The organism is Bacillus sp. RZ2MS9 (assembly GCF_001816185.2).
GTDB classification, from domain to species: Bacteria; Bacillota; Bacilli; order Bacillales; family Bacillaceae_G; genus Bacillus_A; species Bacillus_A cereus.
On record NZ_CP049978.1, the window covers coordinates 365,172 to 422,842 of the forward strand.

The following is a 57,671-nucleotide window of genomic DNA, read 5'->3' on the forward strand; positions in this document are numbered from 1 at the left end:
GACAGTAATCGTTTTGAGAAAATGGTTTTAATTGGGAATAAGGTAGAAGGTATTAATAATTTGGATTTGATTGAAGCAGGTATTGATTTAACTATAAAAGCAGAGCGTATTGAAACTGCTGAAGGGAAAACTGTATTTATTAATACAGCAAATTCGTTTTTAAGAAGTATTCAAAAGGTTGAAGCATAGATGATTCCAGGTGAAAACGGTCTGTTTGATGTGAAAACTGTGAAGGAAAGTAGTTTACCTGTATTTGATTTTACTTTAAGTGAAACTACAGGAATACCTATTATATTTTGGACTTATACAGAATTAAAGAAACATGGATGGAAGCTAAATTATAAGCAGCGCGAAACGATGATAAAGGGGTTCATAAAAACAAGCAATCGTATGAAAGGATATGCTGCATTATATGATTTTTGTGAAGTTATGGAAATGTTTTGTGGATATAAACCAAATTACATTGCAGATAAATAATTGTTTTAGAAAAAAATCTTGATTATACAGAGGATTTTCTATATGCGGAGCATGGGAGCTGGTGATTACAGGTGTTCTTGTAGGTTTGCGGATAGGCTTTGCCTATTAATCCGCTTTAACCTACAAAGGGAACACCTATATCACCTAAAGCTCCCATTAGTTTTTTGTACGCTATATTACTAAAAATATTATCTTAAATAAATTTTGTATTAGAAATGCCCCCTTTAGAAAAGGGTTTTCGCTTTTTACTAAAAAATAAATTGAGCTATTTATTTTTAATATCTTAAGGGGGACAACAACAATGCGTAAGATTCAACAACAAACTATAGAAACCGTTTTACAACAAATGAACAAGGTTCTTATACGAACAAGGGAGCCATTCATTGAACAATATCAACATAAGAGCGGCAATGTGGGGTGGATACAGAGAAAATATAAGTTAACGGATAATATTATCCGTTCGCATATAAAAGGGGAACGGACGGTGGGAACATTTTATTTTGGAAATGCCACTATCTTTCTGTTCTTTGATATTGATGCAGAAGGAGATATACAAGGACAAAAATCCCGTGTTAAGGCAATAATTTATGAGTTGAAAAAGTACGGAATAAACGAGGAGGATATACATGTTATGTTTAGCGGTTGTAAGGGATACCATGTACAACTGTTTTTTGATAACCCTGTACCAATAAAGAGGGTAGCCAATTTGGGTAAAAAGATACTCCACAGTTTAGGTAAACTAGCTGAGGGGATTGAGCTACGACCAGAAAATATAAATGGGCGTGGGATTAAGTTGCCATTAGCCTATCATAAGAAAACAAAAGAATTTGCTAGTTATGTTGAAAAAGAGAGGCTAGAGCCAGTTCCAGATAGCATTAATTATTTTCTGCAAATTAGTCCTTTTAATCATGGAATTATAGAGAATGCTTGTGATATAGCTTTAAGTAATAAAAAAAGGCAAAATCAAGCTGTTTCTAAAGAACCTAAAGCTGCTTTAATAGAAGGGAAAAATAAATCGGTCAAAACTCTCACAGAAATGAAGCTTTCGTTTCATGACTCGCATAGCTTAGAGGAACGAGCTAAACAGTTGCTAGAAAAAGGGTTAAGAAGAAAGGGGCTACGTCATGATGCTCAATTTATCTTAGCGTTATATTACAAAGGACAATACATATCCTGCAGGAAGGCAATCGAAGAAATCTCTAACTGGATTACAAAGCAGTGGGAGAGTAAGAAAACAAATGAATCCAACTTAGAATTTTTAAAGCAAGAAGTGGAAAGAAATGTTGAACATGTTTACAAAAATAAAGATTATAAAGGTTTATTTTATAAACGTGGAAGGGAATTAATAATAAGTCAACAGGACATAATTTTTGTAGCAAAACAGGAAAAGAAAAGCAATCGTAAGGTGTTATTAGCATTGCTGATAATAGGTAGGATATATCATGTAGAGGGGGAATTCTCGGCTGACATGGTATCTATCGGAAGGCTTGCAGGACTCTCTCGTCAGACAGTGAGCGTCATTCTAAAGGAGCTTATGATTAAGGGGATTATTGAACAGGTTTCCGATTATATGTATAGCGAAGGGTTAGCAAGGGTGTACGATATGCCATATTTAAGGAAAAGAAACAAAAGGAACAATGGGATAATAAAACTTGAGGGGATAACTTTGTCAGAGGCTTTCCAAACAGTGCTTGAGTTAGTTGAGAGAAATGTTAAAGTTTTTTAACACCATAATGCTTTTTTTCTTCCTTAGTGCCTTTTAAATGTCTTTTTTGAACTAAGATTTAAGGTATATATAATCTTAGTTACTGAACTAAGTTATTTTGCTTAGTTCTTTTTATTGGGATTTGATTCTGCTAGGTAACAATCTAAGTATTTTAAAAATATTTTATCTTAATGGAAAATGTTTTTAAAAAAGAAAAAGCACCTATTGAGGTAGCTTTGGAGGGCAAATCAAACATAAAGGTAAATCAAACATAAAGGTAAATCAAGCATAAAGGTAAATCAAACATAAAGGTAAATCAAACATAAAGGTAAATCAAACATAAAGGTAAATCAAACATAAAGATAAATCAAACATAAAGGTAAATCAAACATAAAGGTAAATCAAACATAAAGGTAAATCAAACATAAAGATAAATCAAACATAAAGGTAAATCAAACATAAAGGTAAATCAAACATAAAGGTAAATCAAACATAAAGGTAAATCAAACATAAAGGTTTATCATTAAATAGTATGCCCTAGAATGAGCAAATGTGCATATAATCTGTGAATTTAATTATAACATGCAAAAAAAAACCCTTCAATTATCTCCTGAATTTTTTTTTCAATTAATATATAATAATGCTTAAAGAAAAAATTATGGGCGGGGGAGAAAAAATTGATTTTACCGACAAAGCTTTCAGATTTTGCCTACATTCCTGGATGGCATGATAAATTAAAGCGACTAGAAGGACTTATTATAAAGGAAAATTGGAAATTTACTAATCCAGACCCTTCGCGTAAAAATAATCAAAACCCAATTCTTGAAAATTATGTTACACATAATTATGAAAGGTTAGCTCAAGAAAGGGAATATCTTGAGGGAACGGATAAGAATAGAAAAATATGCATTAAGGAAAACGAAGCTTGTTTTAACACGGGGTTAGTGAATGATGATTATGAATACATATATATGTACTTTGAAAAGAATCCCAACTCTGGTGCACAACCCTGGAAGTTTAAGGATTTCTTTAAGGAATCTAGCTCCTACTATTTGAAAAAATTTGGTGCATTACCAAAGAAAGCTGAATTCTTTACGGAGTTAAATGAACTAATTTTTGATACAAGTAAGGAGATAATCCCAAATTTTGAACATATAATGCAACGAAAGGATAGACTACCTGAGAAGGTAAGGGATTTATCGAATTTTGAGAATATATTTAATGGTGCACTTAAAAGGGCTGAGAGAAAGATTGAGATTAATTATAAATCTGCAGTTCCAAAATTCTACCAAGGTAATATTCAATTTTTAATACCACTCTGTTTAGAGGATAAAAATAAAGTAGACACAGCATTGGTAGTAGAAGAAAAGGGGCTAAGTTATTTTGGTTTTACTTGTTTAACCTTAGAAATGGCTTATAGCGATGCAAGAACCATCACAAAGCCAGAAAGTGATTGGTTGTTGCCATAGTGAGTTTGGTGAACACTGCTACATTTTTATTATTGTGTTTCGTCAATAATATACATTATGCACATGTGGAGTGTGTGGCTTGGCTTAAGTTAGTATAATAGGAAAGCAGTTGATATAGAAAAAATCTATACCACCTGCTTTTTGGTTTACAAAAATACCATTCATAAGCGATTTTAGTTAAAATAAATATTGCTGATTTTCACAAATTATAAATTTAGATTTTGAAATTGTATTCATAGTGAGAGGATTTGAATTTGAAATGATAGATAATTTTTGGCGTGAATTACCACGACCATTTTTCGTACTTGCACCAATGGAAGATGTGACAGACGTTGTTTTCCGTCACGTAGTAAGTGAAGCTGGTCGTCCAGACGTATTCTTCACAGAGTTTACAAACTCGGATAGCTATTGTCATCCAGAAGGTATGAAAAGTGTACGTGGCCGTTTAATTTTTACAGAAGACGAACAGCCGATGGTAGCACATATTTGGGGAGACAATCCCGAATACTTCCGTCAAATGAGTATCGGTATGGCAGAACTAGGATTTAAAGGCATCGATATTAATATGGGTTGCCCAGTACCGAATGTAGCATCAAGAGGGAAAGGTAGTGGCCTTATTCTACGTCCAGACGTTGCAGCAGAACTTATTCAAGCAGCAAAAGCGGGCGGACTACCTGTCAGCGTAAAAACAAGACTTGGCTTTAAAGAGTTAAGCGAGTGGGAAGATTGGTTAACGCACATTTTCAAACAAGATATTGCAAACCTTTCTATTCATTTACGCACAAGAGAAGAAATGAGCCAAGTAGATGCGCATTGGGAACTAATTCCGGAAATTAAAAAATTACGTGACCGCATTGCACCAAATACGTTAATAACAATCAATGGAGACATCCTTGATCGTAAAATGGGGCTGGAACTTGCTGAAAAATACGGCATTGATGGCGTAATGATCGGACGAGGCATCTTCAAAAATCCATTTGCTTTTGAAAAAGAGCCAAGAGAGCATAGCAGTAAAGAACATCTAGATCTTTTAAGACTACAACTTGATCTTCAAGATCAATATGCAGAAGTACTGCCACGCTCAATCACAGGGCTTCACCGCTTCTTCAAAATTTATGTAAAAGGCTTCCCTGGAGCTGCTGAATTGAGAAATCAATTGATGAGTACGAAATCGACTGATGAGGTGCGTGCATTGCTTGATAAGTTTGAAGAGAGTGTTGATGTGGTTGGAGATAGTGAGACGGTTTAGCTTTTGAAAGATATACAAACCGTGCACATGAATTGTACGGTTTGATTTTAGGATGAGGCAATTTTCCTTTGTGAAAGTTGCCTTTTTTATATTTGTAATTTAAATGGGGACGATATACCAATTTAATATGAGTTACCAAGAATTAATCCGGTTAAGGTTAGATTTTTTATTAGATGTATATGATTCTTTTTGTTATCATATAATGAGTAATGTGTCGTAAAAAAATTACGGGAGTGAAGAGGATGCTGAAAAAATTTACTGTTTCTAATTATAGAGCGTTTGATGAGCCGATTACAATAGATTTTTCAAATGTTAGAGATTATAAATTTAATGAGGAATGTATTAAGGGTGGACTTATAAATAAAGCTATAATGTATGGAAGGAATGCTGTTGGAAAAACGAATTTAGGTCAAGCTTTAATTGATATTAGATATACCATTCTTCCAAATGAAAGAGCACAAAATAATGATATTAGTTTCTTAAATGCAAATAGTACAAGGAAGTTTGCTCGATTTGAATATACATTTGTTATTGAAAATAAGGAAATAGAGTATATTTATGAAAAAAGATCAAGTACAGAGCTTAAATGCGAAAGTTTAAGAATAAATAATGAAATTTTATATGCTTTTAATTTTGAATCTCAAGATGGAGAACTAAATAATTTAACAAATTATGATGAACTTAAGCATTTGAATTTTGAGGAATGGGATAATGAAATAACAATTTTGAGATATATTTTGACAAATGCTAAATTAAATAAATTAATTATTTTAAAGGAATTAAGTAATTTTATAGAAGGAATGGCAATTTTAAGACCCTTAGATAATGTTGTCCAGTTCAGAGGCCCTAGGGTCGTAGTCGATAAGGGAGTAATCAATAATATTATAGAAGCTGGTTTAGTTGAGGATTTTGAAGGATTCTTAAATGATTGTGGATTGAAAATTAAATTAAAAGTTGATATAACTCCAGAAGGTGAGAAGAAGTTATACTTTGATTATAATCGTCCTATTGATTTTATAAGTAATGCTTCAAGTGGAACAAAAGCATTAACCGGTATATATTTAATAATAAAAAATTTAAATAAAATAAAGTTTCTCTTTATAGATGAATTTGATGCTAATTTTCATTTCGAATTAGCAGAAAAAATACTACAAAAAATTAAGACACAAAGCGATTGTCAAATACTTGTAACTACTCATAATACAGATTTAATGAATAATAAGTTTATGCGTCCAGATTGTTATTTACTCATGATGCCGAATACGATAAAGGCAATTGCAGATGCGACATTAAGAGAATTAAGGCAAGGACATAATTTAGAGAAATTATATCAAAGCGGCGAGTTTAATTAAGAAGGAGAGAAAGCTATTGTGGAGAAATCTAAAATTTTGTTATTAGTAGAAGGTGAAAAAGTAGAAAAAGACTTATTTCAACATTTTTATAGTTTGTACGGAATAGATAATATAGAAATTATAGCATATAAGACAAATATTTATGCCTTTTACAATAGATTGAAAAAAGATTATCCTGATAGTGATGGGAATATTGAATTTGAATTTATTGATATCCCACTATTTTTAAATGAATATTTTGATTTAGATGAAGAAAACCTATTAAATGAAGCAGATTTTAGCGATATAATTTTAATATTTGATTTTGATCCACATGACCCACAATTTGACGCTCTGAAATTAAAAGTGTTATTGGATAATTTTTCTGATTCTACTGAAAGGGGAAAGCTTTTCTTAAATTATCCAATGATAGAATCCTTTAAACATATTCATTCTCTAGCAGATCCATTATTTAATGACTCTACAGTGCATATAGATGTTTTAAAGAGAAGAGTAGGAGGAACTAGTGGATATAAACGATTGGTCGATTCTAGCTCCTGTATTGGCCAGATACATACTATAGATTCCAACCAAGCTAATATTTTATTGAAAATGCACAATGCTAAATTAGAATATTTATTAGAAGGATTAGACTATGAGGAAGAAGAAAAGTACAAAATATTATGTGATAAGCAATGTGATAAATTAAAAGATGAAGATGGAATGTATGTAATTAATACAAGTTTATTACATATGTTAGAGGAATATGGATTAATTAAATAACTAGCTAGCTTATAAAAATATTATTGAATCTTTTTGTCGTTTAGTATTAAGCAATTAAAGTTTTTAATGGTAACATTTGATATGGTTATTTCAAAAATTATTTACTAAAAAATAGAGATGTAAAATGTTGAGTTAATAGCATTTTATATCTCTATTTTGCATTGGGTGTCTCTTCTTATTAACAATTAACTTCTTCATAAAAAAGTAATGTATATTTCTAGGGTGGATTAGTATAATCTACACAGGTATTAATTCAGGTAAGACTACAAAATACACCTCTAAAATGTTAAAGTAATAATTTAGCGGATATTAACTAAAAAATTATATTAAACATGATAGTTGAAAGCACATTAAAGGATAAACTTTAACTGCTGAATAAATAATCAACATTTCAGGAGGAAACCCAATGGCAATGAGCAACAACGATATATTAAAAAGAGTACGATACGCTTTAGATATAAAAGATATAGATATGGTAGAAATCTTTAAACTTGGCGGGATGGAAGTAACGAAAGAAGACGTAGTTGATATGCTTACAAAAATAAAGAGAGCTCCTCAGCATGAAGCTGAAAATGATGAGGTAGTTGAAGATGAGTACGTAAAAACATGCGATATGATGATGTTAGAGGCATTTTTAAATGGATTTATTACTTTAAAAAGAGGAAAGCAAGATCCGAAACCAGGGCAGCCTGCACCTGTACAGAGCAAGGAGAGTGCCAATAACCTTCTTCTAAAGAAAATGAAAATCGCACTATCTTTAACGAGTGAGGATGTACTTGATATATTAGATAGCGTAGGCGTTACAGTAACAAAAGGAGAGTTAGGCGCTCTATTAAGAAAGAAAGGCCATAAAAATTACAAAGAGTGCGGCGATAGATACGCAAGGAATTTCATTAAGGGATTAGGTGTAAAGTATAGAGGGTAATAAGCTTGCTAAAGCAGTAAATGATATAATAGATAGAGTAGGACGTTCGTATCCTACTCTTTTTTATTTGTAAAAATACTATGCTAGGTGATGAAATGGTACATACATATTTAGGTGAGACAATTAATTTTCATATAACTTATAAGAAAAAAAAGTCCGTGCGTCTTTTTGTGGATTCGTATGGAAATGTGGAAGTGCAGGCTCCGAAAGGGGCACCTGTTGAATACTTAGTCCAGTTGCTAGAGGAAAAGTGGGATTGGATTCAGACAACACGTAAGGAAATGGCGGAGCGAGCGCGTGGACCACAGGAAAAGGATTACGATCAAGGAGAAGGCTTTTTGTATTTAGGGAATACGTATCCGATACAGATTTCCCAAGATGCAAGCATTGAGCAAGACAATGCGATTTTTGAAGGGGATAAGTTACATATTTATGTGAAAGAGCTTAAGGATGAGAAAATACAACAAGCTTTAAAACGATTTTACTATAAGCAGTGTAAATCTTTAGTAGAGAAGAGTATTAAAGCGCATCAAAGTAATTTCAAAACAAAACCACGTTCTATTCGTATTACAGATAGTAGTCGTACTTGGGGTACTTGCGATTCGAATTTACAACTAACATTCAATTGGAAGCTAGCAATGGCACCACAGCGAGTAATTGACTATGTAGTTGTTCATGAAATGTGTCATATGGTTCATTTAAATCATGATCGATCTTTCTGGCGTCTTGTCGGGAAGATAATGCCTGATTATAAAGAAATGGAGAATTGGTTAGCGTTATCTAGTTGGAAGATGACGGTTTAGGAAGGGATATCGATTTTTGTCTGTAAATCGATATTTCTTGTCGAATCGTTGATATATTGTGAGTTTTGATAGATATATTTTAAAAATCGTTGATATATTGTAAGTTATGATAGATATATTCGAAAAATCGTTGATATAATTTCATTTACCAAAGGATTGTTCAACAAATCGAAAAGAGAAGAGGTCACAGCAGACATCTCCTCTTTTCGAGTATATAGATTATCGTCCAAACTTCACAACAAAATCCCCATCCACTTTCGCCATCTCATACCCACGATACCCCTCCAAAAGCAAAGCCTGCTGTCCACTAGCATCACTCATTAGAATACTTTGAACATCCGTCAAATCGCTTTCTTTATCTCCGCGCAATTTCTTCACAAAAACATACCGCAGACTACCACCATACTTTTCCTTCAGCGCAGCAATCTCCATTCCTTGCGCAAATTTATCCTTCAAGCTCGGAATGTTAAAAGGAGCAACGGTGCAGCATACGTAATCATATTTGCTGTCTTCTTTTTGCAATTCTTCCATAATGACTTTCGCTAATATTTTTTGCATCCCATTTCCTCGGCAGTTCGGATGAACGTTTGAGATTTCTTGATAGATGACGCGGTGCAGTTCACTTTCTGATAGACCAATATCAAGCCCTAAATGTTCATCGTCGATAGGAGGGACGAGTAGAGCGCGAAATGCGATGAGTTTGTTTTCGATAAAAGCACCGATCATCATGCCGTTTCCTTCTAGAATGTATTGAAATTCTTCTTGTGAGAGTGGTTGTAAACGACTTTTATCTTCTAGTGCTTCAATTACGATGTTTTGTAGTGATAAAATTTGTTCGATGTGCTCTAGTGATAGTAATGTAACGTGAAATGATTCGTTATTTTGTTTTAATGTTCCTTTGTATAGAACTGTCATATGATAGTCCTCCTTTAGCGTACAACGTCTTGAAAGACGGTTAGTTCTTGTAGTGTATCTTCGTTTATTTCAATGCCGAGTCCGGGCTTTTCGTTTAAGCGAATGAATGGTACATCGTAATGTAAGTTTCCAATGTCTTTCGTGAATTTTAATGGTCCTGTTAGCTCTACGCTCGTAATGATTTTCTTTGAGAAAGCGACATGGAATCCTGCGGAAGAGGCAACAGATGATTCGACCATTGATCCCACTTGGCATTCAATGCCGGCCATTTCAGCTTGATGAGCGAGCTTTACAGCTGGATGTATGCCACCGCATTTCATTAGTTTTATATTTACTTTATCAGCAGCTTCTAATTTAATAATTTGGCGCATTTCACGAGAACTTTTTAGTCCTTCATCAATCATAAGCGGGAGGTCCGTCTTAGAACGGATATGAGCCATGGCATCAATATCGTCCGCGATAACAGGTTGTTCAATCCAGTCAATGTTTAAATGTCCTAATGAACGCAGTGCTGTTAATGTGTTCGCGCTATTTTTCCAGCCTTGGTTTACATCAACGCGAATCGCGATGTCATTTCCTACACGTTCACGTACAGCTTCAATACGTTTCACATCTTCTTTTACATTCGTACCAACTTTCATTTTGAAAGATTGGTAACCTTTTTGAATCATAGAAGCAGCTTCTTCAGCCATGTCTTCTGGATTGGCAATACTTAAAACGTGAGTGATAGGGAATTCTTCATGGTAGCGCCCGCCAATTAATTGATATACAGGTTGATTTAGTTTTTTGCCCATTATATCAAAACAAGCAATATCAATTGCGGCTTTCGCTGTTGGAACACCGTAAATTGTATTGTCCATCATGTCGTGTATTTTTTCGATATTCATTGGATTTTTCCCGATTAGAGCAGGGGTTAGCGTATGTTTTAAAGTATGGAAAGTACTTTCCCATGATTCACCTGTGACGTGATCATCAGCAACGCCTTCACCGTAACCGATAATACCTTCATCTGTTTCCATTTTGACGATAATAGAGGGCATATCAGAATAAGAGCCATAACTAATAACAAACGGATTGCGAAGCGGTAAACGAATTGCGTAAAGATGAATAGCTGTAATTTTCATTGAATAGAAACCCCTTCCTGTTTACAATAGTTTTGTACATTTGATATAGTTGACGTTAAATAGTCGTTAATTAATGATAAGGAGTTAGAGAAAATGATGATAAAAATTGCAGTTGTCGGTTCAAAGGAGTTTATGGAGAACCTTTTTCCTATTGCTCAAAAATTAGAAGGAATAGAAATTGATCCATATATTTACCTTCATCCGGCGGAATCTTCTGAATTATTAAAGTGTCTAAAGCCTTGTGATGTCATCTTTTTCTCAGGTGCTTTACCTTATTATATGGCAAAAGAAATAAGAGAACAATTACGAATTCCAAGTACATACTTACAGCAAGACGAGACAACTGTCGCATCTTCAATTCTTTCTATCATGTATCATCAAAGTATTCAACCACATAACATTTCCATCGATTTAGTAGACCGCTCGTTTATTACAAATGTGTTCCATGATATTGGTATAAAAGAAAGCCCGCAAGTGTTGGATTATGAAAATATGCTGTGGAGTAAAGATGAAATAAATAGAGTTATCGATTTTCATGTAGCTAAATATCAATCTGGAGAGGCTCATTTAGCTTTAACTAGTATTCACGCTGTTTACGATGAGCTTCAAAAAATAGGTGTTCCTTCAGAGCGTATGATTGATCCAACACAGTCCATTATACATGGGCTAAAAGATGCAAAAATAAAAGCTGAGTTAGCAAAAAGCTATTCAGCTACTGTTGGTACTTGTATTATTTCTTCCCTAGAATTACGGACGAATTTGCTTGAAAAACTAGATGTCATTTCAAAAGAACTACGTGGTTCATTTAAACAAGTGGATGAAATGACATGCATTTTGTATACAACTCGTGGTGATATCGAATCAATTATTAAAACAAATGCGATAAATAACTTGTTTGCGAGCGTAGAAGGAACGATAGCTATTGGATTTGGTTATGGGAAAACCGTGAAAGAGGCGGAGCAAAATGCAAAAATTGCTCAAAGTTTTGCAAAGAATAATCCAATAGATCGTTGTTTTTATATACTAACAAGTGATAAAGATTTGTTTGGTCCGTTCCCGAAAGAACAGAGAGTACAAAGTTTGAAAAATGATAATCCGGAACTAATGAAAATAGCGAAGGAAACGAAGCTTAGTCCGGCCAACTTGTCAAAAATCATTCAATTTAGTCAATCGCATCCGTCATTGAAGTTTACAGCAGCTGACCTTTCTGAGTACTTACAAGTGACTCGAAGATCGACAGAAAGGTTGTTAAAGAAATTAGTTGATTACGGGTATGCTCATATTTGTGGCGAGGAAATGCCCTATCAACAAGGGCGACCTCGCGCACTATATGAACTGAATTTACCGCTATTTTTAAGCTTCTAGTTGAGCTTTTTGTTTCTTTAGTAATTCTGCTTTTTCAATGTCTGATAGTTTTACAATTGTGAAGCCTGTTATGCCATAAATGATTGAGATAATAGGTACGATGAAATTCAAAATAGCATAAGGGGCATATTCAAATGCACCTACGCCAAGTGTAGCGAGAATAAATACACCGCACGTATTCCAAGGAACGAAGACAGAAGTTAATGTTCCGCCATCTTCTAATGCTCTGGATAAGTTTTTTGAATGTAGTCCTTTTTCTGTATATGCATTTGCGTACATTCTTGAAGGGACAACAATTGAAATATATTGTTCAGAGCAAGTAAGGTTTGTTGCAAAACAAGATGCGATAGTAGAAGCGATAAGCCCTTTTGCTGATTTCGCTAACTTTAAAATTTGATTTACAATTGAGCGAAGAATACCTGTATGTTCTAATACTCCTCCGAAAGTCATAGCGACAATTGTCATAGAGACTGTATTCATCATCGAATCTAAGCCACCGCGGTTAAATAGTTCGTCTACTAGCTTGTTTCCAGTGTCTATAACAAATCCAGCTTGGAGTGCACCGACAGATGCTGAGACAGAACCACCTTGAATAAAGACTTGTGATAAAAATCCTAAAATAATACCGACGAGAATCGCTGGTATAGCAGGAACTTTTTTTGCGACCAATACCATAACGACTACGGGTATAATGAGTAGGAAAGGTGAGATAACAAAGTTTTGTTGCAATACTTGTAACGTTTGATCGATGCTCTTCGCATCAATATTGTTAGCGCCGAAGCTTCTTCCTAAGAGCGCGTAAACGATAAGAGTAATAATTAAACCTGGAACTGTAGTAAATAACATATGACGAATGTGTGCGAATAAATCTGTATTTGTTAATCCTGCGGCTAGGTTAGTTGTATCTGAAAGCGGTGACATTTTATCGCCAAAATAAGAGCCTGAAATAATGGCACCAGCAACCATTGGAGCTGGGATTCCCATACTTAGGCCAATTCCCATTCCAGCAACACCAATTGTCCCCATTGTAGACCAAGAGCTACCAATTGCTAATGCAACGATAGAACAAATGACGGTAATGGAAACTAAAAATAGTGATGGAGTTAAAAGTTTTAAACCGTAATAAATCATCGTTGCGACGATTCCACCGCCAATCCAAGCACCAATTGTTAAGCCAACAAGAATAATAATGACGATAGCAGGTAATGCAAGACGAATCCCTTTATACATTGCTTCTTCAAGATCATTCCATTTGTAACCATAACGCCAAGCGACAATAGAAGCAACGGTTGTACCGATAATAAGTGGAACGTGAGGGGTTTGTTTTAATACAACAATTGTAACCATCATAACTGCAACGGTAATGATAATAGGGATAATCGCTATTCCAAAAGGTATTTCTTTTTTCATAAAGTTCCTCCTTGTTACGTATGTTTGTTTGTATTTTTAGAATTGTCGTAAAATAGACGTTTATTAGGTTATGATAACTAAAAGTTTATGTAAGCGTCAACATAAAAAACAGAAAATAAGGAATGTTCTAGTTGTTTGTTTAGTTTGTAATATAAGTGCAGAGTAAGGTTTTTAAGTATTTAAAAATAAACAATTGACTTTTTTCTTAAAATTCAATATGTTCATAAAAACATCTGTTTTTCATAAGTATAATTAACCCGAATCGTTTGTAATGTGGGAAGGAGACTGGAACGTTGAAAACATTAGAACTACAAGAGCGCTTAACGGAGATTTTTCAGCATTTACACGAAAACCCTGAAGTAAGTTGGAAAGAATATGAAACGACAGCGTATATTACTGACTTTTTAAAAGAAGAAGGAATTTCATATAGAACATTTGATGATTGTCCAGGTGTAATTGCTGAGATTGGAGGCGGGAATCCAGTTATTGCGATTCGTGCTGATATGGATGCACTTTGGCAAGAAGTAAATGGAGAATTTAAAGCGAACCATTCATGTGGCCATGATGCTCATATGACCATTGTAATGGGACTTATTTTACAATTGAAAAATATGAGATGGAAAAGTGGTATGGTTAGATTTATTTTTCAGCCGGCAGAAGAGAAGGGGAATGGTGCTTTGAAGATGGTGGAGAAAGGTGCTGTAGATGATGCTGATTTCTTATTTGGCGTCCATCTAAGACCAATTGAAGAACTATCTTTGAAACAAGCAGCCCCATCTATTCGCCATGGAGCAGCAGGATTTTTAGAGGGTATGATTCATGGGGAGGATGCACACGGGGCAAGACCACACCAAGGTGTGAATGCAATTGATGTCATTTCCATGATTAATATCGGTTTGAAAAATATTTGGCTGCCACCACAAAGTTCCTATTCAGTAAAAATGACGAGATGCCAAGCAGGTGGTGATAATTTAAATATCATTCCAGGAAATGGTCATTTCAGTTTAGATGTAAGAGCTGAGAGTAATATACTATTAGAAGAATTAAAGAAAAAGATTGAGCATGTAATAGAATCAGCTGCATCGATGGGGTCGAAAACTTCATACGAATGGATGGATCTTGCACCAGGAGCAGAGGTTTCCGAAGAAGCAGAGCGCTTTATGCGTAAAGGTATTCTCGAAGTGTATGGGGAAGAGAGATGCACAGGGCCTCTCTATACGACAGGAAGCGATGATTTCCATTACTATACAGTGAAAAGACCACATTTAAAAGCTGTCATGCTTGGACTAGGAGCAGACCTACAACCTGGATTACACCATCCGTATATGAGGTTTGATCATAGTTGTATTATGGATGGGGTAGAAATATTGAAACAAACTGTATTGAAAGTGTTAGAAGACAGGGGCTAAAGAGCTCCTGTTTTTTTGTCGTGAATTGTCGGTAAATCGATATATTTGAAAAATCGTTGATATATTTGAAGTTATGATAGATATATTGAGAAAATCGTTGATATATTTGAAGTTACGATAGATATATTAAGAAAATCGTTAATATAATTTCACGTACCTATTAATTTGATGAAAAATGAGCCTCCAGTACATGGTGTATAATAATAAGTACCATTTTTTAATAGGAGAAAACGAATGAACGAACAATATTACGATGCAGTTTTACATATAAAAACAGTCGGTGAGCAAAAAGGGTTTAACAAATCTATGCATTATCACCGTTATGAACCGACGCCGTATAGCGGATTAGATGAGTTACTGAATCAATATGAAATAAAAAGTAGTGACCGAATTGTAGACTTTGGGTGCGGAAAAGGGCGATTAAACTTTTATATGCATCATAAATGTGGGGCTTCAGCAGTTGGAATTGAAATGAATGAAGAGTTTTATAAAGAAGCGATTGATAATCGAGATCGTTATGCACGAAAGGCAAGAAACAGTAAGGGGAAAATTCAATTCCAATGTTGTTTAGCGCAGGAATATAAGATTGATCCACATGATAATAGGTTTTATTTCTTTAATCCGTTTTCTGTGCAAGTGTTTATGAATGTAGTAAATAACATTTTGCTTTCAGTAGAAAATACGGGGAGAGAAGTGGATATTATTTTATATTATCCTTCTGAGGACTATATTTTCTTCTTAGAAAATCAGACTGCGTTTGAGCTGAAGAAAGAAGTTAGATTGCCAGGTGCTTATGAGAAGAATGGGAATGAGAGGTTTTTAGTTTATACATTAGGGTAATAAAAAAACAGGTGCCAAGGCACCTGTTTTTTATTAGTTACGGATTAAGTAATCAAATGCACCTAAAGCTGCGTTTGCACCTGAACCCATAGAGATGATGATTTGTTTGTACGGATTATTTGTACAGTCACCTGCAGCAAACACTCCTGGTACGTTTGTAGCGCCGTGCTTGTCTGTTACGATTTCACCGCGAACGCGTTCAACTGTTTCGCCTAACCAGTCTGTGTTTGGCACAAGACCGATTTGTACGAATACACCTTGTAATTCAACGTGATGAACTTCTTCAGTTTCACGATCGATGTAAGAAATACCGTTTACTTTATCAGTACCAGTGATTTCTTTCGTTTGAACGTTTTTCAGAACAGTTACGTTTGGTAAGCTGTTAAGACGCTCTTGTAATACAGCATCAGCTTTTAATTCTGGCATGAATTCAAGAACAGTTACGTGCTTAACGATACCTGCTAAGTCGATAGCTGCTTCAATACCAGAGTTACCTCCGCCGATAACTGCTACGTCTTTTCCAGTGAATAATGGACCGTCACAGTGTGGGCAATATGCTACACCTTTATTTTTGAACTCAGCTTCACCTGGTACGCCAACATTACGCCAGCGAGCACCTGTAGAAACGATTACGCTCTTACTTTTCAGAATAGCGCCGTTTTCAAGTTCCACTTCAATAAGTTCTTTTTTCTCTAAACGTTTCGCACGTTGTAGATTCATTACATCGATGTCGTATTCTTTTACGTGTTCTTCAAGGCTTGCTACTAGCTTAGGACCTTCAGTCTTTTTTACGCTGATGAAGTTCTCAATGCCCATAGTATCCATTACTTGACCACCGAAGCGCTCAGCAACGATACCAGTGCGGATGCCTTTACGTGCTGCGTAAATTGCTGCACTTGCACCAGCAGGGCCCCCACCAACAACAAGAACATCGTATGGATCTTTATCAGAAAGCTCTGATGCATCTGGACCGTTACCCATTTTAGCTAAAATTTCTTCAAGTGTCATACGACCGCTTCCGAAAGATTCGCCGTTTAGGTAAACAGTTGGTACTGCCATGATGTCTTTGCTTTCTACTTCCTCTTTGAATGCAGCGCCATCAATCATAGTATGTGTAATACCAGGGTTAAGAACGCTCATTACGTTAAGAGCTTGTACAACATCAGGACAGTTATGACAACTTAGGCTGATATAAGATTCAAAATGATATTCGCCTTGAATGTTTTTAATTTGATCGATTAATTTTTGTTCAACTTTTGGAGCGCGTCCACTTACTTGTAGTAAAGCTAACACTAATGATGTAAATTCGTGTCCTAATGGAATACCAGCGAATACGACACCAGTGTCTTCACCAGGGCGGTTTACGCTAAAGCTTGGTGTTCTCTCTAATTCAACTTTTTCTACTGTAATCTTAGATGACATAGTAGCTAATTCGTCTACTAGAGCTAACATATCTTTAGATACGTTATCGTCTCCTGCGCTTACCTTAAGTAAAATATCGTTCTCCATTAATTGAAGGTATTGGGATAGTTGTGTTTTTATATCTGCATCTAGTATCATTTTGATCGAACTCCTTAGATTTTGCCTACAAGGTCAAGGCTTGGTTTAAGTGTTGCAGAACCCTCTTGCCATTTAGCTGGGCAAACTTCACCTGGGTTGTTACGTACGTATTGAGCAGCTTTAATTTTGTTAACAAGAATGCTTGCGTCACGGCCGATACCATCAGCATTGATTTCCATAGATTGGATAACGCCGTCTGGATCGATGATGAATGTACCACGAGCAGCAAGACCTTCTTCTTCCATTAAAACGTTGAAGTTTGTAGTGATTGTGCGAGTTGGGTCACCAATCATGATGTACTCGATTTTGCCGATAGTTTCTGAGCTATCATGCCATGCTTTGTGAGTGAAGTGAGTGTCTGTAGATACAGAGTATACTTCAACGCCTAAGTCTTTTAGAGTTGCGTATTGGTTTTGTAAGTCTTCAAGTTCAGTTGGGCAAACGAATGTGAAGTCAGCTGGGTAGAAACAAACTACACTCCATTTTCCTTTTAAACTTTCGTCAGTAACTTGGATAAATTCTCCATTATGGTAAGCATTAGCTTTAAACGGTTTTACTTCTGTGCCGATTAATAACATATTAAAATTCCTCCTAAATGTTGGTTTTGAGCATCAAAAAATAGTGTGCTCATAAAATATATTTTTTAATTAACTATAATAATTCTAATTCGATATTAATTATCATATAGAAGTGGTTATTTTGTCAAGAGAATAAACCAACTTTATACCGATTTAATTAATATTTATTCTCAATTAAGGCTAACAGGGAATGGAAAGGTAACTTTAAGTTTATAAATTTTAAATGATTGTTTGAAAGAGTAGTGTGTATGTTAGAGATATGGTGTAAGTGTAAATTCTTAGGAAGGAAATATTTCTTAGAAGTTATGTATTTGAAAAGGAACTGCTTATTTCTATTTTACAAAGAATTGTGCGATAAATAAAATAAAATGAATCGAAATCTTTTTGAACAATTTTTGTCATCTCAAATATATAATTAGGAAGTATATTACGATGATAGTTAGAAACATTGACTCAAAGTGCTAACAAGATATAATAAAACCTAGATATACCTTTCAAAAAGAAGAATACATATTTATAGGATGAAAAAATTCAACCTATTATTTTTTATAGCTTTTAGAAAACGCTTACAATTGGTGTGGAGGGGAAACCATGTCTAAGTTCACAAAGTATTTTTTAATGGAAGCTAAAGATGTGATTGCATATGTGAAAGAGAAATTATCTAAGTTTGAACATGCAAAGGGGCTAAAGTGTAAAGAAATAGGTGATGGCAATTTAAATTATGTGTTCCGCGTTTGGGATGAAAAAGAGAACATGTCTGTCATCGTAAAGCAAGCTGGGGATACAGCTCGCATTTCAGATGAGTTTAAGTTATCGACGAATCGTATTCGTATAGAATCAGATGTTTTGCAGTTAGAGAATGAGTTAGCACCTGGACTTGTTCCTAAGGTGTATTTATTTGATAGTGTGATGAACTGTTGCGTAATGGAAGATTTATCGAATCACACAATATTACGTACAGCACTTATAAATCATCAAATATTTCCGCAGCTTGCTGACGACTTAACTACTTTTATGGTAAATACACTTTTATTAACATCTGATGTTGTAATGAATCATAAAGAGAAGAAGGAACTTGTGAAGAATTATATAAATCCTGAATTATGTGAGATTACAGAGGACCTCGTATATTCAGAACCATTTACAAATCATAATAAGCGTAATGAGTTATTTCCTTTAAATGAGGGATGGATTAGGGAGCATATTTATAGTGATAAAGAGCTTCGTATGGAAGTAGCGAAACGTAAATTTTCTTTTATGACGAATGCACAGGCATTGCTTCATGGTGATTTACATACTGGTTCTGTTTTTGTAAGAGATGATTCTACAAAGGTTATTGATCCTGAGTTTGCTTTTTATGGACCTATGGGATATGACGTTGGGAATGTAATGGCGAATTTAATGTTTGCTTGGGTGAATGCAGATGCAACGATGCCACCTGGAGCTGAGAAAGATACGTATATGGATTGGTTACAAACTACGATGGTAGAGGTAATTGATTTATTTAAGAAGAAGTTTTTAGATGCTTGGGATATTCATGTGACCGAGATTATGGCGAAGGAAGAAGGCTTTAACGAAGTATATTTACAATCTGTATTAGAGGATACAGCTGCAGTGACAGGTCTTGAATTAATCCGCCGTATTGTTGGATTAGCGAAAGTAAAAGATATTACTTGTATTGAGAATGAGGAAGCACGTGCTAGAGCGGAGCGAATTTGTCTTAAAGTAGCGAAGAGTTTTATTTTACGAGCGAATCAATATAGAACAGGTACAAGTTTTGTAGAAACGTTAAAAGAACAGTCAATGCACTACGCGGAGTAAGGGGAGAATATGATGGAAGAGCAATTAATACCAATTCAGTGGAAAGATGATGCTTTAGTTTTGTTAGATCAAACGTTATTACCGAATGAAATTGTCTATGAATCATTTAAAACAGCTGAAAGTGTGTGGGATGCCATTCAAGTAATGAAAGTACGAGGTGCACCAGCGATTGGTGTTTCAGCAGCTTATGGAGTGTATTTAGGGGTAAAGGAATTTGCTGAAAGTACGGAAGAAGGATTTATGGATGAAGTAAGAAAGGTATGTACATACTTGGCGACATCAAGACCGACTGCAGTAAATTTATTTTGGGCACTTGAAAGAATGGAAAGTGTAGCGGCAGATAATATTCATTTATCAATCTCACAGTTGAAAGATAGATTACTAGAAGAGGCAAAAGAAATTCATAGAGAAGATGAAGAAATTAACCGTCAAATTGGAGAACATGCATTAACATTATTCCATGATGGAATGGGAGTATTAACACATTGTAATGCTGGTGCGTTAGCGACGACTAAGTATGGTACTGCGACGGCTCCAATGTACTTAGCAAAAGAAAAAGGATGGGACTTAAAAATCTTTTCGGATGAAACACGTCCAAGATTACAAGGGTCAACGTTAACGGCATTAGAACTACAGCGAGCGGGAATTGATGTTACTGTCATTACGGATAATATGGCAGCTATGGTCATGTCACAAGGGAAGATTGACGCTGTAATTGTTGGATGCGACCGTGTGGCAGCGAACGGTGATATAGCAAATAAAATTGGAACATTAGGCGTATCTATTTTAGCGAAATACTACAACATTCCGTTTTATGTAGCAGCGCCAACGCCGACAATTGACTTAAAAACACCGACAGGAAAAGAAATTCCCATCGAGGAAAGAGATGCTTCTGAAGTGATTAATCGCTTCGGACAATATTCTGCTCCGAAAGAAAGTAAAGTATATAATCCAGCATTTGATGTTACTCCACATGAAAATGTAACAGCGATTATTACAGAAAAAGGGATTGTAAAGGCACCGTTTACGGAGAATTTAAAAAAGCTATTTCAATAAATAGATAAATATAAAAGTCAGTCATCATAAGCTTCATACTTAGGGGGATGTATATGTTATTACAAAAAGAAAGAGAAGAAATTGTAGCGTATGGAAAGAAAATGATTTCTAGTGGTTTAACAAAGGGGACGGGTGGTAATATTAGTATCTTTAATCGTGAACAAGGTCTTGTTGCGATTAGCCCAAGTGGTTTAGAGTATTATGAAACAAAGCCTGAAGATGTAGTTATATTAAACTTAGATGGTGAAGTAGTAGAAGGAGAGAGAAAACCATCAAGTGAATTAGATATGCACCTTATTTACTATAGGAAGCGTGAAGATATAAATGCGCTTGTGCATACACATTCTCCTTACGCGAAGACGATTGCGTCATTAGGATGGGAGCTTCCGGCTGTGTCATATTTAATTGCTTTTGCAGGTCCGAATGTCCGCTGTGCGCCGTATGAAACATTTGGTACGAAGCAATTAGCAGAGGCTGCTTTTGAAGGCATGATTGATCGTCGTGCTGTGCTACTTGCAAATCACGGTTTAATTGCTGGTGCAAATAATATAAAAATGGCATTTACTGTTGCAGAAGAGATTGAGTTTTGTGCGCAAATTTATTATCAAACGAAAAGCATTGGGGAACCAAAGCTATTGCCAGAAGATGAGATGGAGAATTTGGCGAAGAAGTTTGAAGGGTATGGGCAGCAGTAGAATGAAATAAAAACACCCTCAAGAAAAAATCTTGAGGGTGTTTCTTACGCCTTTTTAAGCAATAAATACATAAAGTAAGGAGCACCAATTAAAGCAACGACAATACCAGCTGGAATACCGTTAGGATCGACGATATTACGTCCGATTGTGTCTGCTAATAACAATAGCCATCCGCCGATTAAAAGGGCGATAGGCATGAAAATTTGATGTCTTGGACCTACTAAAGATTTTGCAATATGAGGAGCCATTAGTCCGATAAAGCTAATTCCTCCTGTTACGGAAACAGCTGCAGCTGCAAGCGCAACGGCTGCGACTAATAAGTATCTGCGTTCTTTTTCAATTTCAATTCCAACGCCGATTGCGACTGGTTCGTTTAATGCTAGAATGTTTAATCGATTTGCTTTATAGAAAACGAACGGAATTAATACGATTAACCATGGGAGCATTGCTAAAACGAATATCCAGTCATCTCCCCAAATATTTCCGGCAATCCATTTTGAAATAAAGTCTACTTTCATACGATCCGCGGATGAAATAAGGACAATCATCGTTCCAGATAGTGCAAATGCAAAACCGATACCGGTTAATGTTAATCGGATTGGCTGAAGTCCAGTTGATTTACTATAAGAAAATACGTAAATTAGAACAGCTGTCAGAAATGCGCCGATAAATCCAACAACAGGTAGTAAGTAAAGAAATGAACCTACATCTATTGGAAAGTATAAAAAGAAAATAGCAACAGCAACACCGGCCCCAGAGTTAATACCAAGAATACCAGGTTCAGCTAAATCATTTCGAGTAATTCCTTGAAGAATAGCTCCTGATAAAGCGAGAGCCATACCAGCTAATAATGTAATGACAATTCTAGGTAGCCTTAAAGAGTATAAAACAAACTCCTCTTTAAAAGTCCCTTGCCCCATTAATGTTGGGAGTAGTCGATCATAAGATAAAGATGCTGAACCAAGTCCCATTCCAACTACAATGGTTGTGATAATTACTATAAGTAAAGTGAGTATAATGAGACGCTGTTTTCTTAAAATAGATTGCATCATGAGAATGTTTTTCCTCCTTTACGTACAATGAATAGGAAGAATGGTAACCCTACAATCGCGACAATTGCTGCAACTGGTGTTTCGTATGGAGCGTTAATAGTACGTCCAATTGTATCTGCAAGTAGCATAAAGGAAGCTCCAGCAATTGCTGACATTGGTATAACAAATCGGTAGTCTGGCCCGACAATTGGACGTACCATATGAGGTACCATTAAGCCGATAAATGCCATATTTCCGACAAGAGCTACAGACGCACCAGCAAGTAATATAATAATGATAAATAGAATGGTTTTAATAACAATAATTTTTTGACCTAGTCCAATAGCAACTTCTTCACTGAAACTAAGAACTGTCAATTTTTTTGCTAGTAAGATAGCGATAAAGATACTAATTGAAATGACTGGAATAATAATTTTTAATTGGCCCCAAGTTGTTCCAATTACGCCCCCAGCAGTCCAAAGTGATACCTCTTGTGAAATTTTGAAGTAAATGCCGACTCCTTCTGAAATTGCGAGTAGAAATGCTGAAACGGCAGCACCGGCTAATACAATTCGAAGAGGGGACAGCCCGCCTTTTTTCACCATACCAATTCCAAATACCATAATCGCACCGATTGCAGCACCGATAAAGCAAGCTAATGTTAAGTAAAGATAGCTGATGGAAGGGTTGAAAGCAAGTGTCAGTGCAAGTGCAGCATTTGCTCCACCAGATAGCCCTAGTAATCCAGGATCTGCAAGCGGATTTCGTGTTAATCCTTGCATAATTGCTCCAGAAACAGCAAGTCCAGCTCCTACAAAAATTGCAGCTACTTCACGTGGTAAACGAATTTCTTGAATAATAGATATTTTGTCCCCTTTAGCAGAGGAAGTGAGCGCTAACCATACATCTTTTATTGAAGTATCGGCAGCCCCTAATACCATTGCCACCATAAAAATAAGAAAGAATGCAATTAAGCTTAAAATTAGTTTGTATGTAAAAGCTATAGAACGTGGATTGTCGTGATCTTTTGTCATTCGTTTCACATCTTTTCTGTTCATAGAATAAAGGAAGAGGAATTCTTAATTTAAGAATTCCTCATGTTTGTATTATTTACCAAGAAAGCTCTTCTTGAAGAAGTCTAGTTGGAAATCTAGTGTAAGTGGATCGTTGAAATAGAATTCCATCATGTTTGCTTCGTATACGCGATTATTTTTTACTGCTGGGATGTTTTTATATGATTCTGTCTCTTGGAATGAGTTATCAGTATCTTTATTTTTACTTACGATTAAGTAATCACCAGCAAACTCAGGTAATACCTCAGTAGATAATGCGTAGTAACCTTCTTTTAATGCTTTTTCTTTTACTTTTTCAGGCATTTTTAATTTCATTTCTTGGTACAGAATTTCTGTTCCGCGGCCCCAGTTTTCGCCGTATACATAAAGCTGTTTGTTGAAGTTTTCTACAACAGAAACTGTTGCATCTTCACCGATTTTTGCTTTAATTTCTTTACCAGCGTCTTGTGCACGTTTCTTGAAGTCATCAACCCAAGTTTTTGCTTCTTTTTCTTTGTTTAATAACTTACCGATTTCTAAATGCTGTGTTAAGTAATCAACTTTTCCGTAAGTGTATGTTACAGTAGGAGCGATTTTCTTTAACTTATCAGCATTTTTAATATTTGATAAACCAATGATTAAATCTGGATTTAGTTCAGCGATTTTTTCAACGTTTTCATCTGATACTTCAGCGACATCTTTCAGTTTGCTATCAAAACGTGGGTTTTGTTTAGACCATGAATCTACCCCAACAAGATTTACGCCTAATGACATTACGTTACCAGCGAATGATGATAAAACAACAACGCGTTTTGGATTTGCAGGAACTTCTACTTTACCATTTTCAGATTGGTATGTAATTGTTTCTGAGTTACTACCTTTTGCATCATTCTTTTTGTTTGTAGAGCCATTGCTACAAGCGCTCATAACAAGAACGAAAAGGACTGTTAGTGAAATAAATAACTTTTTCATCGTCTTTCTCCTTTAACATAGATGATATGTGTATACAATAATTTGTTTAACTGTAATCTTTTTGAAATAGTAGTGGTAATGCAAAATAATTTATTAAAAATCTTGAATATGAGATTTTATAATATAGTAATAACCATATTAATGAAAGAAGATGTAATCTCAAATTTGCTAATTATTAACAAAATGATAATGATTATCACTATTGATTCTTTAAATAATATAATTTTATATAGGTGTATTGTCAATAGTAATTTTGATTGTAAATTTTGCGGAAACAGGTTATATTTTATTGAGAATGATAATCAATGATTAGTAGCTGAGGAGTGAGCACGAATGAATCGAGAAGAATTGTTTGATGTAACCGTGATAGGCGGAGGACCTGCAGGGCTTTATTCAGCTTTTTATAGTGGACTCAGAGAAATGAAAACGAAAATAATAGAATTTCAACCACATTTAGGTGGAAAAATACATGTGTATCCGGAAAAAATGATTTGGGATGTAGGAGGACTATTACCAGTTACAGGTGATAAGTTAATTGAACAACTTGTACAGCAAGGGTTAACATTTAAGCCAGAAGTTGTATTAGATACAAAAGTGGAATCAATTATTCGTAATCAAGATGGTACTTTTACATTAAAAACAAGTACTGGGGAAGAACACTTTTCAAAAACAGTTATCGTCGCAACAGGAAGTGGTATATTGAAACCGCAAAAGTTATCTATTGAGGGTGCTGAGCGATTTGAAGTATCAAATTTAAATTATACAGTTAAATCTTTAAAGCGTTTTAAAGGTAAAACAGTTATTATTTCCGGTGGAGGCAATTCTGCTGTTGATTGGGCAAATGAATTAGAACCAATTGCGAAAAAAGTGTATGTAACCTATAGAAAAGAAGAATTATCTGGTCATGAAGCACAAGTAAAACAACTTATGAACAGCTCAGCGGAGTGTTTCTTTAATACATCGATTACAAAATTAATTGCTGGTGATAATCATGAAGCGATCGAATATGTAGAATTAACAAATCATGAAACAGGTGAGGTTTCTCATTTACCTATTGATGAAGTTATTATTAATCATGGATATGAACGCGACATTACATTATTAGAAAATAGTGAGTTAGACGTTGCAATTATAGATAATTATTATATTGCAGGTAATGCAAATAGTGAGTCTTCAGTAGATGGATTATATGCTGCTGGAGATATTTTAAAGCACGAAGGGAAACTACACTTAATTGCAGGTGCATTCCAAGATGCTGGAAATGCTGTGAATAAAGCAAAACAATTTATCCAACCAGATGCAAGTGAGTATGGAATGGTTTCTTCTCATAATGAAGTATTTAAGAAGAGAAATCGCGAACTGATTAAGCAGATGATGAAATAATAAGGAACAAGTATACCCCCACGTATTTCTCTATTCCAATGGATGAGAGATGTACGTGGGGGTTTTCCTGTTTACTATATTTTCTATCATTATAATGACACCGGTTTCATCAGTTCATATGATATGAACATTTTATTGGTAAAGCATCCTAGAAAACAATTTAGCTATGTTTTGCTTACGCAGAACATGGCTAAATTACGCTGTCCCTTTAGCGCGTTCATTAGGAAATGGCATATTTAGTATAGAAGCAATATACTGTTTTCCATGCACTCGAGCTAATGATTCTAATATTTGGCGAACACGTTTTGTAAGATGACCTTGTTTTTTGATGGCTTCACAATATGCGTCATAGAAGGCATATTTAGCCCAAAGGAAATCATCTTGTTGGAATAAGAAATGATTTTTGTACCATTCACCAATTGTATGATAACAATTGTTTTCATGTATTGCTGTGCTTTGAGAAAGAAAACGATCAGATAAAGATACATTTAAATGAGAAATTGTGTTTTCTGTTTCAACTTGTAGTGTTTTTTCTAACATTGTAATGATGTGACGAGTAGCCATATGTTAACTCTCCTTTGTGTAAATGGGTAATACCATTCTATATTTAAAAAATTCTTACTATATAATACTATACAATATATGGAATGCATCTACCTGCTTTTTGAACTGCATTTACAAAATCTTTTTTATTTGTTTACAAAAATAAAGTAAAGTAAGATACAGTATAGATGAAAAAATAATAAAGGAATGAACGCATTGTATATAACAGTAGAAGAGACTGCGGAGTATTTGAATTTACCAAAATCGTATATTGAAGAGTTAATTCAGCAAAAGAAAATTCGTGCGCTATTCGATGGAGAGCAATATTTAGTAAATAAAGAACAATTTAATACACATTTAGAACAAATGGAGAAATATAAGCAATTAGTGGAAGAAATATTGAACGAACCAATTCCAGAAGATATGGATGTTAAAGACGAAGATTAAACTATGGAAAATCCCTTATGAAGATATGCAGAAATGTATATTCATAAGGGATTTTTTGTTTGAAGATATCAAAAACATAAGGAGTTCTTAGCCTTTCTTCAAATTTTGATAGGTAGTAGTCTACCATGTTAAAAGCATATTTTTTTCTAGCTAGGACAAACATAGAGAACGTAACCTGTACAGATACATATACTATCAGTGCAAAAGCTTATAAATTAATGGAAGGGGTTTTCTCGTGAGTTTATTTCATTGTGATTTTCTGAAAGACTTAATTGGATCTTTTGTGAGAGTAAACAGGGGTGGTCCAGAATCTCAAAAAGGGACAATAGTCGCTGTATGTTCGGATTACTTTGTATTAAAGAATGAAAAAGGAGAGCTCTATTACTATCAGATTCGTCATCTGAAAAGTATTACAAAAAATGCGAAAGATTGTAAAGCAGATGATTGCAGATGGTTGGAATGTGAATGTGAAGATGACTTTGAAAAGTTACTTCAAAGCTTCAAATATTGCTGGGTGAAAATTAATCGTGGTGGCCCAGAGAAAGTTGAAGGTATTTTACAAGATGTTTCTTGTGAATTTGTGACACTAATTGTAAAAGAAGAAGTTATATTAGTTGCAGTATCTCATATTAAGAGTGTAACAGTACCTTGTAGAGAGAGCGAAGAAAGCGAAAGTGAAAGCGAAAGTGAAAGTAATAATTCAGGTCGAGCTCGCGCACAAAGACAGTCAAGAAGAGGAAGATAATAAGAAAGGAGGATATAAATTTGGAAAGTATATTATGCTGTGAACAAATTAAAGGCTTAGTCGGTGAGACTGTAAAAGTAAATCTTCGTGGACCAGAGAGTCGAGTGGGGGTACTTGTATCGTTAGGAAGAGATTACCTTACATTACAACTTCCTCTTGGTGAATTAGTATATTACCAATTGAAACATGTGAAAAGTCTAGTTAAGAAAGTGAAAGAAAGTAAATGTGGCGATGGCTATGTTTCATGTTTCTGCTCTGATGATGATACTTTTGTCGATGTATTACGTGACTTGAAGTATAAGTGGGTAAAGATTAATCGTGGCGGCCCAGAGTGTGTAGAAGGCTTATTAAGTGAAGTGCATGAAGAATGTATTACGCTAGTAAACGGTGATGAAGTTATTTATATCATTAATTATCATATTAAGAGTGTGAGTCAAGTAGTGAAATGTAAAAAGAATGAAGATGAATAATGTTTAATAAATAAGAGGGGCATTATGAGGGAAAGAGAAGAACAATTTCTTATTTCGATAGTATGAAAAGGAATTACTTACTATTAAGACAGAACATTGCCCTGATTATTTTTTTGAAATGGAAGATAGTAAAGCTGAAATTCATAGGAAGGAGGATATAGATGAATGAGTTAAACAAAAGTATTGGGGAAAATATATATGTTAAATTAATCGGTGAAAAAAGGTTTAAAGGTATATTAATAGACGTAGGAAATGACATTATTGTTCTTTACAATGGACAAGACTATGTATATATATCTTTATATCATGTACAATACTATAAATTTTTAAGAGCACATGACGAAGACATACTAAAACCAGATGTTGATTCTGTAATTAAGAGGGAATCCCCTTCAATTTCTTTGAGAAAAGTATTAAGTACTTCTAAAGGGATTTTTACAGAAGTTTATGTAGCAGGAAATGCTCCAATACATGGTTATGTTACAAGTGTGATGAACGACTATATTGTTTTTTATAGTCCGGTTTATAAAACGGTATATATATCTTTAAAGCATTTAAAATGGTTAATTCCGTATAAAGAAAACCAAGTACCGTATGCCCTCAATAAAAATGAACTCCCCGTAAATCCGTTAAATATTACGTTAGCTAGAACGTTTGAAGAACAGCTTATTAAAATGGCTGGGAAAATTATGGTGTTCGATTTAGGTGAGGAGTCCAATAAAATTGGAAAAATGGCGAAAATTGATGAAGGTCATATTGAAATATCAAAAGCACGTGATGCAAAAATGTATGTGAATATTCAACATGTAAAATCCGTCCATTGTCCGTAGATTAGTTGAAAGGGCTGGCTTTTTCTTTTATCCGGAGAAGAAAAGGTCGAGCCTATTTGTTTTAGTTTAATTTGGATATGAGGGGAAAATGAATTGAATATAAACATAGTATAGTGTGATTTTTTAAAAGGTAACTTTGCACTAACTTATAAAAATTGTGTACGAGCTATCTTTTTATGTATTCAATTTATTTTTTGAGGAGGAGCTGCTCAACTAATTTATTAAAGGGGTTTTGTTTGTGGAGCAGTTTCCGAATTCGTTATCAATTACATTGCTTGGTAGTGCTGGTGGAGCAGCAAAAGCAGTTTTAGCAATTTTAAATCAAGCGATAGCAAATGAAAAAGATCCAATTTATGAAGTATTAAAGAATGCTAAATTTCATTTGGTGGATATAAAACAAAAAGATAGGAATTATTACGATGAGTTGTTTTCGAATTTGAAAGATCAATTATATTTATATGAGATAAACCTTCAAAATGTAGTGGAATTTAAACAACATTTAAAAGAAAAAAGTACGAGTGTTGTGATTGATGTTTCAGGGGCAGATACAGTTAGAGTATTAAGCTGCTGTAATGAATTAGGAATTTGTTATATTAATTCAGCCTTGGAAAATGAAGCAGTAGATCAGGACGACAGCTTAATCGGCTTTCAGCTTACGGAAAGATATACAAGGTTTGAGAAGGAGAAAGAGAAATTTACAAATACAAAAGCGATTATAGGTTCAGGTATGAATCCAGGTGTTGTTCAATGGATGGTTGTTGAGCTTATGAAGGAACGACCAAATGAAAGGCCAAGAGCATGTTATATTGTAGAACATGACACGTCGTTTTTGCATGATACAGCACTTATAAAGCCACATACACTTTATGCTTCATGGGCAGTAGAGCGATTTTTAGATGAAGCAATCTGGAGTTATCCGATGTATATGAGTCATCATCGGCCTCTTTACTTTTATGAAGATGTATATGCTTCAGAGTATAAAGTGAAGTTAGGAGAAAAAGAATTCTATGGTTGTTTAATGCCACATGAGGAAGTATTAATTTTAGGGAAAAACTTCAATATGGAAGTTGGTTTTCTTTACCGAATTAATGAGTATACAACAAATATAATTAGACAGAACTTAGATCAAGTAGAAGATTTATGGAACTGGAATCGTAAAGTGTTTAATCCAGCGGAAGAAGAGGTTGCTGGAGAGGACTTGGTCGGTGTGTTACTCGTTTATGAAAATAGTGAGACATATATGTATAATGTAATGAATAGTAGCCAAGTTTTTCGTAAATATAAAACGAATGCAACGTATTTTCAGGTAGGGTGCGGAATTTATGCGGGCTTGTCTAGTTTACTTTTAGATCAATTTGAACAAGGTGCTTATTACGTCGAGGAGTTGTTATTAAATACAGAAAGTAAGTACGGTGAGTATTTAAATTTATATATGAAGGATTTTGTAATAGGGCATAATAATTTTACTGATGGATTGTTACATGATAGGGTAAGGTGGATATAAGTTGTTACTAAAAGGAAGGAGAGATCTCCTTCCTTTTAGTATTATAAGGTTAAATATTGCCCTGAAAGCAATTTCATACTTATACTTTAAGGAGATAACAATGAAAGTTTTTTGTATCGATCAAGGGGAGTTTTTATATGAACAAATACAAGAGCTTGATTTATGAAGAAAGAAGAGCCTTAAAGGTATTTATATTATTATTTTATATTATATTCTTTTTATATGACGCTATATATTATTTTGTATATCCTGCTATGAATATTAGTGGAACAGCGGTAGGGTGGCCAGAAGGTAGTCTTGGGATAGGTGTGCCTATATTTGTAATAGCATTATTTCCTATTTCTATATATCTTCAAAAAAGAGGGTATGTATATTCTGTAAAATATTTATTTTTATTTGGATACATGTTTATCAATCTTGTTAATAATTTAATGATTTATTTGCGAACGGATAGACCTTTTGAACATGGTAGTATGGTAGAAATGTTGTTAATTTTATTTGCCCCAGTTTTCGTGAATAGAAAATACTTTTATTTAGTTTCCTTTAGTGTAATTGGAAAGTACGTATTTTTCACATTGCTATTACAAGATTTAAAAGTGATAATTCCACTTGTTTTATGTGTATTTTATTTCATTATTTCACATTCTTTATTAAAACGATTTCAATCTTATGTAAGAACAGTGGTTGAAATGATGAACAATATGAAAGAGACGGAAAATTTAGCTGTGATTGGGACTATGTCTACAACAATTGCCCATGAAATTCGAAATCCACTAACAGCGTTAAAAGGGTTTACGCAAATGCAAAAAGAAAGAAATCCAACTGATACGATGAGCTACGACATTATGCTACAAGAAATTGAAAGGGTTAATGGATTTGTTAGTGAATTGATGTTGTTAGGGAAACCAAAGCCAACAAATTATGAAAGGTGTAATATACGAGACACCCTTCTATATGTTGTGCATCTAATGGAAAGTTATGCAACGCAATATAGAGTTAAATGTAATTTACAAGTAGATGGAAATTTACCGGCTATAAACGGTGATGATAAGCAATTAAAACAAGTGTTATTAAATATCATTAAAAATGGAATAGAATCAATGCCAGAGGGTGGAGAAATTCATATCTGTGCATATCAAAAAACGCAAGGACATTTGTGTATTTCTGTTGAAGACCAAGGATGTGGTATAGAGAATGAGAAGTTAGAAAAAATCGGTAAGGCGTTTTACACAACAAAGGAGAATGGTACAGGACTTGGATTAATGATTACATATAAAATTATTAAGGAACATCAAGGGAGTATCACGATCCAAAGTAGTCTAGGAGTAGGAACGAAAGTAGAAATTTTTCTGCCGACCGTTTAATGTATTTGAGAAAAGATTTTTCAGAAAAGTGTTCTTGTTGTGTAAATATAAACATTTTATAAAATGTTTCAAGAAGGGTTTTTTTTATAAAATACTTCGTTTATAATGGAGGAAAATATCGACATGAGATTGATTGCTCATGTAACGGTTCAGTAGTGTTATGAAAAGATAAGAAGGGGTGCACGCGCATCCTTTTTTCTATGCAGATATTATGAAAGAGGTGGTATGATGGAATTAACATTAAATTCGACTGTATGTTTACACACGATTCAATTTCGAAAAGAGCAAAAGAATTATACTGTAAAAGACACAATTACAGGAGAAAAATATGAAATGCCGCCACTTTGGATTGATGCATTGGCAATGATGCGTGACGGTTTTTTATTGGGGGAAATTGAGGAGAAATTAAAAGAAGAGTATCCATCCGAAGAAGTGAATATGTTAGCATTCACGAAGCAACTGTTAGAACTAGAACTTGTTGAAATGGTAGATGGGGAAGAAATAGCTTGTACAAAGAAGAAAGAGAAGGATTATTTAGCTTGGTTACGTCCTCATGTTGAGCAATTCTTTCTTAATTTAAATAAAAAAAATAGAAGCAAAGGTCAATGATGATCTTTGCTTTTTTGTATAGTTTGTTTAAAAAATTACAGCAAATGCTCTTGCAAAAGCACCGTCGCTATCTTTAATTTTTAAAGGTGCTGCTGAGAAGAAGAAACGTTTCGTGTGAATGGCATCTAAGTTTGTTAAGTTTTCGATTAAATAAATATTATTCCCAAGTAGTATGTGATGAATTGGTGATGTTTCTGTCGTTACCTCATCAGGAGAAATAAAATCTAAACCGACAGATTTTACTTTTAATTGTACTAGTTCCTCGGCTAATTCTTCAGAAAGATAAAAAGCTTCTTTCTCATACGCCTCCGTGTTCCATTTAGTAGATAGATTGGAATGGAAAATAACAATATCTCCTTCTTTTATATCAGCATCGTGCAGTACTTCTTTAGGTAATTTTCGTTCTTGTACATGAGTTACATCAATAAGAACAGCTTCACCTACAAATTGATCCAGCGGTAATTGATCGATGGTCGTTGCGCCTGAAATAAAATGCGCAGGAGCATCACAATGCGTGCCAACATGAACGACAGAATGAAAATCTGTAACTTGATAGCCTGATTCTTCAACACTTGTAACAGCTTCTAGTTGTATTTTAGGTGTTCCAGGAAATTGAGACATATTATTTTCAAATGTTTGTGATAAATCAATTACTTTCATTTTACATACCTCCAATATATGTTTTTCAAATAATAAAAAGCTCATCCTTCAGTATCAAGAAAGATGAGCTTTACATGCTAGTTGAGTTTTATCTTCCAAAATGCAATGCATTTTGCAGGAATTAGCACCTATTCAGTTCGTATAAACTGAGGTTGCTGGGCTTCAAAGGGCCGGTCCCTCTGCCTCTCTTGATAAAGAAGTATTCAGTTTCAAAATCTTAATTTTCTGATAGTTAAATTGTAATTCATTTCCTTTTTGTGTGCAATACAAAATAGGTATTCACCCAAATAAAGCCGCTCGCATATTGTAGCTTATGTAAATAGAATGCTGCGAAGGAGTGAGTGCAGTGACAGGAAATGTATTGAATTATTATGCTGGTGGTAATACAGCTAGGGGATTTCACAATTTATACGAAGAGAATTTAAAAGGATTAGACAGATTATTTATCTTAAAGGGTGGTCCAGGAACGGGAAAATCTTCTTTAATAAAGGCAATAGGTCGTGAATGGGTTGGAAAAGGATATGATATTGAATTTTTACATTGTTCTTCTGACAATAAATCGGTTGATGGTGTAATTATCCCACAATTAAAAGTAGGAATTGTTGATGGGACATCACCGCATGTTATTGAGCCAAAAATGCCAGGAGTTGTTGAAGAGTATATAAATTTAGGAATTGCTTGGGACTCAGATAAACTAAGAAAGCAGAAGTTAGAAATTGAAAGATTTGTTTCAGAAGCAAGCAAAGCTTTTCAGTCTGCTTACGCACGTTTTAAAGAGGCATTGGTTATACATGATGAGTGGGAGAAGATATATATTGATAATATAGATTTTAATAAAGCAAATGAACTAACCGATCAGCTAATCCAGAAATTATTTGCAGATAAAAGCGGGAGACAATCGCTTGTCAAACATCGTTTTTTAGGAGCTGCAACACCGAAAGGAGCAGTTGACTTTGTTCCTAATTTAACAGAAGGGTTACCACATCGTTATTTTATAAAAGGCCGCCCAGGCTCTGGAAAATCAACGATGCTCAAAAAGTTAGCTGAGGCAGCTGAAGAAAAAGGATTTGAAGTTGAAGTATATCATTGCGGATTTGACCCGAATAGTCTTGATATGGTTATCGTAAGAGAATTAGGCTTTGCAATTTTTGATAGCACCGCACCGCATGAATATTTTCCAAGTCGTGAGGGTGATGAAATTATTGATATGTATGCCCTTATTGTTACGCCAGGGACTGATGAGAAATATGCGAAGGAAATTCGTGATGTTTCCATTCAGTATAAAGCAAAAATGAATGAGGCAATGTCTTTCTTAGCGAAAGCAAAATCGGTTCGTGATAAATTAGAACGAATTTATATTGCTGCTATGGATTTTTCAATAGTAGATGCATATAAAGAGGAGATTCAAAAAGAGTTTGAACGAATTGCTGCTACTGTAATTGAAAAGCAACAATAGAAGTTTTATTAGGCTGTCAGTAATTTCTGACAGTTTTTTTAGTATGTAGTAAAATTAATAGTGTATTGTCGAATTTCCAAGGAAATAATCAAAAAATGGAGATGTTATGAAATGAGAGAGAAAATCGAGTTGGAGTTAGAAAGAATTGAAAAAGAGAATGATGTGAAAATTTTATTTGCGGTGGAATCAGGGAGTCGTGCTTGGGGGTTTCCATCGAAAGATAGCGATTATGATGTTAGGTTTGTTTATATACATCCGGTAGAATGGTATTTATCAATTCATGACAAACGTGATGTAATTGAATATCCAATTAGTGATGATTTAGATATAAGTGGTTGGGATATTAAAAAGGCGTTGCAACTATTCGCGAAGTCGAACCCAGCTTTACTTGAGTGGATTCGATCACCAATTTTTTATTCGAAAAACTCTAATTTTCCAGAACTACTTCAACAGATGAGTGAGAAGAATTTTGATCCAAAAGCAACGATATATCATTATTTACATATGGCGTCGAAAAATTATCGTGAATTTTTGCAAGGTGAGAATGTAAAGCTGAAAAAGTACTTTTATGTATTACGTCCTATTTTAGCTTGTAAGTGGCTAGAAGAGAAAGCAACTTTACCACCTGTAGAATTTGATCGATTGATTACAGAATTACCATTAGAACGTAGTGTATTAGATGAGATTGAAAAGTTGTTAATAAAGAAAAAAGCAGGTACTGAATTAGATGTTGGATTGAAAATTAAGGTGCTAAATCAATTTTTAGAAGAACAAATTCATTACTATGGGCAATATGTAAAAGGAATTGAAAAGGGATCAGGGATCGATATTGAAATTTTAAATACACTATTTCGAGACATGCTGTTTGAAGCATATGAAAAAGAGCACAAGTAAGTTTGTGCTCTTTTTATTTTGTAGGAATGAAGAAAACAGATATAGCTGCGATAAGACCTGCAAAGGAGAATAAGTAAAAATTCCATGCTAAGTCATATTGCATTGTCATTATAATACCGATGAGAATAGGGCCAGCAATTGCACCAACTCGGCCAAGTCCCAGTCCCCAGCCTAAGGAGGTAGCTCGGATATGTGATGGGAAGTATTGTGTTACATATGCATTTAATATTTGAGTAATACCGACCGATCCAATACCAGCAAGGCCAATTAAAAGATAAATGATTGTAACAGATGGCTTAATTGTTAATAGTCCGATACATATGGCTGCCATAAGATAAGAGATGCTAATAACAATTTTTGCGCCTATACGATCAGCAATTGCTCCAGCGAATAACGCACCAACAGCTGCGGTAATATTTAGCATAAGTAGAAAAGACAGACTAGATCCAAGAGGATATCCCGCCTGGCGCATCATCTGTGGTAACCAAGTATTTAAACCGTATATTAAAAACATTCCCATTATATAAGTGATCCAAAAAAGTAGTGTTGCTTTTATGTATTCTTTTGAGAATAAAGTAAAAAATCCATTTTTCTTTCGTATAGTAGATGGAGCTTGATGAGTTTTATTTTTTACATGAAATTCAATTTGAAAACGATTAAGAATTTGGTTCACTTCTTCTTGGCGATTACGTGATAATAAAAATTGAATGGACTCAGGTAAATAGCGAATAATGAAAGGAATGAGGAGTAGTGGAATCATTCCGATACCAAACATAATTCTCCATCCGAAATCTTCTAACATAAACATAGACAAAATAGCACCTAATACGATACCTAAAGGATAGCCAGTAAACATAAGAGCATAAATAAAAGATTGCCTTTTTTTTGGTGAATATTCAACAGTAAGTGCTGAAGCCGTTGGGATAACACCGCCTAATCCGATTCCTCCTATAAATCGAGATAATCCAAATAACTTAGGAGAAGAAGCGATAGCCGCTAAACCCATTGTGATAGAAAAAAGTGCTAAACAGCATATAAGCGTCCATTTACGCCCAATTAGATCTGTAATCGTTCCAACTAGAATAGCCCCAATAAACATCCCAAATAAAGCATAGCTTGCAATTGTACCAGCGTGCGCTGGTGATAGCGCCCAGCTTTTGTCTTCTAGGAGCTTTGGTAGAACGGCACCGTAAATACCTAAATCATATCCATCAGCTAAAATGGCTAGCCAACAAATAAAAACAACAAGTTTTGTAATAGAGCTTGAAAAGATAGTTTCTGTAGATTCTAGATGAGGTGGAGCTGAAGGTTGCATAATATTCACCCCTTTTAATTTGTAGATGAATATATTATTTTATTTAATGTTAATATTTTCCTTCCTGTGTCGAAATTTATCTGAACAGGTTTTATAACAAATAAAGAAGTTCAACCGTAATTCTGTTGAACTTCTTTATTTGTTTACTCATTATCAACGCGTTTTAACGGTTGATCTGCTGGGCCTTCAAGAACGTCTCCCTCAATTGAAAAACGAGAACCATGGCAAGGACAATCCCAAGTACAATCACCATTATTCCATTCAACTTCACAGCCGAGATGTGTACAAGTTGTATCGACGATATGTAATTTTCCTTCTTTGTCCTTATAAGCACCTGCTCGTTTACCGTTAACATGTACGACAGATCCTTCACCAACTTCGAGATCTTCTGGCTTACGTAATGCGGTTTCAATCTTTCCTTCAATTAAATGTTTCGCAACATCAATGTTCTGGGAGAGGAACGTTTTTATATCTGGATTTGCATGGAAGCGTGATGGTGCATACAGTTCTTTATAGGGACTGTGGACTTTTAGGATGGAGTCCTTCAGTAGGTGAGCGGCAGCAGTTCCAGTTGTCATGCCCCATTTGCGATATCCAGTTGCAACAAATATATTTGGATTTCTTTCGTTAATATGTCCGATATAAGGAAGCTTATCTAGAGTGATTAAATCTTGTGCTGACCATCTATAAGGAACTTCGTCTATTCCAAAAGTTGCTTCAGCAAAAGAATAAAGTGCTTCATAATGAAGCATCGTATTTATTCCTTGTCCTGTTTTATGACTCTCTCCGCCAATCAAAATTAATTTTTCTCCATTGTTTGTTATATAGCGTAAGGAGCGCTTTGGATCATCAATACTTAAATACATGCCACCTGGATAATCCGTTTTTGCTTTTATTGCAAGAGCGTAGGAGCGTTCTGCGTACATTCGCGTAAAGAAAAAGCTATTTGCATCATAAAAAGGAAAATGTGAACAAGAGACGACATATTCACAAGTGATATGATGGCCCTCTTTTGTAATTATTTGTGGATGATCTCCCTTTTCCACATCCATAGCTGTTGTTTGTTCGTAGAGCTTTCCGCCCATCTCCACAAACTTTTCTAAAAGTGTTTTTAAATAAAGAAGGGGATGGAATTGTGCTTGATTTTTCATTATAAGCGCAGATTGTACTGGAATAGGAATCGATAGAGATTGAACATAGTCACAAGGTATATTTAATTTTTGATAAGCTTCATATTCTTTCGATAAATTTCTTAATCCGTTATCGGTAGTTGTATATAAATATGAATCTTCATTTGAGAAATTACAGTCGATTTTATATGTTTGAACAGTTTCATTTATGAATTGTAGAGCCTGATTATTTGATTCATAGTAAAGCCCGGCCTTTTCTACACCGAAATGGTTTATTAATTCATCATAAATAAGATCATGTTGTGCTGTTACTTTCGCTGTTGTATGCCCAGTCGTTCCGTTTAAAATACGACCAGAATCAATTAAAACAACATCGATGCCTTCTTTTGCAAGTAAATAGGCAGTAGTAATACCTGTAATACCAGCACCGATAATAGCAACTTTTGTCTTTATATTTTCGGATAAACGAGGGAAAGTAGGAAACTGAGTAGATTCAATCCAATAAGATAGCGGCAGTTGTGGAAATGTATCACTTGTCATTGCGGAAACCTCCTGATTTTAGAACAATTTTCCTTTTAATATTTCCATAATATATGAAATTCATGTGTGTTGTTTTAGAAGTAGTCTATTTTTATTAAAAGAGGTTATAAATTATTTTAATATAATTAATTAGATGGTGCATTATGAAGTGGTAGGATTTATATAAAACTAAATTCAAGTGATTCTGTTTGTTGATTACATAGGGAGTTATTGAATGAGATAGAGTCTATGGCGTTTAAGAAAATGTCTATATATAGTGGGTAAATCCTTATGGAATCTATACATTTTCTTTAGTGAAATAAAGTATGATTATAAAAATATAACCACCTTTTATTACTAGGTCATAAAAGGTGTTGACAATATAGAAATTCTATTGTTATGATTCATCATGTGGAAAGGTTGATAGAGAGTAAAAAGAGAAATGTTTTTCATTGATAATAAAAGCGAAAAATAAGTGACGATAGAGTGAGTATATTTTCCTTATAATAGATGCTTTTTGGATCATCTAGTAAAATCAATCTGGAAGCAAGAATTGATATATGTAAGTTGCGCAAGGCGCGGCATAAGAAAGGAGCAAAAGGATGAAGGAGCTTCATACGTTTGGGTGGTATGCAGCACGTGTATCACCACATTTGCCGAAAAAAGCATTTAAACCAGTGCCTACTCGTTTATTTGGTGGACTGGCTTATTTGCTTGTGGCATTGGCGGGGTTAATATCGATTGGTGTATTTGAATTGAATGTGTGGGCGAATCTAGGAATTGCGATTGTTCTTGGATTATGTTTTGCTTCACTTGGATTTTTAGGGCATGAAATTTTACATGGAACTGTTGTAAGAAAGGCATGGCTTCGTGACTTCTTAGGCGCGATTGCATTTATGCCATTATCAACAGGGCCAAAGCTTTGGAGAAAGTGGCATAATGCAACGCATCATGTTCATACACAGCATGAAGAGAATGATCCGGATGCATGGCCGACACTTGAGAAACTTAAGAAGAGTAAGTTTTTGAGTTGGGTATATCGTATGCCTTTACATGTACGTTCATTCTTTAGTTTTCTGTCACTAACAATTCAATTTACATTGCATTCGACTCGAATGTTCTTTCATTTTATAAAAGAGTTCAAGTCATCCAATCAAAAATCTGTATGGCTTCAACTTCTTTTGCCTTGGACAGTTTGGATTAGTTTATTGTTTATTATGGGACCTGGAAAATGGTTATTTGCATATGTCATTCCGTTGTTAATTGCTAACTTTATTGTAATGGCATATATCGCAACAAATCACCGCTTAAATCCAATTGTTCCAGTAAATGATCCGTTAGCAAACTGTTTGTCAGTAACAGTGCCGCGCTGGGTAGACGTTTTACATTTCAATTTCTCATATCATACAGAACATCATCTGTTTCCTGCTATGAGTTCTAAATACTATCCGTTAGTAAAAGAGAAGATTAAAGAAATGTGGCCGGAACGCTATCATGAGATGCCGATGACAAAAGCTTTGGCAGCGCTATGGAATACACCACGTGTGTATTATCAAGGAAGTGAATTAGTGGATCCGCATAGAGAGCATTTCTATGGTTCTTTAGGAAATGGACTAGATCCTCATAATATTTCATATCGTGAGGAACATATAGAGGAAGAAAAGAGTATTAAAAAAGTAAATCAGTAAAAATTAATATATTTTTGCAATGAAAAAGCAAGCCATCTCAGGCTTGCTTTTTCTTATAAAGAAATTTCCTTTTTGTTCTTTTTATGGAATTGGACGGAGTTAGTTTCTTTTCGTTGTAGTCGTTTTTCTAAAAGATTAACAAAATAAGTAAATAGAAGAACAAGTACGAGATAGTATACACCAACGATTATGTAAGTGTCTAATTGTTGGAAGTTACCTGCTGCAATTGATAAACCTGATCCCCATAATTCGGACAGTCCTACGTAAGCGACGAGTGAAGAGTCTTTTAATCCGATAATAAATTGGTTTCCTAGAGGAGGAAGAGACAGACGAAATGCTTGTGGTAATATAATCCGGCGCATAGCTAAAGGGTAAGGCATACCTAAGGAGCGAGCGGCTTCCAATTGTCCCCGGTCGACGGATTGAATGGATCCTCGGAAAATTTCCGTAATATATGCACCGTTATGAATTGCTAAAGCGATTGCTCCTGCCCAAAAAGGGGAGAAAACAATGACAGATGTAATGCCAAAATAGAGAATTGCGATTTGAACGATTAAAGGTGTACCACGAATAATAGCAATATAGATATGAGCAATGCTATTTAAAACTTTGTTATTCGAGATCCGAAAGAAAGCAAATAATAATCCAATTAATGAACCGAGTACTAGGGAGGTTAATGTTAATTGTAATGTGACAATAGTAGCTTTTAAGAGTGTGGGATAGGTAGAGATAAAAATTTCAAACATGCGTTTCACCTCATATTGTATAGATTTTAGTAGAGAATGAAATGCCCCACATAAAATGAACATTTAATCAGTGGGGCACTGTTTATGAATCTTTTGAATGGCTAACTTACTTCGTTTTTTCCTCTTCACCGAGAATATTACGCCCGAACCATTTTTTACTGATCTTTTCATACGTACCATCTTTAATGATTTCATCTAACGCTTTATTTACTTTCTCAACCATTTCTTTATCATCTTTGCGAATAGCAATTCCCATTTCATCAAGATTTAATGGTTTTCCGGCTTCTTTTATATTTGATTTTCCTTCTTTTATCATACGTAGACCAACCATTTGATCCGTAATTACTGCGTCAACACGCCCAGGCTCTAAATCCATAAGAGCAGTAATATCGCTGTCATATTCAGTGATTTGATCTGTATATTTTGCAACAAGATTTTTAAAGGTACTAGCTTTTACAACACCAATTTTCTTACCTTTTAAATCTTCTGGAGAAGAGATAGCGTTATTCTTTTTAGCTACAAAAATTTGGGCGCCAGAGCGATAGTACGGATTTGAGAAACTAACAGCTTTTAAGCGCTCCTCTGTAATTGCCATACTACCCAGTATTACATCATATTTCTTCGCTTGAAGACCTTGAATCAGCGTTTCCCATGGGTTTGTAACTGGCGTAGCCTTCATGTTCATCTTTTTAGCAAGAGCTTCACCGATTTCTACATCAAAACCGACAAGTTTGCCGTCATTTTCTTTATAGTTAAAAGGTTTGTATAATCCACTCATCGCATAGCGAAATTCTTTTTCACCATTTGTTGAAGTAGTAGAGCTTTCTTTGCCACAAGCTCCTAGTATGAAAGATGTACATAGTGTAATGCTCGCAACAATGGTTAATAGTTTTCTTTTCATAAAACCCCTCCTATATATTGATCATACGGATGGTTTTTTAGTATGTTATTGAAATATTTTATTTGGATGATTAGTTGTGCACCGTATGAATGTATTGTTTTTCGTTCGAAACAAAAGTTACATTATAAAACGTTGCGTAAAAATTGTTTTGCCCGTTCATGTGATGGAGCTGAAAAGAATTGTGCTGGCGGAGCATCTTCTACAATCTTTCCATCATCCATAAAGATGACGCGATCAGCTACATCTCTTGCAAAATTCATTTCATGAGTAACAATAACCATTGTCATCCCTTCTTCAGCAAGTTCTTTCATAACTTGCAATACTTCTCCAACAAGTTCAGGGTCTAAAGCTGAGGTAGGCTCATCAAATAGCATAATCTTAGGGCTCATTGCAAGAGCTCGTGCAATGGCAATGCGCTGTTTTTGACCACCTGAAAGAAGATGAGGAGTTACATCTGCTTTATCTTGAAGGCCGACTTTTTGGAGAAGTTGAGTTCCAATATCCTTTGCATTTGCTTTCTCTAATTTTTTTACGTGAATAGGTGCTTCTATGATGTTTTCTAGTGAGGTCATATGAGGAAAGAGGTTAAAGTGCTGAAAAACCATACCGACATTTTCACGGACTTTATTTAAATTTGAATGCTTTGGATCAATTCGCTCACCTTGTAAGTGAATTTCGCCTTCATCGTACATTTCTAAAAAGTTAAGACAGCGAAGTAATGTACTTTTACCAGAACCACTGGCACCAATTAAAACAACAACTTCTTTTTCTTTTACTTCTAAATCAATTCCTTTTAACACATCAAGTGAACCGAATGATTTTACTAGATTTCGAACTTGAATCATACAAAACCCCCAGTTAAAAATATATTTTACAAATGTTGCCCCTTATTTCTGTTATTAGTCATAAATTGTCAGAATCCTTTATTTTTTTCGTGCAATTTGATATTCAAAGAAATAATTTTTTTAAAATCTCTATATCCTTCTATAATGAAAATATGGATAATAATATATAGGTAGTATTTATATTGCTTATAAAAAGGGGGAAAGGGAAGATGGAAAAAGAAAGGAAAACATTTTCTTTTGGATTACGTACACAACTTATGCTATTCACTACAGTTTTAGCTTTCATTACATATTCAACAAGTATCTTTTTTATTTACGTGATATACGATTATTTTCAAAGTTATGTAAGTCAAACTGTATATAATATTATCGTTATGTTATTAGGGGTAGTATGGTCTGGAATTTTAGCATATGGAGCAGCCGTATTTTTAATTAAACCGCTTCGCAAGTTAGAGGAAGCGGCAAGAAAAGCAGCTGAGGGTGATATTCGTGAAGATGTTCCATTACCGAAGACAGATGATGAAATTAAATCTTTAAGTGTTGCATTTAATATGATGTTAGGAAACTTAAGGGGCATGGTAAAAAATATTGATACAACATTTTCGTATACAAATAATCAAGTACAGCAGATTAGAAAACAAACAGGCGAAGCAACGAGACAAGCGCAAGGTGTATCTGAGACACTTGCAGAAATTTCTTCAGGCGCTGAGCAATCAGCGGCATCAATTCAAGCAATTGTTTCTGCTGTTGATACAACGACTTCTATTGCAAGTGAAGTAGAAGAAAAAGCGAAGCAGTCTGATACATTGTCTTCAGAAATGGTTGAAGCTTTAGGGCATAGTACTCGTGTCTTTACGTCTTTAATTCAAGGTATTCAAACATTGGCAAAAGAAAATGAAGATTCAATGCAAAATGTACAGAAGTTAGAAGAACGAATGAAACAAGTAGAACATATTGTGTCTGTTGTGAGTGCGATTGCTAGCCAAACGAATTTATTAGCACTAAATGCTTCTATTGAGGCAGCTCGCGCAGGAGAGCATGGAAGAGGCTTTGCGGTTGTTGCGGAAGAAGTACGTAAACTTGCTGATGAAAGTGATCATTCTGCAAGAAACATATCGCAGTTATTACGGAATATGCAAGATGAAGTACAACAAGTTGCAATGAAAATGACAGAACAAGTGAAAATAGCTAAAGAAGAGGCGAAACGTGGGGAAGCTACGGAATTAATTTTAAAAGAAATGTCATCAAGTGTTATGGAAGTAGCCGATGCAACTCAGCAAATTAGTAGTTATATGAATGAACAAGTGAGCCACATTCATCAAACAGGAGCACAAACAAAAGCTGTAGCAGCAATTGCTGAAGAAACGTCAGCTGGTTCGCAAGAAGTGGCGCGTGTGACGCTACAACAGTCTAAAAATATGATAGTAATCGATCAATTATTAAAGGATTTAGAGAAGCAAGCAACTGATTTGAAACAAACAATTGAACGATTTTCAATGTAAAAGGAAGAACAGAATGCTGTTCTTCTCTTTTTTATTTAGCTTGATTTAATATTTACAGTTAAACTATGAACGTTTCCGCAACATTCTTTTCTGTCCCTTTCGGATGAAAATTATAGCGAGCTATAATATTAAAAGGGGTGTCTTTTATGAAAAAAGAAAAAAGACAACGGTTAATTAAACAATTTGTAAAGGAGTATGAAATAGATAAGCAAGAAAGATTAGTAGAATTGTTAGCAAAAAAAGATGTATTAGTAACACAAGCTACGGTTTCTCGCGATATTCGTGAGTTAAACTTAACGAAGGTACCTTCTCAAGAAGGATTAATGATATATAAAGTTTTCTCAGAAGAGCATGTACAAACTGATATAAAGTTAAAGAAAAAATTACGAGAAGTGGTTGTGAAAATTGATTGTGTAGATCAATTAATGGTTATTAAAACATTACCTGGTAATGCACATGTTATTGGTGTTTTATTTGATGAGTTAGATTGGAAAGAAAAAATAGGATGTATATGCGGAAATGATACATGCCTTATAATTTCACAGTCGAAATCAGATAGGGAGATTATAGAAGAAAGATTAAATTTAATTATTTAGATGCAAAAATCCTGTTTTTAATAAAATTAAAAACAGGATTTTTGTTTAAATACGGAAGTTAAATATTCAACATATATGCGTAATATATGTATTTTTTATTGAGGAAGCGAGATAGTTTGTTATAAAAATACATATTCGTATGATTTTAAAAAAATAACTTGTTTAATATTTCACAATGATAATGTGGATACTTTCACAAAGATGAAAGTGCAGAGCATTTATTATGTACTTGTAAGACATCAAACATATTTAAAAGGAGGTACAACAAATGAAACATCCGATACATGTTACTTCAGAAATTGGGGAATTACAAACGGTTTTATTAAAACGACCGGGTAAAGAAGTGGAAAACTTGACGCCAGATTATTTGCAGCAATTATTATTTGACGATATTCCATACTTACCAATTATTCAAAAAGAGCATGATTATTTTGCACAAACGTTACGCAATCGGGGTGTTGAAGTTCTTTATTTAGAAAAACTAGCCGCTGAGGCGTTAGTAGATAAAAAACTTCGAGAAGAATTTGTTGATCGTATTTTAAAAGAAGGACAGGCCGACGTAAATGTTGCACATCAAACTTTAAAAGAATATTTACTTTCCTTTTCAAATGAAGAATTAATTCAAAAAATTATGGGCGGTGTACGGAAAAACGAAATTGAAACAAGTAAGAAGACACATTTATATGAATTAATGGAAGATCACTATCCGTTTTACTTAGATCCAATGCCTAATTTATATTTTACTCGTGATCCAGCAGCTAGCGTGGGCGATGGCTTAACGATAAATAAGATGAGAGAACCAGCGCGTAGACGTGAATCATTATTCATGGAGTACATCATTAAATATCATCCAAGATTTGCAAAACATAATGTACCAATCTGGTTAGATCGTGATTATAAATTTCCAATTGAAGGTGGCGACGAGCTAATTTTAAATGAAGAAACAATTGCGATTGGAGTATCTGCTCGTACTTCAGCTAAAGCAATTGAACGTTTAGCTAAAAATCTCTTTAGCCGACAAAATAAAATTAAGAAAGTGTTAGCAATAGAAATTCCAAAATGTCGAGCATTTATGCATTTAGATACAGTATTTACAATGGTTGATTATGACAAGTTTACAATTCACCCAGCCATTCAAGGGCCAAAAGGGAATATGAATATTTATATTTTAGAAAAAGGATCAGATGAGGAAACTCTTAAAATTACACATCGTACTTCTTTAATGGAAGCATTAAAAGAGGTATTAGGCTTAAGTGAATTAGTTCTTATTCCATGTGGAGGAGGAGATGTAATTGCTTCTGCTCGTGAACAATGGAATGATGGCTCGAACACATTAGCAATCGCGCCAGGTGTAGTTGTTACATATGATCGCAACTATGTATCTAATACGTTATTACGGGAACACGGTATAGAAGTGATTGAGGTTCTAAGTTCGGAATTATCTCGTGGTCGTGGGGGTCCACGTTGCATGAGTATGCCAATTGTTCGTAAAGATATTTAGTATAAATAACGGAGAAAGTAGGGATGAATTATGTTAATGACTAGACCAAATTTAAAAGGAAGAAGCTTTCTAGCAGAAAAAGATTTTACACAAGAAGAATTATTATATTTTCTAGATTTGGCAGCAGAATTAAAAGAGAAAAAGAAAAATGGTATTCCGCATCATTATTTAGAAGGTAAAAATGTAGCGCTCTTATTTGAAAAAACTTCTACTCGTACACGTTGTGCATTTACAGTAGCATGTACAGATTTAGGAGCAAATCCTGAATATTTAGGGAAAGGTGATATTCAACTTGGGAAAAAAGAATCTGTAGAGGATACAGCAAAAGTGTTAGGGCGTATGTTTGACGGAATTGAGTTTCGTGGATTTAATCATGAAACCGTAGAATCTTTAGCACAAAATTCTGGTGTGCCGGTTTGGAATGGATTAACAGATATGTGGCATCCAACACAAACACTAGCAGATTTATTAACAATTAGAGAACATATAGGGAAATTGAAAAATGTGAAGCTCGTTTACGTTGGCGATGGACGAAATAATGTTGCTAATAGCTTACTAGTTGGTGGAGCAATCGTTGGAATGGATGTACGTATTTGTACACCGGAATCTTTATGGCCTGCACAAGAAGTAATTGATTTAGCAAAAAAATATAATGAACAGGTAATGATAACAAGTAATGTGGAAGAAGCTGTTGCTAATGCAGATGTAATTTATACAGATGTATGGGTGTCTATGGGGGAAGAAGAAAAATTTACTGAACGTGTCGAGTTATTGAAACCTTATCAAGTAAATATGAAAATGATTAAAGCAACAGGGAATGAAAACGTGATTTTCTTACATTGTTTACCTGCATTTCATGATGTTGAAACGATGTATGGCGAAGAAGTTTATGAGAAATATGGGTTGAAAGAAATGGAGGTAACTGACGAAGTATTCCGCAGTAAACATTCAAAAGTATTTGATCAAGCTGAAAATAGAATGCATACAATTAAAGCGGTTATGGCAGCTACTTTAGGAAATATGGAGTAAAGAAGAAAGGGAGTCTTCCTTTCTTCTTTCTCCTCCTTTAGACACTATCATTCACTATTGCTTTTGTATTGTTATTGCAATTTAAGAGAGGTGAGTGGAATGGGTGAAGATAAGAAATTAGGGTTGTTTACACTAACGGCTCTTGTAGTTGGGTCTATGATTGGCGGTGGAGCCTTTAATTTAGCGAGTGATATGGCAAAAGGTGCTGGTGCTGGAGCCATTATTATTGGCTGGGTTATAACAGGAATTGGGATGATTGCACTTGGATTATCTTTTCAAAATCTAACTGTAAAACGGCCAGATTTAGATGGTGGTATTTTTAGCTATGCAAAAGCAGGGTTTGGTAATTTTATGGGGTTTAATAGTGCGTGGGGATACTGGCTATCTGCTTGGCTTGGAAATGTAGCTTACGGTACATTATTGTTTTCTTCATTAGGATATTTCTTCCCGATCTTTGAAGGCGGTCAAAATGTAGAATCCATTATTGGTGCAAGCGTATTATTATGGTGTGTTCACATGTTAATTTTACGTGGAGTTCAATCAGCAGCCCTTGTGAATTTAGTAACTACAATCGCAAAATTAGTACCTGTATTTGTATTTATTGTCATAGGAATCTTCGCGTTTCATATTGATACGTTCTTAGATGGATTTTGGGGGCAAGCTGGTTCTTTTTCATGGGGAGCAGTTGGCAGCCAAGTTAAAAGTACAATGCTTGTAACTTTATGGGTATTTATTGGGGTAGAAGGGGCTGTTGTTTTATCCAGTCGAGCAAAAAATAGAAGTGATGTAGGGAAAGCAACCGTTATTGGCTTAATTGGTACACTCATCATTTACATTTTAATCACATTATTGTCTCTTGGACTTATGCAGCAAGCAGATATTGCAGGTTTGAAAAATCCGGCTATGGCTTATTTATTTGAAAGTGTTGTTGGAAAATGGGGTGCTATCTTTATTAATTTAGGTTTGGTCATCTCTGTATTAGGTGCTTGGTTAGGTTGGACTTTGCTCGCTTCTGAAATTCCATATTTAGCGGCTAAAGATGGAGTATTTCCAAAATGGTTCGCAAAAGAAAATAAAAATAAGGCTCCAGTAAATTCATTATGGATAACAAATGGTTTAATACAAATGTTCTTGTTAACATTCGTCGTTTCTGATCAGGCGTATAACTTTGCATTCTCTTTAGCATCTTCAGCTATTTTAATCCCATATGCTTTTTCAGCGTTTTATCAACTGAAGCATAGCTTAAAGTCTGAAGAAGCAGATCGAAATAAAAATATAATAATTGGCTTGATAGCAAGTATTTATGGCGTGTGGCTAGTTTATGCAGCTGGTTTAGAGTATTTATTATTAACAATGACTTTATATGCGCCAGGTATTTTTATTTTTTACAATGTTCAAAAGCAAAAGAGTTCGAAGCAAATATTTACTCGAGTGGAATTAGCATCATCCGTAGCAATTGGTGCTTTAGCATTCTTTGCGATTTATGGATTAATTACAGGCAGTATTACTTTATAAAGCGCTGTGAAAGCGAAATCAACTGGAGGGCTGGAATATGGCACGAAGAAAAATTGTAGTTGCACTAGGGGGAAATGCGATACAGTCTGGAGAAGCTACTGCGGGAGCGCAGCAAGAAGCGTTGGAAAAAACGGCAGAACAACTTGTGAAAATAATGGAAAATGATGTGGATATAGTAATTGCGCATGGAAATGGCCCACAAGTGGGGAATATTTTATTACAGCAAAAAGCTGCAGAAACGGAAAAGACACCTGCAATGCCATTAGATACTTGTGGGGCAATGAGCCAAGGAATGATTGGATATTGGATGGAAAATGCGATTGAAAAGGCATTGAAAAAACGGAATATAAAAAAAGACGTAGCAACGGTTATAACACGCGTTGTTGTGGATAAAAAAGATGAGGCATTTAAAAATCCAACTAAACCAATCGGTCCTTTTTATACAGAAGAAGAGGCCAGAAGATTAATGGATGAAACAAAAGCAGTGTTTAAAGAAGATGCTGGTAGAGGATGGAGACGTGTTGTTCCATCACCGAAGCCTGTAAGTATTCATGAACATAAAGTGATTAATTCTTTGGTCGAAGATGGAAATATAGTGATAGCTGTTGGCGGAGGTGGAATTCCAGTAATTGATTCCGAAGAAGGGCTAAAAGGAACTGAAGCGGTTATCGATAAAGATTTCGCTGCACAGAAATTAGCAGAATTAGTAGATGCCGATACGCTCGTTATTTTAACTGCAGTTGATCATGTGTATGTAAATTATAATCAACCGAATCAAAAAAAATTAGAGCATGTCACAGTGAATCAATTAGAAGAATATATTGAAGAACAACAATTCGCTGCGGGAAGCATGCTTCCGAAAATTGAAGCTGCTATTAATTTTGTTAATACAAATCCAAAAAGAAAAACAATTATTACGTCTTTAGAAAAAGTATATGAAGCACTAGAAGAAAGAGCTGGTACTATTATTTCAAAACAGAATGTATGCATGTATGTTTAAATTCTTATGTACGCTACTTAGTAGTAAAAAAGAATGGAGTTAGTAACTTCATTCTTTTTATTTATTAATATTTTTTGTACTCATTGTTCATAAAGTTTTCATGATGAAATCTGAATATGTAAGTTAATTATGATAAAATTCAAATTGAATACGCTTTCTTGATTTTTTCGCTCCAACATACAGCAAGAGAGAGGGAATTTTATGAATAGACGGAACGTAGTGAAAGACTTAAAGCAGTTCGAATTATTTGCTCATTTAACAGAAAAAAAATTGAAAGGCTTAACAGAGTTTGTTTATTGGCGAACTTATAAAAAAGGTCAATTTTTATTTTTAGAAGGGGATTCAAGAGAAAGAATTTACTTCATGTTAGATGGTTTTGTAAAGTTAGAGCGGGTTAATCAAAATGGGAACTTATTATACGATGACTATGTGAAGCGATATTCTATTTTTCCTTATGGTGGTATGTTTACAGACAGAGGATATAACTATACAGCAGAAGCAATGACGGATGTGGAGGTATATTATATTCCAACGGTAATCTTTGAAGATATGGTAAAGTCCAGCAGAACGCAATTGATGTACGTTGTTCAGCAATTATCATCTATATTAAAATTGAACGAAAATCGAGTGCAAAATATTACAATTCCTAATGCACAAGATCGTGTTATCCAAACGTTAAATTATTTAATGCAGGATTTAGGAGAACAGAGTGGAGAAAAGATTGTAATTTCATGTCCACTTACAACAATTGAAATATCCAAAATATCTGGAACATCTCGAGAGACAGTTAGCAGCGTATTAAAACAATTAAAAAATGATAGCATTGTTACAATTTTAGATAAAAAAATTACAATACATGATCCAACATATTTTGAAGAAATCTCTATGTGAAAATTGTATATTGATTTTTTAATTCATAGTGTATATTAATAAGGTTCTTTATATATTTATAAGGAACTTTTTTACGTTATCCTCTATAAAAAGATTGTATAGTATGGTAATAATAGCTAAAATCGATAATAAAATACAAAGTGAAGGGGAGAAAGAATGATTCGTATTGAGTATGATCGATTAGTAGCTATTTGTTACAGTATAGGGGTTTTGTTATTATTAAAAATTCCAAATGATAATGAATTAATTGGGGAAAAACTATTCAATGTCTATAAGGTTCCGATACATACGTATGTTTATATGGATTATAAAGTCTCAAATATATTGATTGTTTCTTTCATACTACATGTAATTGCATTTATATTATTTTTAAAATGGCTAGGAAAAAAGGAGTCTAGTACATTTAGAAAAACGAATAAGATAAAAGTAGTAGGCATTAGTATTTTGATTGTAATGATGCCGTTTATTTTAAATACAATCCTCCAGACATTGAATAAAACATGGTACTACGCAGGAAAAACAGGGGTAGAAGCAATAGAATATAAAAAAGAAGATAGCCAGTGTAGAATGGAGAAAAATGGAGAGAATATCCAACCGAAGTGCATTGTTACTTTAAAAAATTATCGTAATCATTCACAAGCATTAAAAGTTGTTTTATACGATAATGCAAACGAGAATTCAAAAAGCTATCCAGTACCGAAACCAGTCTATTTACAAAAACATGAGACAAAGCAATTCGAATTTCAAGTTCCTGTTTCTTATAATAGAGGTATTGAAAAAGATAAAGTACCAAATATTAAATTACATTCATTGCATGAAAATGATACGAAATACAATTAATCTGTAAGTAAAAGTTTATGAGTAGGAGCAAGAATTTGAAACGATATAGAAAATCAACTTGAATCATCCAACATACTGCGAGGTAACGGTATATTGGATGATTTTTTTATGTTATCCCCTTTTTTCACGTATGAAAAGGAGGAATACTTTGTTGGAAATGAAAAACATCACAAGGATCATACATGGTTTTTACTTTACGTAATCTGTGAAAGTTAGAGCCATAATAACTAGTTTGCCAATTTTTAATATCGATATCGGGCCAGTTCACATAGTCACCTAGTGTATAAGGATCTAAGCTTTCTCGTAAACCTTTAACCCAGCGTATATTTCGGTTTTCTTCATCATCGCATTTCCAAGAGGTAATGTATTCTTGAGCAATAATTGCTTTACGATGAAAATAAGCCGTTTTATTCGGCGAAATATTTTCAACAGCACCTATGAGCGATTGATGCCAAATACTAGCATCTTTATTTGGTGCATGAGAAAGAAAGTATTGCATGATTTGAATGCCTTTAAGGGGAATAGGTTTATAGACATAGGAACCAGAGCGCTTGAAATTTTCAGGGATGTTACCGCTATTAAAAAATTCAACAGCCTTTATATAAGGAACTTCTTCTATAAAGAGAGAGGGGCTACCAGTTTCAAGAAGAGGTGAAGAATGAGATTTACCTTTGTGAGAAATAAATAAAGCATAAGAATAAAGAATCTACATAGAGTTCAATGAAAACAGTTGCAAACTGTTCATATTTTGTTATGATAGTGTTACGAAAACGTTTGCATAAAATTCTGATGGGATGCAAAAGGAGAGAATGACTATGAATAAGACATGGTGGAAAGAAGCGGTTGCTTATCAAATTTATCCACGAAGCTTTATGGATTCAAATGGTGATGGTATTGGAGATTTACAAGGTATTATTGCAAAACTGGATTATTTAAAAGATTTAGGTATAGATGTAATTTGGATTTGTCCAATGTATAAATCGCCTAATGATGATAATGGTTATGATATTAGTGATTATCAAGATATTATGGATGAGTTTGGTACAATGGCAGACTTTGATGCTTTACTAGATGAAGTTCATAAGCGTGATATGAAGCTAATTATTGATTTAGTTATTAATCATACGAGTGATGAACATCCATGGTTTATTGAATCACGTTCATCTAAAGATAATCCGAAGCGTGATTGGTATATTTGGCATGATGGTAAAGATGGTGCGGAGCCAAACAACTGGGAAAGTATTTTTAATGGTTCGGCATGGGAATATGATGAAGAAACAGAACAATATTATTTACATCTATTCTCACGTAAACAACCAGATTTGAACTGGGAGAATAAAGAAGTTCGCGAAGTACTATATGATACGGTCAATTGGTGGCTTGATAAAGGTATTGATGGTTTCCGCGTTGATGCGATCAGTCATATTAAAAAAGAAGAAGGCCTTAAGGATATGCCAAATCCAAAAGAGTTAAAATATGTGCCATCTTTTGATAAACATATGAATGTGAAAGGTATTCAACCTTTATTAGAAGAGCTAAAAGAAAATACATTCTCTAAGTACGATATTATGACTGTTGGTGAAGCAAATGGCGTTAAGATTGAAGATGCTGAGCTATGGGTTGGAGAAGAGCAAGGTAAGTTCAATATGGTATTCCAATTTGAACATTTAAGTTTATGGGATGCAGAGAAGAAGAAAGACCTTGATATTGTAGGATTGAAAAAAGTATTAACGAAATGGCAAAAAGGATTAGAAAATAAAGGATGGAACGCTTTATATATTGAGAATCACGATAAACCACGTATCGTTTCAACATGGGGAGATGATAAACAATATTGGCGTGAAAGTGCAACAGCTCTAGGGGCGATGTATTTCTTTATGCACGGTACACCGTTTATTTATCAAGGCCAAGAAATTGGTATGACAAATGTTCAGTTACCAAATATTGAAGATTACGATGATGTAGCAATTAAAAATTTATATCGCGAGAAAATTGCAGAGGGCGTACCACATCAAGATATGATGGAGATTATATGGGCTTCTTGCCGCGATAATTCACGTACACCTATGCAGTGGAATGATGAGATGAATGCTGGTTTCACAACAAGTACACCTTGGTTTAGCATGAATCCAAATTACAAAGAAATTAATGTTGAAAAGCAAAAAAATGAAGAAAAGTCTATTTTCAATTTCTATAAGAAAATGATTGCCCTGAAAAAAGAGCACGATGTACTGAACTATGGTACGTACGATTTACTTTTAGAAGACGATCCACAAATTTATGCATATACACGTACGTTACAGGATGAAAAAGTCATTGTAATTAGTAATATCTCAAAAGAGGAAGCTGTGTATAATGAGGGTTCATTTGCACTAGAACGCAAACGTTTGCTTTTAAATAACTATGAAGTTGCGGAACATGAAGAAGTAACAACAATTGCTTTAAAACCTTATGAAACAAGGGTTTATCGCATTTCATAATAAAAAAGGATGCTCTTTGAGCATCTTTTTTTATGAAAAAAAATAAATTTCTATTGCAAAGTGAAAACGCTTTTATTAAAATAGATTTATGAAAACGGTTGCGTAAAGATAAAAATAAAGTAACATAAGGAATCGTTTTCATAAAGGGAACAGAAATTATAATTTAAATCATTATGTTGTTATAAATAAAGGGGAGGAAGAACAGATGAAAATTACGTCTTTTGATTTTTGGCAAAAGTTCGGGAAAGCTTTATTAGTTGTTGTAGCTGTAATGCCAGCAGCTGGTTTAATGATTTCCATCGGTAAGTTAATTGGTATGTCTGCTGGGGATGTTAACGCAGTTCATACAATCGCTCGCGTAATGGAAGACATCGGTTGGGCAATCATTACAAATCTACACATCTTATTCGCAGTAGCAATTGGGGGATCTTGGGCGAAAGATCGCGCGGGTGGTGCATTTGCAGCGCTATTAGCATTCGTCTTAACAAACCGAATTACAGGAGCTATATTTGGCGTAAACGCTGAAATGTTAGCGGATTCAAAAGCGAAAGTTTCTTCAGTAATAGCGGGAGATTTAATTGTAAAAGATTACTTTACTTCTGTACTTGGTGCACCTGCATTAAACATGGGAGTGTTCGTAGGGATCATCACAGGTTTCTTAGGAGCTACTTTATATAACAAATATTATAACTATAATAAACTGCCACAGGCATTAGCATTCTTTAATGGAAAACGATTTGTACCATTCGTTGTAATTCTTTGGTCTACAGTTACTGCGATTGTATTATCACTTCTATGGCCATTCATCCAAAGTGGGTTAAATGAATTTGGTCGCTGGATTGCAGCTTCAAAAGATAGCGCACCAGTTGTTGCACCGTTTGTATATGGAACGTTAGAGCGTTTGTTATTACCATTTGGTTTACACCATATGTTAACGATTCCGATGAACTATACAGAGCTAGGCGGAACATATACGATGTTAACTGGTTCAAAAGTTGGACAAGTTGTAGCAGGACAAGATCCATTATGGCTTGCATGGATTACAGATTTAAATAATTTACTAGCAAATGGAGATACGAAGGCATATAACGATTTATTAAATAACGTTGTACCAGCTCGTTTCAAAGCTGGACAAGTTATCGGCTCAACAGCAGCGTTAATGGGGATTGCATTTGCGATGTTCCGTAACGTGGATAAAGAAAAGCGTGCAAAATATAAACCAATGTTTTTATCAGCAGCATTAGCAGTATTCTTAACAGGTGTAACAGAACCAATTGAATTCATGTTCATGTTTATTGCTCCAGTATTATATGTTGTATATGCTATTACAACAGGACTTGCATTCGCGCTAGCTGATTTAATTAACTTACGTGTTCATGCATTTGGATTTATTGAGTTAATTACTCGTACACCAATGATGGTTAACGCAGGTTTAACAAGAGACTTAATCAACTTTGTTATTGTTTCATTAGTGTTCTTCGGTCTTAACTTTACACTATTCAATTTCTTAATTAAAAAATTCAATTTACCAACACCAGGGCGTGCAGGTAACTATATTGATAATGAAGATGAGGCATCAGAAGGAACAGGAAATGTACAAGATGGTTCATTAGCAACAAAAGTTATCGATTTATTAGGTGGAAAAGAAAATATTGCTGACGTAGATGCTTGTATGACACGCTTACGTGTAACAGTAAAAGACTTAGATGTTGTTGCACCAGAAGCACAGTGGAAACAAAATGGTGCTTTAGGGCTTATTGTAAAAGATAAAGGTGTACAAGCGGTATATGGTCCGAAAGCTGACGTATTAAAGTCAGACATTCAAGATATGTTAGGTGCGTAATAATATGAAATTGCTAACTTTAAACTGTCATTCTTGGCAAGAAGAGAATCAAATAGAAAAGATACAATACCTTGCTAAAGTAATTCAAGAAGAAGAGTACGATGTCATCGCATTGCAAGAAGTAAGTCAGTCCATACAAGCTGAAAATGTATGCGGTAACAAGAAAGAAGATAATTTTGGACTTTTACTATTAGAAGAGTTAAAAGCGCTACATGTAAAAGATTACAATATTACTTGGGATTTCTCTCATATTGGTTATGACGTGTATGAAGAAGGATTAGCGATTATAACGAAGCATAATATTATAAAAGAAGATACGTTCTTTATTTCAGAAAACGAGGATACAACATATTGGAAAACGCGTAAAATTGTAAGTGCAACAATTGCTTATAATGGTAAGGATATAACGTTTTACTCTTGCCATCTCGGTTGGTGGAATGATGAAGAAGAGTTATTCGAAGGTCAAGTCGATCGTTTGATGGAGCGTGTAGATAGCAATAAGCTCGCCTTCTTAATGGGGGATTTTAATAACAATGCTCGGTTGGAAGGCGAAGGTTATGAGTATATGATGCAAAAAGGGTTGTATGACACATATGAATTAGCAATAGAGAAGGATGAAGGAACGACTGTCCAAGGTGAGATTGCTGGTTGGGATGAAAATAAACATAATTTGCGAATCGATCTAATATTGTGTAACCAAAGTAAAAAAGTTCATTCTTCAAAAGTTATTTTTAATGGTACAAACAGAAATGTAATTTCAGATCATTTCGGTGTAGAGGTTCAATTGGATATATAATAGAAGAAATCCTCACAGAGAATAAAAGCTGTGAGGATTTTTTTTAGGAATACAAGTATTTCCAAGAGAAAATACTTGTATTTTTTATGACATTTCATATATATTTGTTATTATTGAATGTAAAACCGATTTGGTCATTTTGTATTCATACTTTGACTCACTTCGTTATATAATGAAGTAAGTGAAAGTTAATGGGAAAAAATAGTACGTTTTTGGTTAATACACGATGTAGAAAGTGATATAATTGCAAAATGCATGTATCATTTTCTAAAGAAGGAAAAATATATAATTAGGTGATAACTTCTATGAAACAAATTTGGCGTATTTATAAGACAGATTTACGGAATGTAGCCAAACATTGGGCTGCAATTGTTATTGTTTTAGGATTAATGATTTTACCATCATTATATGCATGGTTTAACATTAAAGCTTCTTGGGATCCGTATGGAAATACAAAAGAGGTTCCTATTGCAGTTTCTAACCAAGATGCAGGTTCTAACTTAAGAGGGAAAGATATTAATATCGGGAAAGAGATTGTAGACTCCCTTAAGAAAAACAAAAATCTTGGCTGGAAATTTGTAGATGAAAAACAAGCAATTTACGGAGTTGAGCGTGGGGATTATTATGCAAGTATTACGATTCCAAAAGACTTCTCTGAAAAAATCGCAACTGTTCTGGATGAAAATCCGAAAAAACCAGAACTGGATTACTATGTGAATGAAAAAGTAAACGCGATCGCACCGAAGATTACAGCAAAAGGTGCATCAGGTATTACAGAAGAAATTAGTAAAAACTTTGTTAAAACAGCAAACGGTGAGATTTTTAAAATTTTCAATGACCTTGGAATCGATTTAGAAACAAACTTACCAAGTATCGAAAAAGTAAAAGATCTTGTCTTTAAGCTAGAAGCGCAGTTCCCAGAAATGAATACACTCATGGATAAGGCGTTAGATGATGCAACTCGAGCAGAAGATGTTGTGAAAGTGGCGCAAAAAGATTTACCTGTTGTAGAGAGTGTAATAAATGATGGGCAGGAAGCATTGGCGAATTTAGATAAGT

52 protein-coding genes, 3 pseudogenes and 1 riboswitch (2 of these 56 cut by a window edge) are annotated in these 57,671 nt (G+C 34.5%); of the genes and pseudogenes, 39 read left to right on the top strand and 16 right to left on the bottom strand.

Going from position 1 to position 57,671, the window contains the following annotated elements; translation table 11 throughout:
• The 9 genes from BHV55_RS01950 to BHV55_RS01990 all read left to right on the top strand — a co-directional run.
• Positions 1 to 189: the 3' portion of a hypothetical protein gene (locus BHV55_RS01950; protein WP_070758014.1), read on the top strand. 78 nt of this gene lie to the left of the window's left edge; the window shows 189 of its 267 coding nt (coding positions 79-267); its start codon lies beyond the left edge, outside the window; it ends in the stop codon at positions 187 to 189.
• On the top strand, positions 190 to 477 hold the full coding sequence (locus BHV55_RS01955) for a hypothetical protein (protein ID WP_070758016.1): 288 nt from the start codon (positions 190 to 192) through the stop codon (positions 475 to 477).
• Between the two features lie 301 nt (positions 478 to 778).
• Positions 779 to 2,203 (top strand): TOTE conflict system archaeo-eukaryotic primase domain-containing protein, encoded by a 1,425-nt coding sequence (locus BHV55_RS01960; protein WP_070758019.1) that lies wholly within the window; start codon positions 779 to 781, stop codon positions 2,201 to 2,203.
• Between the two features lie 656 nt (positions 2,204 to 2,859).
• The gene (locus tag BHV55_RS01965; protein WP_070758021.1) at positions 2,860 to 3,651 is read left to right on the top strand and encodes a DUF3825 domain-containing protein; all 792 of its coding nucleotides are present in this window, start codon (positions 2,860 to 2,862) and stop codon (positions 3,649 to 3,651) included.
• 259 nt (positions 3,652 to 3,910) lie between these two features.
• Positions 3,911 to 4,900, top strand: coding sequence for a tRNA dihydrouridine synthase (locus tag BHV55_RS01970; protein ID WP_070758023.1), 990 nt, complete (start codon positions 3,911 to 3,913; stop codon positions 4,898 to 4,900).
• A gap of 242 nt (positions 4,901 to 5,142) precedes the next feature.
• Positions 5,143 to 6,252 carry an AAA family ATPase gene (locus tag BHV55_RS01975; RefSeq protein ID WP_070758025.1) on the top strand — a complete coding sequence of 370 codons (1,110 nt, stop codon included), beginning with the start codon at positions 5,143 to 5,145 and terminating at the stop codon, positions 6,250 to 6,252.
• 18 nt (positions 6,253 to 6,270) lie between these two features.
• Positions 6,271 to 7,014, top strand: a complete 744-nt coding sequence (locus BHV55_RS01980; protein WP_070758027.1) for a hypothetical protein — start codon at positions 6,271 to 6,273, stop codon at positions 7,012 to 7,014.
• A 406-nt stretch (positions 7,015 to 7,420) separates the two neighbouring features.
• Positions 7,421 to 7,939, top strand: a complete 519-nt coding sequence (locus tag BHV55_RS01985) for a YehS family protein (protein WP_001251705.1) — start codon at positions 7,421 to 7,423, stop codon at positions 7,937 to 7,939.
• 95 nt (positions 7,940 to 8,034) lie between these two features.
• The gene (locus tag BHV55_RS01990) at positions 8,035 to 8,742 is read left to right on the top strand and encodes a M48 family metallopeptidase (RefSeq protein WP_070758029.1); all 708 of its coding nucleotides are present in this window, start codon (positions 8,035 to 8,037) and stop codon (positions 8,740 to 8,742) included.
• Positions 8,743 to 8,961: 219 nt separating this feature from the next.
• Here the strand turns inward: BHV55_RS01990 and BHV55_RS01995 are convergent, their stop codons facing one another.
• Positions 8,962 to 9,657 (bottom strand): hypothetical protein, encoded by a 696-nt coding sequence (locus BHV55_RS01995; protein ID WP_000217576.1) that lies wholly within the window; start codon positions 9,655 to 9,657, stop codon positions 8,962 to 8,964.
• Positions 9,658 to 9,671: 14 nt separating this feature from the next.
• A complete protein-coding gene (locus BHV55_RS02000; RefSeq protein WP_070758032.1) occupies positions 9,672 to 10,781 on the bottom strand; it encodes a mandelate racemase/muconate lactonizing enzyme family protein in 1,110 nt (369 codons plus the stop codon).
• Positions 10,782 to 10,874: 93 nt separating this feature from the next.
• Between BHV55_RS02000 and BHV55_RS02005 the strand changes: the two genes are divergently transcribed.
• Positions 10,875 to 12,146 (top strand): transcriptional regulator, encoded by a 1,272-nt coding sequence (locus tag BHV55_RS02005; protein ID WP_070758034.1) that lies wholly within the window; start codon positions 10,875 to 10,877, stop codon positions 12,144 to 12,146.
• Here the strand turns inward: BHV55_RS02005 and nhaC are convergent.
• A complete protein-coding gene (gene nhaC / locus BHV55_RS02010) occupies positions 12,135 to 13,556 on the bottom strand; it encodes a Na+/H+ antiporter NhaC (RefSeq protein ID WP_000711520.1) in 1,422 nt (473 codons plus the stop codon). The two genes, BHV55_RS02005 and nhaC, sit on opposite strands and share 12 nt — an antisense overlap.
• 293 nt (positions 13,557 to 13,849) lie before the next feature.
• On the opposite strand from nhaC, the gene BHV55_RS02015 reads away from it, so the two are divergent.
• Both BHV55_RS02015 and BHV55_RS02020 read left to right on the top strand, forming a co-directional pair.
• The gene (locus BHV55_RS02015; RefSeq protein ID WP_000853512.1) at positions 13,850 to 14,965 is read left to right on the top strand and encodes a M20 peptidase aminoacylase family protein; all 1,116 of its coding nucleotides are present in this window, start codon (positions 13,850 to 13,852) and stop codon (positions 14,963 to 14,965) included.
• 234 nt (positions 14,966 to 15,199) lie between these two features.
• A complete protein-coding gene (locus BHV55_RS02020; RefSeq protein WP_048567395.1) occupies positions 15,200 to 15,805 on the top strand; it encodes an SAM-dependent methyltransferase in 606 nt (201 codons plus the stop codon).
• 33 nt (positions 15,806 to 15,838) lie between these two features.
• Here BHV55_RS02020 and ahpF read toward each other — a convergent pair whose 3' ends face one another.
• Together ahpF and ahpC are read right to left on the bottom strand one after the other, a co-directional pair.
• Positions 15,839 to 17,365 (bottom strand): alkyl hydroperoxide reductase subunit F, encoded by a 1,527-nt coding sequence (gene ahpF / locus BHV55_RS02025; protein ID WP_000599501.1) that lies wholly within the window; start codon positions 17,363 to 17,365, stop codon positions 15,839 to 15,841.
• 14 nt (positions 17,366 to 17,379) lie between these two features.
• On the bottom strand, positions 17,380 to 17,943 hold the full coding sequence (ahpC, locus tag BHV55_RS02030; protein ID WP_000924420.1) for an alkyl hydroperoxide reductase subunit C: 564 nt from the start codon (positions 17,941 to 17,943) through the stop codon (positions 17,380 to 17,382).
• Positions 17,944 to 18,534: 591 nt separating this feature from the next.
• Here ahpC and mtnK point away from each other — a divergent pair.
• The 3 genes from mtnK to BHV55_RS02045 are packed head-to-tail and all read left to right on the top strand — an operon-like array spanning position 18,535 to position 21,515.
• Positions 18,535 to 19,764, top strand: a complete 1,230-nt coding sequence (gene mtnK, locus BHV55_RS02035; protein WP_000033224.1) for an S-methyl-5-thioribose kinase — start codon at positions 18,535 to 18,537, stop codon at positions 19,762 to 19,764.
• Between the two features lie 9 nt (positions 19,765 to 19,773).
• Positions 19,774 to 20,820 carry an S-methyl-5-thioribose-1-phosphate isomerase gene (mtnA, locus tag BHV55_RS02040; RefSeq protein ID WP_033693771.1) on the top strand — a complete coding sequence of 349 codons (1,047 nt, stop codon included), beginning with the start codon at positions 19,774 to 19,776 and terminating at the stop codon, positions 20,818 to 20,820.
• 53 nt (positions 20,821 to 20,873) lie between these two features.
• Complete coding sequence (locus tag BHV55_RS02045) at positions 20,874 to 21,515, top strand: L-fuculose-phosphate aldolase (protein WP_000926557.1); 642 nt, start codon at positions 20,874 to 20,876, stop codon at positions 21,513 to 21,515.
• A 44-nt stretch (positions 21,516 to 21,559) separates the two neighbouring features.
• Here the strand turns inward: BHV55_RS02045 and BHV55_RS02050 are convergent, their stop codons facing one another.
• The 3 genes from BHV55_RS02050 to BHV55_RS02060 are packed head-to-tail and all read right to left on the bottom strand — an operon-like array spanning position 21,560 to position 24,570.
• Positions 21,560 to 22,567, bottom strand: a complete 1,008-nt coding sequence (locus BHV55_RS02050; protein WP_000983759.1) for a FecCD family ABC transporter permease — start codon at positions 22,565 to 22,567, stop codon at positions 21,560 to 21,562.
• Entirely contained in the window at positions 22,564 to 23,604 is a 1,041-nt protein-coding gene (locus BHV55_RS02055; protein ID WP_070758036.1) for a FecCD family ABC transporter permease, read from the bottom strand. The genes BHV55_RS02050 and BHV55_RS02055 overlap by 4 nt, the downstream gene beginning before the upstream one ends.
• 48 nt (positions 23,605 to 23,652) lie before the next feature.
• Positions 23,653 to 24,570 (bottom strand): iron-hydroxamate ABC transporter substrate-binding protein, encoded by a 918-nt coding sequence (locus tag BHV55_RS02060; RefSeq protein WP_058839961.1) that lies wholly within the window; start codon positions 24,568 to 24,570, stop codon positions 23,653 to 23,655.
• A 333-nt stretch (positions 24,571 to 24,903) separates the two neighbouring features.
• Here BHV55_RS02060 and BHV55_RS02065 point away from each other — a divergent pair, with 333 nt between their 5' ends.
• Entirely contained in the window at positions 24,904 to 25,953 is a 1,050-nt protein-coding gene (locus BHV55_RS02065) for an NAD(P)/FAD-dependent oxidoreductase (RefSeq protein WP_001078268.1), read from the top strand.
• A gap of 195 nt (positions 25,954 to 26,148) precedes the next feature.
• Here BHV55_RS02065 and BHV55_RS02070 read toward each other — a convergent pair whose 3' ends face one another.
• A complete protein-coding gene (locus tag BHV55_RS02070; protein WP_070758039.1) occupies positions 26,149 to 26,517 on the bottom strand; it encodes a hypothetical protein in 369 nt (122 codons plus the stop codon).
• 186 nt (positions 26,518 to 26,703) lie between these two features.
• Between BHV55_RS02070 and BHV55_RS02075 the strand changes: the two genes are divergently transcribed.
• The 7 genes from BHV55_RS02075 (at position 26,704) to BHV55_RS02105 (ending at position 32,465) form a co-directional block, all read left to right on the top strand.
• The gene (locus BHV55_RS02075; RefSeq protein WP_001998970.1) at positions 26,704 to 26,943 is read left to right on the top strand and encodes a helix-turn-helix domain-containing protein; all 240 of its coding nucleotides are present in this window, start codon (positions 26,704 to 26,706) and stop codon (positions 26,941 to 26,943) included.
• 235 nt (positions 26,944 to 27,178) lie between these two features.
• Positions 27,179 to 27,688, top strand: a complete 510-nt coding sequence (locus BHV55_RS02080; protein WP_000051534.1) for a hypothetical protein — start codon at positions 27,179 to 27,181, stop codon at positions 27,686 to 27,688.
• A 20-nt stretch (positions 27,689 to 27,708) separates the two neighbouring features.
• Positions 27,709 to 28,158: a hypothetical protein gene (locus tag BHV55_RS02085; protein ID WP_000443836.1), complete on the top strand. Its 450-nt coding sequence runs from the start codon at positions 27,709 to 27,711 to the stop codon at positions 28,156 to 28,158.
• Positions 28,159 to 28,319: 161 nt separating this feature from the next.
• The gene (locus BHV55_RS02090; protein ID WP_001004265.1) at positions 28,320 to 28,988 is read left to right on the top strand and encodes an LSm family protein; all 669 of its coding nucleotides are present in this window, start codon (positions 28,320 to 28,322) and stop codon (positions 28,986 to 28,988) included.
• A 238-nt stretch (positions 28,989 to 29,226) separates the two neighbouring features.
• Complete coding sequence (locus tag BHV55_RS02095; RefSeq protein ID WP_000434717.1) at positions 29,227 to 30,492, top strand: hypothetical protein; 1,266 nt, start codon at positions 29,227 to 29,229, stop codon at positions 30,490 to 30,492.
• Positions 30,493 to 30,629: 137 nt separating this feature from the next.
• On the top strand, positions 30,630 to 31,856 hold the full coding sequence (locus BHV55_RS02100) for an ATP-binding protein (protein WP_001046105.1): 1,227 nt from the start codon (positions 30,630 to 30,632) through the stop codon (positions 31,854 to 31,856).
• Between the two features lie 228 nt (positions 31,857 to 32,084).
• Positions 32,085 to 32,465 (top strand): hypothetical protein, encoded by a 381-nt coding sequence (locus tag BHV55_RS02105; protein ID WP_000424119.1) that lies wholly within the window; start codon positions 32,085 to 32,087, stop codon positions 32,463 to 32,465.
• A gap of 27 nt (positions 32,466 to 32,492) precedes the next feature.
• Here BHV55_RS02105 and BHV55_RS02110 read toward each other — a convergent pair whose 3' ends face one another.
• Positions 32,493 to 33,125, bottom strand: coding sequence for a cyclase family protein (locus tag BHV55_RS02110; protein WP_000862983.1), 633 nt, complete (start codon positions 33,123 to 33,125; stop codon positions 32,493 to 32,495).
• An 85-nt stretch (positions 33,126 to 33,210) separates the two neighbouring features.
• Positions 33,211 to 33,323: riboswitch (SAM riboswitch) on the bottom strand.
• 148 nt (positions 33,324 to 33,471) lie between these two features.
• Here BHV55_RS02110 and BHV55_RS02115 point away from each other — a divergent pair.
• Both BHV55_RS02115 and BHV55_RS02120 read left to right on the top strand, forming a co-directional pair.
• Positions 33,472 to 34,581: a PRK06851 family protein gene (locus tag BHV55_RS02115; RefSeq protein WP_000147484.1), complete on the top strand. Its 1,110-nt coding sequence runs from the start codon at positions 33,472 to 33,474 to the stop codon at positions 34,579 to 34,581.
• Between the two features lie 111 nt (positions 34,582 to 34,692).
• Complete coding sequence (locus BHV55_RS02120) at positions 34,693 to 35,475, top strand: nucleotidyltransferase domain-containing protein (protein ID WP_001208232.1); 783 nt, start codon at positions 34,693 to 34,695, stop codon at positions 35,473 to 35,475.
• A 13-nt stretch (positions 35,476 to 35,488) separates the two neighbouring features.
• Here the strand turns inward: BHV55_RS02120 and BHV55_RS02125 are convergent, their stop codons facing one another.
• Positions 35,489 to 36,790 (bottom strand): MFS transporter, encoded by a 1,302-nt coding sequence (locus BHV55_RS02125; protein ID WP_047385547.1) that lies wholly within the window; start codon positions 36,788 to 36,790, stop codon positions 35,489 to 35,491.
• 143 nt (positions 36,791 to 36,933) lie between these two features.
• Positions 36,934 to 38,460: an FAD-dependent oxidoreductase gene (locus BHV55_RS02130; RefSeq protein WP_000199977.1), complete on the bottom strand. Its 1,527-nt coding sequence runs from the start codon at positions 38,458 to 38,460 to the stop codon at positions 36,934 to 36,936.
• A 581-nt stretch (positions 38,461 to 39,041) separates the two neighbouring features.
• On the opposite strand from BHV55_RS02130, the gene desB reads away from it, so the two are divergent.
• On the top strand, positions 39,042 to 40,127 hold the full coding sequence (gene desB, locus BHV55_RS02135; RefSeq protein WP_000661226.1) for a Delta(10) desaturase DesB: 1,086 nt from the start codon (positions 39,042 to 39,044) through the stop codon (positions 40,125 to 40,127).
• A 53-nt stretch (positions 40,128 to 40,180) separates the two neighbouring features.
• Here the strand turns inward: desB and BHV55_RS02140 are convergent, their stop codons facing one another.
• The 3 genes from BHV55_RS02140 to BHV55_RS02150 all read right to left on the bottom strand — a co-directional run bounded on the left by BHV55_RS02140 (position 40,181) and on the right by BHV55_RS02150 (position 42,619).
• Positions 40,181 to 40,936, bottom strand: coding sequence for an amino acid ABC transporter permease (locus BHV55_RS02140; protein WP_139147430.1), 756 nt, complete (start codon positions 40,934 to 40,936; stop codon positions 40,181 to 40,183).
• 43 nt (positions 40,937 to 40,979) lie between these two features.
• The gene (locus BHV55_RS02145; protein ID WP_070758043.1) at positions 40,980 to 41,774 is read right to left on the bottom strand and encodes an ABC transporter substrate-binding protein; all 795 of its coding nucleotides are present in this window, start codon (positions 41,772 to 41,774) and stop codon (positions 40,980 to 40,982) included.
• A gap of 122 nt (positions 41,775 to 41,896) precedes the next feature.
• Positions 41,897 to 42,619, bottom strand: coding sequence for an amino acid ABC transporter ATP-binding protein (locus BHV55_RS02150; protein ID WP_000616925.1), 723 nt, complete (start codon positions 42,617 to 42,619; stop codon positions 41,897 to 41,899).
• A 374-nt stretch (positions 42,620 to 42,993) separates the two neighbouring features.
• Here BHV55_RS02150 and BHV55_RS27790 point away from each other — a divergent pair.
• The 9 genes and pseudogenes from BHV55_RS27790 to BHV55_RS02190 all read left to right on the top strand — a co-directional run.
• A pseudogene (locus BHV55_RS27790) lies at positions 42,994 to 43,179 on the top strand (HAMP domain-containing protein); the annotation flags it as partial.
• Between the two features lie 369 nt (positions 43,180 to 43,548).
• Positions 43,549 to 44,121, top strand: a pseudogene (locus BHV55_RS27795) (methyl-accepting chemotaxis protein); the annotation flags it as partial.
• A gap of 146 nt (positions 44,122 to 44,267) precedes the next feature.
• Entirely contained in the window at positions 44,268 to 44,717 is a 450-nt protein-coding gene (argR, locus tag BHV55_RS02160) for an arginine repressor (RefSeq protein ID WP_000711827.1), read from the top strand.
• A 268-nt stretch (positions 44,718 to 44,985) separates the two neighbouring features.
• Positions 44,986 to 46,218 (top strand): arginine deiminase, encoded by a 1,233-nt coding sequence (gene arcA, locus BHV55_RS02165; protein WP_000682331.1) that lies wholly within the window; start codon positions 44,986 to 44,988, stop codon positions 46,216 to 46,218.
• Between the two features lie 30 nt (positions 46,219 to 46,248).
• Positions 46,249 to 47,247 carry an ornithine carbamoyltransferase gene (gene argF / locus BHV55_RS02170; RefSeq protein WP_070758045.1) on the top strand — a complete coding sequence of 333 codons (999 nt, stop codon included), beginning with the start codon at positions 46,249 to 46,251 and terminating at the stop codon, positions 47,245 to 47,247.
• Between the two features lie 99 nt (positions 47,248 to 47,346).
• A complete protein-coding gene (gene arcD / locus BHV55_RS02175) occupies positions 47,347 to 48,762 on the top strand; it encodes an arginine-ornithine antiporter (RefSeq protein ID WP_000503410.1) in 1,416 nt (471 codons plus the stop codon).
• Between the two features lie 37 nt (positions 48,763 to 48,799).
• A complete protein-coding gene (gene arcC / locus BHV55_RS02180; RefSeq protein WP_070758047.1) occupies positions 48,800 to 49,762 on the top strand; it encodes a carbamate kinase in 963 nt (320 codons plus the stop codon).
• A gap of 201 nt (positions 49,763 to 49,963) precedes the next feature.
• Entirely contained in the window at positions 49,964 to 50,653 is a 690-nt protein-coding gene (locus BHV55_RS02185) for a Crp/Fnr family transcriptional regulator (RefSeq protein WP_001081905.1), read from the top strand.
• 156 nt (positions 50,654 to 50,809) lie between these two features.
• On the top strand, positions 50,810 to 51,493 hold the full coding sequence (locus tag BHV55_RS02190) for a hypothetical protein (protein WP_000619194.1): 684 nt from the start codon (positions 50,810 to 50,812) through the stop codon (positions 51,491 to 51,493).
• Between the two features lie 124 nt (positions 51,494 to 51,617).
• Here the strand turns inward: BHV55_RS02190 and BHV55_RS02195 are convergent.
• Positions 51,618 to 52,154: pseudogene (locus BHV55_RS02195) on the bottom strand (BBE domain-containing protein); the annotation flags it as partial.
• Positions 52,155 to 52,308: 154 nt separating this feature from the next.
• Here BHV55_RS02195 and BHV55_RS02200 point away from each other — a divergent pair.
• The 4 genes from BHV55_RS02200 to BHV55_RS02215 form a co-directional block, all read left to right on the top strand.
• On the top strand, positions 52,309 to 53,973 hold the full coding sequence (locus BHV55_RS02200) for a glycoside hydrolase family 13 protein (protein ID WP_070758049.1): 1,665 nt from the start codon (positions 52,309 to 52,311) through the stop codon (positions 53,971 to 53,973).
• Between the two features lie 205 nt (positions 53,974 to 54,178).
• A complete protein-coding gene (locus BHV55_RS02205; protein ID WP_000705560.1) occupies positions 54,179 to 55,816 on the top strand; it encodes a PTS transporter subunit IIBC in 1,638 nt (545 codons plus the stop codon).
• Positions 55,817 to 55,820: 4 nt separating this feature from the next.
• Positions 55,821 to 56,612 carry an endonuclease/exonuclease/phosphatase family protein gene (locus BHV55_RS02210; RefSeq protein WP_000771984.1) on the top strand — a complete coding sequence of 264 codons (792 nt, stop codon included), beginning with the start codon at positions 55,821 to 55,823 and terminating at the stop codon, positions 56,610 to 56,612.
• 305 nt (positions 56,613 to 56,917) lie between these two features.
• Positions 56,918 to 57,671: the 5' end (the start) of a YhgE/Pip domain-containing protein gene (locus tag BHV55_RS02215; protein ID WP_070758052.1), read on the top strand. Its footprint extends 2,108 nt past the window's final position; the window shows 754 of its 2,862 coding nt (coding positions 1-754); the start codon lies at positions 56,918 to 56,920; its stop codon lies beyond the right edge, outside the window.

Bases quoted from the DNA above. Each gene is read 5' to 3' on its own strand.
- BHV55_RS02100 (WP_001046105.1), top strand. From the start codon at position 30,630: ATGAACAAATACAAGAGCTTGATTTATGAAGAAAGAAGAGCCTTAAAG.
- BHV55_RS02105 (WP_000424119.1), top strand. From the start codon at position 32,085: ATGGAATTAACATTAAATTCGACTGTATGTTTACACACGATTCAATTT.
- BHV55_RS02140 (WP_139147430.1), bottom strand. From the start codon at position 40,936: ATGTTCATTTTATGTGGGGCATTTCATTCTCTACTAAAATCTATACAA.
- mtnA (WP_033693771.1), top strand. From the start codon at position 19,774: ATGATGGAAGAGCAATTAATACCAATTCAGTGGAAAGATGATGCTTTA.
- ahpC (WP_000924420.1), bottom strand. From the start codon at position 17,943: ATGTTATTAATCGGCACAGAAGTAAAACCGTTTAAAGCTAATGCTTAC.
- BHV55_RS01985 (WP_001251705.1), top strand. From the start codon at position 7,421: ATGGCAATGAGCAACAACGATATATTAAAAAGAGTACGATACGCTTTA.
- BHV55_RS01970 (WP_070758023.1), top strand. From the start codon at position 3,911: ATGATAGATAATTTTTGGCGTGAATTACCACGACCATTTTTCGTACTT.
- BHV55_RS02045 (WP_000926557.1), top strand. From the start codon at position 20,874: ATGTTATTACAAAAAGAAAGAGAAGAAATTGTAGCGTATGGAAAGAAA.
- BHV55_RS01975 (WP_070758025.1), top strand. From the start codon at position 5,143: ATGCTGAAAAAATTTACTGTTTCTAATTATAGAGCGTTTGATGAGCCG.
- BHV55_RS02110 (WP_000862983.1), bottom strand. From the start codon at position 33,125: ATGAAAGTAATTGATTTATCACAAACATTTGAAAATAATATGTCTCAA.
- arcD (WP_000503410.1), top strand. From the start codon at position 47,347: ATGGGTGAAGATAAGAAATTAGGGTTGTTTACACTAACGGCTCTTGTA.
- nhaC (WP_000711520.1), bottom strand. From the start codon at position 13,556: ATGAAAAAAGAAATACCTTTTGGAATAGCGATTATCCCTATTATCATT.
- ahpF (WP_000599501.1), bottom strand. From the start codon at position 17,365: ATGATACTAGATGCAGATATAAAAACACAACTATCCCAATACCTTCAA.
- BHV55_RS01960 (WP_070758019.1), top strand. From the start codon at position 779: ATGCGTAAGATTCAACAACAAACTATAGAAACCGTTTTACAACAAATG.
- BHV55_RS02090 (WP_001004265.1), top strand. From the start codon at position 28,320: ATGAATGAGTTAAACAAAAGTATTGGGGAAAATATATATGTTAAATTA.
- desB (WP_000661226.1), top strand. From the start codon at position 39,042: ATGAAGGAGCTTCATACGTTTGGGTGGTATGCAGCACGTGTATCACCA.
- argR (WP_000711827.1), top strand. From the start codon at position 44,268: ATGAAAAAAGAAAAAAGACAACGGTTAATTAAACAATTTGTAAAGGAG.
- BHV55_RS02070 (WP_070758039.1), bottom strand. From the start codon at position 26,517: ATGGCTACTCGTCACATCATTACAATGTTAGAAAAAACACTACAAGTT.
- BHV55_RS02190 (WP_000619194.1), top strand. From the start codon at position 50,810: ATGATTCGTATTGAGTATGATCGATTAGTAGCTATTTGTTACAGTATA.
- BHV55_RS02055 (WP_070758036.1), bottom strand. From the start codon at position 23,604: ATGAACAGAAAAGATGTGAAACGAATGACAAAAGATCACGACAATCCA.
- BHV55_RS02210 (WP_000771984.1), top strand. From the start codon at position 55,821: ATGAAATTGCTAACTTTAAACTGTCATTCTTGGCAAGAAGAGAATCAA.
- BHV55_RS01955 (WP_070758016.1), top strand. From the start codon at position 190: ATGATTCCAGGTGAAAACGGTCTGTTTGATGTGAAAACTGTGAAGGAA.
- BHV55_RS02000 (WP_070758032.1), bottom strand. From the start codon at position 10,781: ATGAAAATTACAGCTATTCATCTTTACGCAATTCGTTTACCGCTTCGC.
- BHV55_RS02005 (WP_070758034.1), top strand. From the start codon at position 10,875: ATGATGATAAAAATTGCAGTTGTCGGTTCAAAGGAGTTTATGGAGAAC.
- BHV55_RS02050 (WP_000983759.1), bottom strand. From the start codon at position 22,567: ATGATGCAATCTATTTTAAGAAAACAGCGTCTCATTATACTCACTTTA.
- BHV55_RS02130 (WP_000199977.1), bottom strand. From the start codon at position 38,460: ATGACAAGTGATACATTTCCACAACTGCCGCTATCTTATTGGATTGAA.
- BHV55_RS02020 (WP_048567395.1), top strand. From the start codon at position 15,200: ATGAACGAACAATATTACGATGCAGTTTTACATATAAAAACAGTCGGT.
- BHV55_RS02060 (WP_058839961.1), bottom strand. From the start codon at position 24,570: ATGAAAAAGTTATTTATTTCACTAACAGTCCTTTTCGTTCTTGTTATG.
- arcA (WP_000682331.1), top strand. From the start codon at position 44,986: ATGAAACATCCGATACATGTTACTTCAGAAATTGGGGAATTACAAACG.
- argF (WP_070758045.1), top strand. From the start codon at position 46,249: ATGTTAATGACTAGACCAAATTTAAAAGGAAGAAGCTTTCTAGCAGAA.
- BHV55_RS02185 (WP_001081905.1), top strand. From the start codon at position 49,964: ATGAATAGACGGAACGTAGTGAAAGACTTAAAGCAGTTCGAATTATTT.
- BHV55_RS02200 (WP_070758049.1), top strand. From the start codon at position 52,309: ATGAATAAGACATGGTGGAAAGAAGCGGTTGCTTATCAAATTTATCCA.
- arcC (WP_070758047.1), top strand. From the start codon at position 48,800: ATGGCACGAAGAAAAATTGTAGTTGCACTAGGGGGAAATGCGATACAG.
- BHV55_RS02205 (WP_000705560.1), top strand. From the start codon at position 54,179: ATGAAAATTACGTCTTTTGATTTTTGGCAAAAGTTCGGGAAAGCTTTA.
- mtnK (WP_000033224.1), top strand. From the start codon at position 18,535: ATGTCTAAGTTCACAAAGTATTTTTTAATGGAAGCTAAAGATGTGATT.
- BHV55_RS02145 (WP_070758043.1), bottom strand. From the start codon at position 41,774: ATGAAAAGAAAACTATTAACCATTGTTGCGAGCATTACACTATGTACA.
- BHV55_RS01990 (WP_070758029.1), top strand. From the start codon at position 8,035: ATGGTACATACATATTTAGGTGAGACAATTAATTTTCATATAACTTAT.
- BHV55_RS02150 (WP_000616925.1), bottom strand. From the start codon at position 42,619: ATGATTCAAGTTCGAAATCTAGTAAAATCATTCGGTTCACTTGATGTG.
- BHV55_RS02120 (WP_001208232.1), top strand. From the start codon at position 34,693: ATGAGAGAGAAAATCGAGTTGGAGTTAGAAAGAATTGAAAAAGAGAAT.
- BHV55_RS02125 (WP_047385547.1), bottom strand. From the start codon at position 36,790: ATGCAACCTTCAGCTCCACCTCATCTAGAATCTACAGAAACTATCTTT.
- BHV55_RS01995 (WP_000217576.1), bottom strand. From the start codon at position 9,657: ATGACAGTTCTATACAAAGGAACATTAAAACAAAATAACGAATCATTT.
- BHV55_RS02075 (WP_001998970.1), top strand. From the start codon at position 26,704: ATGAACGCATTGTATATAACAGTAGAAGAGACTGCGGAGTATTTGAAT.
- BHV55_RS02065 (WP_001078268.1), top strand. From the start codon at position 24,904: ATGAATCGAGAAGAATTGTTTGATGTAACCGTGATAGGCGGAGGACCT.